This window comes from Kosakonia sp. MUSA4 (genome assembly GCF_013085925.1).
Taxonomy (GTDB): Bacteria; Pseudomonadota; Gammaproteobacteria; order Enterobacterales; family Enterobacteriaceae; genus Kosakonia; species Kosakonia sacchari_B.
Genome location: NZ_CP025697.1, coordinates 436852 through 492946 on the forward strand (window position 1 = coordinate 436852; position 56095 = coordinate 492946).

The 56095-nt window shown below is 54.1% G+C and carries 58 protein-coding genes (2 of these 58 running past the window's edge); 33 read left to right on the top strand and 25 right to left on the bottom strand.

Annotated elements, in window-relative coordinates; translation table 11 throughout:
- The 11 genes from C0557_RS02035 to C0557_RS02085 all read left to right on the top strand — a co-directional run.
- Positions 1-315 carry the 3' portion of an aminomethyltransferase family protein gene (locus C0557_RS02035; RefSeq protein WP_208657316.1) on the top strand. The gene continues 846 nt to the left of window position 1, outside the view, so 315 of the gene's 1161 nt are visible here — the last part of the coding sequence; the start codon falls outside the window, past its left edge; its stop codon occupies positions 313-315.
- A gap of 99 nt (positions 316-414) precedes the next feature.
- Positions 415-2973 (top strand): beta-ketoacyl-[acyl-carrier-protein] synthase family protein, encoded by a 2559-nt coding sequence (locus tag C0557_RS02040; protein ID WP_208657317.1) that lies wholly within the window; start codon positions 415-417, stop codon positions 2971-2973.
- Between the two features lie 4 nt (positions 2974-2977).
- Positions 2978-4192 (top strand): beta-ketoacyl synthase N-terminal-like domain-containing protein, encoded by a 1215-nt coding sequence (locus C0557_RS02045; RefSeq protein WP_208657318.1) that lies wholly within the window; start codon positions 2978-2980, stop codon positions 4190-4192.
- Positions 4193-4213: 21 nt separating this feature from the next.
- Positions 4214-5170 carry an ATP-binding protein gene (locus C0557_RS02050; protein WP_208657319.1) on the top strand — a complete coding sequence of 319 codons (957 nt, stop codon included), beginning with the start codon at positions 4214-4216 and terminating at the stop codon, positions 5168-5170.
- 10 nt (positions 5171-5180) lie between these two features.
- Positions 5181-5888 carry an ABC transporter ATP-binding protein gene (locus C0557_RS02055; protein ID WP_208657320.1) on the top strand — a complete coding sequence of 236 codons (708 nt, stop codon included), beginning with the start codon at positions 5181-5183 and terminating at the stop codon, positions 5886-5888.
- A complete protein-coding gene (locus C0557_RS02060; RefSeq protein ID WP_208657321.1) occupies positions 5872-6528 on the top strand; it encodes a hypothetical protein in 657 nt (218 codons plus the stop codon). Before C0557_RS02055 ends, C0557_RS02060 begins: the two co-directional genes overlap by 17 nt.
- Positions 6529-7833: an ABC transporter permease gene (locus tag C0557_RS02065; RefSeq protein ID WP_208657322.1), complete on the top strand. Its 1305-nt coding sequence runs from the start codon at positions 6529-6531 to the stop codon at positions 7831-7833.
- 13 nt (positions 7834-7846) lie between these two features.
- Positions 7847-8635 (top strand): outer membrane lipoprotein-sorting protein, encoded by a 789-nt coding sequence (locus tag C0557_RS02070; RefSeq protein ID WP_208657323.1) that lies wholly within the window; start codon positions 7847-7849, stop codon positions 8633-8635.
- On the top strand, positions 8632-10020 hold the full coding sequence (locus C0557_RS02075) for a hypothetical protein (RefSeq protein WP_208657324.1): 1389 nt from the start codon (positions 8632-8634) through the stop codon (positions 10018-10020). Before C0557_RS02070 ends, C0557_RS02075 begins: the two co-directional genes overlap by 4 nt.
- 13 nt (positions 10021-10033) lie before the next feature.
- Positions 10034-10963, top strand: coding sequence for an ACP S-malonyltransferase (locus tag C0557_RS02080; RefSeq protein WP_208657325.1), 930 nt, complete (start codon positions 10034-10036; stop codon positions 10961-10963).
- 10 nt (positions 10964-10973) lie between these two features.
- Positions 10974-11975, top strand: coding sequence for a hypothetical protein (locus C0557_RS02085; RefSeq protein ID WP_208662770.1), 1002 nt, complete (start codon positions 10974-10976; stop codon positions 11973-11975).
- A gap of 77 nt (positions 11976-12052) precedes the next feature.
- Here C0557_RS02085 and C0557_RS02090 read toward each other — a convergent pair whose 3' ends face one another.
- Together C0557_RS02090 and C0557_RS02095 are read right to left on the bottom strand one after the other, a co-directional pair.
- Positions 12053-12571 carry a hypothetical protein gene (locus tag C0557_RS02090; protein ID WP_208657326.1) on the bottom strand — a complete coding sequence of 173 codons (519 nt, stop codon included), beginning with the start codon at positions 12569-12571 and terminating at the stop codon, positions 12053-12055.
- Positions 12572-12576: 5 nt separating this feature from the next.
- Positions 12577-13389, bottom strand: a complete 813-nt coding sequence (locus C0557_RS02095) for an EAL domain-containing protein (RefSeq protein WP_208657327.1) — start codon at positions 13387-13389, stop codon at positions 12577-12579.
- A 510-nt stretch (positions 13390-13899) separates the two neighbouring features.
- Between C0557_RS02095 and C0557_RS02100 the strand changes: the two genes are divergently transcribed.
- Entirely contained in the window at positions 13900-14520 is a 621-nt protein-coding gene (locus C0557_RS02100; protein ID WP_208657328.1) for a DapH/DapD/GlmU-related protein, read from the top strand.
- 7 nt (positions 14521-14527) lie between these two features.
- Here C0557_RS02100 and C0557_RS02105 read toward each other — a convergent pair whose 3' ends face one another.
- On the bottom strand, positions 14528-15877 hold the full coding sequence (locus tag C0557_RS02105; protein ID WP_208657329.1) for an MFS transporter: 1350 nt from the start codon (positions 15875-15877) through the stop codon (positions 14528-14530).
- A gap of 130 nt (positions 15878-16007) precedes the next feature.
- Between C0557_RS02105 and C0557_RS02110 the strand changes: the two genes are divergently transcribed.
- The gene (locus C0557_RS02110) at positions 16008-16916 is read left to right on the top strand and encodes a LysR substrate-binding domain-containing protein (RefSeq protein WP_208657330.1); all 909 of its coding nucleotides are present in this window, start codon (positions 16008-16010) and stop codon (positions 16914-16916) included.
- Positions 16917-16921: 5 nt separating this feature from the next.
- Positions 16922-17248: a hypothetical protein gene (locus C0557_RS02115; RefSeq protein ID WP_208657331.1), complete on the top strand. Its 327-nt coding sequence runs from the start codon at positions 16922-16924 to the stop codon at positions 17246-17248.
- 76 nt (positions 17249-17324) lie between these two features.
- Here the strand turns inward: C0557_RS02115 and C0557_RS02120 are convergent, their stop codons facing one another.
- Both C0557_RS02120 and C0557_RS02125 read right to left on the bottom strand, forming a co-directional pair.
- On the bottom strand, positions 17325-17873 hold the full coding sequence (locus C0557_RS02120) for a flavodoxin family protein (protein WP_208657332.1): 549 nt from the start codon (positions 17871-17873) through the stop codon (positions 17325-17327).
- Between the two features lie 53 nt (positions 17874-17926).
- Positions 17927-18358, bottom strand: a complete 432-nt coding sequence (locus tag C0557_RS02125) for a DoxX family protein (RefSeq protein ID WP_007372958.1) — start codon at positions 18356-18358, stop codon at positions 17927-17929.
- 166 nt (positions 18359-18524) lie between these two features.
- Here C0557_RS02125 and C0557_RS02130 point away from each other — a divergent pair, with 166 nt between their 5' ends.
- Positions 18525-18923, top strand: a complete 399-nt coding sequence (locus C0557_RS02130; protein WP_074774603.1) for a helix-turn-helix domain-containing protein — start codon at positions 18525-18527, stop codon at positions 18921-18923.
- A 19-nt stretch (positions 18924-18942) separates the two neighbouring features.
- Here C0557_RS02130 and C0557_RS02135 read toward each other — a convergent pair whose 3' ends face one another.
- The gene (locus C0557_RS02135) at positions 18943-19953 is read right to left on the bottom strand and encodes an alpha/beta hydrolase (RefSeq protein WP_208657333.1); all 1011 of its coding nucleotides are present in this window, start codon (positions 19951-19953) and stop codon (positions 18943-18945) included.
- Positions 19954-20174: 221 nt separating this feature from the next.
- Here C0557_RS02135 and C0557_RS02140 point away from each other — a divergent pair, with 221 nt between their 5' ends.
- Both C0557_RS02140 and C0557_RS02145 read left to right on the top strand, forming a co-directional pair.
- Positions 20175-20699 (top strand): TetR/AcrR family transcriptional regulator, encoded by a 525-nt coding sequence (locus C0557_RS02140; RefSeq protein ID WP_208657334.1) that lies wholly within the window; start codon positions 20175-20177, stop codon positions 20697-20699.
- Positions 20696-21790, top strand: a complete 1095-nt coding sequence (locus C0557_RS02145) for an MFS transporter (protein ID WP_208657335.1) — start codon at positions 20696-20698, stop codon at positions 21788-21790. Before C0557_RS02140 ends, C0557_RS02145 begins: the two co-directional genes overlap by 4 nt.
- 19 nt (positions 21791-21809) lie before the next feature.
- Here C0557_RS02145 and C0557_RS02150 read toward each other — a convergent pair whose 3' ends face one another.
- From C0557_RS02150 to C0557_RS02180, 7 genes are all read right to left on the bottom strand, one after another.
- Positions 21810-22055 carry a zinc ribbon domain-containing protein gene (locus C0557_RS02150; protein ID WP_007372963.1) on the bottom strand — a complete coding sequence of 82 codons (246 nt, stop codon included), beginning with the start codon at positions 22053-22055 and terminating at the stop codon, positions 21810-21812.
- A gap of 217 nt (positions 22056-22272) precedes the next feature.
- On the bottom strand, positions 22273-23595 hold the full coding sequence (locus C0557_RS02155; protein ID WP_208657336.1) for an ABC transporter substrate-binding protein: 1323 nt from the start codon (positions 23593-23595) through the stop codon (positions 22273-22275).
- The gene (locus tag C0557_RS02160; RefSeq protein WP_208657337.1) at positions 23588-24661 is read right to left on the bottom strand and encodes an ABC transporter ATP-binding protein; all 1074 of its coding nucleotides are present in this window, start codon (positions 24659-24661) and stop codon (positions 23588-23590) included. Before C0557_RS02160 ends, C0557_RS02155 begins: the two co-directional genes overlap by 8 nt.
- A 4-nt stretch (positions 24662-24665) precedes the next feature.
- Positions 24666-25490 (bottom strand): phosphodiesterase, encoded by an 825-nt coding sequence (locus C0557_RS02165; RefSeq protein ID WP_208657338.1) that lies wholly within the window; start codon positions 25488-25490, stop codon positions 24666-24668.
- A gap of 11 nt (positions 25491-25501) precedes the next feature.
- Positions 25502-26389 (bottom strand): carbohydrate ABC transporter permease, encoded by an 888-nt coding sequence (locus tag C0557_RS02170; protein WP_208657339.1) that lies wholly within the window; start codon positions 26387-26389, stop codon positions 25502-25504.
- Positions 26379-27251 carry a carbohydrate ABC transporter permease gene (locus tag C0557_RS02175; protein ID WP_208657340.1) on the bottom strand — a complete coding sequence of 291 codons (873 nt, stop codon included), beginning with the start codon at positions 27249-27251 and terminating at the stop codon, positions 26379-26381. The genes C0557_RS02170 and C0557_RS02175 overlap by 11 nt, the downstream gene beginning before the upstream one ends.
- A gap of 219 nt (positions 27252-27470) precedes the next feature.
- Positions 27471-29627 (bottom strand): TonB-dependent siderophore receptor, encoded by a 2157-nt coding sequence (locus C0557_RS02180; protein ID WP_208657341.1) that lies wholly within the window; start codon positions 29625-29627, stop codon positions 27471-27473.
- Between the two features lie 433 nt (positions 29628-30060).
- Between C0557_RS02180 and C0557_RS02185 the strand changes: the two genes are divergently transcribed.
- From C0557_RS02185 to C0557_RS02205, 5 genes are read left to right on the top strand one after another with little or no spacing between them, the layout of a single operon-like run.
- Positions 30061-30885 carry an ABC transporter ATP-binding protein gene (locus C0557_RS02185; RefSeq protein WP_208657342.1) on the top strand — a complete coding sequence of 275 codons (825 nt, stop codon included), beginning with the start codon at positions 30061-30063 and terminating at the stop codon, positions 30883-30885.
- Entirely contained in the window at positions 30882-31904 is a 1023-nt protein-coding gene (locus C0557_RS02190) for an iron ABC transporter permease (RefSeq protein ID WP_208657343.1), read from the top strand. The genes C0557_RS02185 and C0557_RS02190 overlap by 4 nt, the downstream gene beginning before the upstream one ends.
- The gene (locus C0557_RS02195) at positions 31901-32953 is read left to right on the top strand and encodes an iron ABC transporter permease (protein ID WP_208657344.1); all 1053 of its coding nucleotides are present in this window, start codon (positions 31901-31903) and stop codon (positions 32951-32953) included. The genes C0557_RS02190 and C0557_RS02195 overlap by 4 nt, the downstream gene beginning before the upstream one ends.
- A gap of 14 nt (positions 32954-32967) precedes the next feature.
- Positions 32968-33915: an iron-siderophore ABC transporter substrate-binding protein gene (locus C0557_RS02200; protein ID WP_208657345.1), complete on the top strand. Its 948-nt coding sequence runs from the start codon at positions 32968-32970 to the stop codon at positions 33913-33915.
- A 12-nt stretch (positions 33916-33927) separates the two neighbouring features.
- Positions 33928-34821, top strand: coding sequence for a MurR/RpiR family transcriptional regulator (locus C0557_RS02205; protein ID WP_208657346.1), 894 nt, complete (start codon positions 33928-33930; stop codon positions 34819-34821).
- Positions 34822-34824: 3 nt separating this feature from the next.
- On the opposite strand, the gene C0557_RS02210 is transcribed toward C0557_RS02205, so the two are convergent.
- The 5 genes from C0557_RS02210 to C0557_RS02230 all read right to left on the bottom strand — a co-directional run bounded on the left by C0557_RS02210 (position 34825) and on the right by C0557_RS02230 (position 38405).
- Positions 34825-35241 (bottom strand): type II toxin-antitoxin system HigA family antitoxin, encoded by a 417-nt coding sequence (locus C0557_RS02210; RefSeq protein WP_043955186.1) that lies wholly within the window; start codon positions 35239-35241, stop codon positions 34825-34827.
- Positions 35238-35555 (bottom strand): type II toxin-antitoxin system HigB family toxin, encoded by a 318-nt coding sequence (locus C0557_RS02215; RefSeq protein ID WP_043955184.1) that lies wholly within the window; start codon positions 35553-35555, stop codon positions 35238-35240. Before C0557_RS02215 ends, C0557_RS02210 begins: the two co-directional genes overlap by 4 nt.
- A gap of 73 nt (positions 35556-35628) precedes the next feature.
- Complete coding sequence (locus tag C0557_RS02220; protein ID WP_208657347.1) at positions 35629-36792, bottom strand: multidrug effflux MFS transporter; 1164 nt, start codon at positions 36790-36792, stop codon at positions 35629-35631.
- Positions 36793-36858: 66 nt separating this feature from the next.
- A complete protein-coding gene (locus C0557_RS02225) occupies positions 36859-37431 on the bottom strand; it encodes a TetR/AcrR family transcriptional regulator (RefSeq protein WP_208657348.1) in 573 nt (190 codons plus the stop codon).
- 191 nt (positions 37432-37622) lie between these two features.
- Positions 37623-38405 (bottom strand): NAD(P)H-dependent oxidoreductase, encoded by a 783-nt coding sequence (locus C0557_RS02230; protein WP_208657349.1) that lies wholly within the window; start codon positions 38403-38405, stop codon positions 37623-37625.
- Between the two features lie 87 nt (positions 38406-38492).
- On the opposite strand from C0557_RS02230, the gene C0557_RS02235 reads away from it, so the two are divergent.
- The 3 genes from C0557_RS02235 (at position 38493) to C0557_RS02245 (ending at position 42710) form a co-directional block, all read left to right on the top strand.
- Positions 38493-39407: a LysR family transcriptional regulator gene (locus C0557_RS02235; RefSeq protein WP_208657350.1), complete on the top strand. Its 915-nt coding sequence runs from the start codon at positions 38493-38495 to the stop codon at positions 39405-39407.
- A 118-nt stretch (positions 39408-39525) separates the two neighbouring features.
- Complete coding sequence (locus C0557_RS02240; protein ID WP_208657351.1) at positions 39526-40479, top strand: AraC family transcriptional regulator; 954 nt, start codon at positions 39526-39528, stop codon at positions 40477-40479.
- Positions 40480-40619: 140 nt separating this feature from the next.
- The gene (locus tag C0557_RS02245) at positions 40620-42710 is read left to right on the top strand and encodes a TonB-dependent siderophore receptor (protein WP_208657352.1); all 2091 of its coding nucleotides are present in this window, start codon (positions 40620-40622) and stop codon (positions 42708-42710) included.
- Between the two features lie 39 nt (positions 42711-42749).
- On the opposite strand, the gene murP is transcribed toward C0557_RS02245, so the two are convergent.
- Complete coding sequence (gene murP, locus C0557_RS02250) at positions 42750-44189, bottom strand: PTS N-acetylmuramic acid transporter subunit IIBC (RefSeq protein WP_208657353.1); 1440 nt, start codon at positions 44187-44189, stop codon at positions 42750-42752.
- Positions 44189-45100: an N-acetylmuramic acid 6-phosphate etherase gene (gene murQ, locus C0557_RS02255; protein WP_208657354.1), complete on the bottom strand. Its 912-nt coding sequence runs from the start codon at positions 45098-45100 to the stop codon at positions 44189-44191. Before murQ ends, murP begins: the two co-directional genes overlap by 1 nt.
- A 490-nt stretch (positions 45101-45590) precedes the next feature.
- On the opposite strand from murQ, the gene C0557_RS02260 reads away from it, so the two are divergent.
- Positions 45591-46283 carry a FliA/WhiG family RNA polymerase sigma factor gene (locus tag C0557_RS02260; protein WP_074774677.1) on the top strand — a complete coding sequence of 231 codons (693 nt, stop codon included), beginning with the start codon at positions 45591-45593 and terminating at the stop codon, positions 46281-46283.
- Between the two features lie 83 nt (positions 46284-46366).
- Here C0557_RS02260 and C0557_RS02265 read toward each other — a convergent pair whose 3' ends face one another.
- A complete protein-coding gene (locus tag C0557_RS02265) occupies positions 46367-47782 on the bottom strand; it encodes a PLP-dependent aminotransferase family protein (protein ID WP_208657355.1) in 1416 nt (471 codons plus the stop codon).
- A gap of 176 nt (positions 47783-47958) precedes the next feature.
- Between C0557_RS02265 and C0557_RS02270 the strand changes: the two genes are divergently transcribed.
- From C0557_RS02270 to C0557_RS02300, 7 genes are all read left to right on the top strand, one after another.
- A complete protein-coding gene (locus tag C0557_RS02270; RefSeq protein WP_074774682.1) occupies positions 47959-48123 on the top strand; it encodes a DUF1127 domain-containing protein in 165 nt (54 codons plus the stop codon).
- An 89-nt stretch (positions 48124-48212) separates the two neighbouring features.
- Positions 48213-48821 (top strand): ATP-dependent Clp protease proteolytic subunit, encoded by a 609-nt coding sequence (locus C0557_RS02275; protein WP_043955171.1) that lies wholly within the window; start codon positions 48213-48215, stop codon positions 48819-48821.
- A gap of 115 nt (positions 48822-48936) precedes the next feature.
- Positions 48937-49986, top strand: a complete 1050-nt coding sequence (locus C0557_RS02280) for a DUF1176 domain-containing protein (RefSeq protein ID WP_208657356.1) — start codon at positions 48937-48939, stop codon at positions 49984-49986.
- Positions 49987-50063: 77 nt separating this feature from the next.
- Positions 50064-50480: a FosA family fosfomycin resistance glutathione transferase gene (locus C0557_RS02285; protein ID WP_208657357.1), complete on the top strand. Its 417-nt coding sequence runs from the start codon at positions 50064-50066 to the stop codon at positions 50478-50480.
- Positions 50481-50589: 109 nt separating this feature from the next.
- Positions 50590-51057: a MarR family winged helix-turn-helix transcriptional regulator gene (locus C0557_RS02290; protein WP_208657358.1), complete on the top strand. Its 468-nt coding sequence runs from the start codon at positions 50590-50592 to the stop codon at positions 51055-51057.
- A 4-nt stretch (positions 51058-51061) separates the two neighbouring features.
- Positions 51062-52129 carry an HlyD family secretion protein gene (locus C0557_RS02295; RefSeq protein ID WP_208657359.1) on the top strand — a complete coding sequence of 356 codons (1068 nt, stop codon included), beginning with the start codon at positions 51062-51064 and terminating at the stop codon, positions 52127-52129.
- Entirely contained in the window at positions 52119-53186 is a 1068-nt protein-coding gene (locus tag C0557_RS02300; RefSeq protein WP_208657360.1) for a DUF2955 domain-containing protein, read from the top strand. The genes C0557_RS02295 and C0557_RS02300 overlap by 11 nt, the downstream gene beginning before the upstream one ends.
- A 436-nt stretch (positions 53187-53622) precedes the next feature.
- On the opposite strand, the gene C0557_RS02305 is transcribed toward C0557_RS02300, so the two are convergent.
- The 4 genes from C0557_RS02305 to C0557_RS02320 form a co-directional block, all read right to left on the bottom strand.
- The gene (locus C0557_RS02305; protein WP_208657361.1) at positions 53623-53859 is read right to left on the bottom strand and encodes a DUF3343 domain-containing protein; all 237 of its coding nucleotides are present in this window, start codon (positions 53857-53859) and stop codon (positions 53623-53625) included.
- Positions 53859-54623 carry a putative 2-hydroxyacyl-CoA dehydratase activator YjiL gene (gene yjiL / locus C0557_RS02310; RefSeq protein WP_208657362.1) on the bottom strand — a complete coding sequence of 255 codons (765 nt, stop codon included), beginning with the start codon at positions 54621-54623 and terminating at the stop codon, positions 53859-53861. Before yjiL ends, C0557_RS02305 begins: the two co-directional genes overlap by 1 nt.
- 9 nt (positions 54624-54632) lie before the next feature.
- A complete protein-coding gene (locus C0557_RS02315) occupies positions 54633-55784 on the bottom strand; it encodes a double-cubane-cluster-containing anaerobic reductase (protein WP_208657363.1) in 1152 nt (383 codons plus the stop codon).
- A gap of 87 nt (positions 55785-55871) precedes the next feature.
- Positions 55872-56095, bottom strand: the 3' end of a protein-coding gene (locus C0557_RS02320; RefSeq protein ID WP_208657364.1) for a DUF445 domain-containing protein. Its footprint extends 1057 nt past the window's final position; only the last 224 of its 1281 coding nucleotides appear in the window; its start codon lies beyond the right edge, outside the window — the gene reads right to left on this strand; its stop codon occupies positions 55872-55874.

Genomic DNA, 56095 nt, shown 5'->3' on the forward strand with positions numbered 1-56095 from the left:
CCTAAAATGATTGGTATGATCGCCGCAGAAGAGTGTGCGGGTATTTACGCCGGCGATCGCGTCATGGTAGAGGGCAATGAAGTCGGTAAAGTGGTCAAAGCCCTCTTTTCACCTGCCTTACAACGATATATTGCTCTGGCGCTTATCGATAATGAATATGCATGGTCCGATATTAGCGGCTTCCATATTCAAACCGCGAATGAAAAAGTCGCTGCGCAAACGAAAGGTATGCCGTTTATTTATAACCTGAGCATGTTGGTTAGCCCAACTGAGCACAGTTATATCGATACCAACAAAAGAAAAAGCGCAGTTTGATTATTGAAAATAACCAGCCGGGAAATAGAGCGCGCGTCGCGGATATTCCCCGCGTCTGGTTATTTCATGCCTATTCGTCGTTAACTCCAGGTAATATTTATGCAGACAAGCAGGAAAAGGGTTGTCATCACCGGCATCGGGATTTTGTCGTCGCTGGCAGAAAATGTCGCGGATTTCAGAGAGGCATTGCTGAATAAGAAGTGCGGCGTTGCTGACAGTGAGCGCTTTTCAACATGGTTTGAAAACGCCAGAGCGGCGGAAGTGCTGCATGATATCGATTACTCCGGTCTGCCAGAAGGGCTTGCGGATTCACTCGATAACGCTGCGCTCTGGGCTTATAAAGTGGGTAAAGACGCGCTCGACCAGGCGGGGCTGGCGGATAACGCGGCAAGCCTGCGCGATACCGGCTTAATTGTGGGTGTCTCATCCGCAGGGACCGAAGCGTTTTTACCGCTCTTTGAGCAACGCCTGGAAGATTTTTCCCTGCGCAAGGCGCTCTTTTCCGGTGGCTTCTCTTCCTGCTGCTCCAGCGTCTCCACGCTGCTCGGCCTGCAAGGGGGCGTTGAACTGGTCGCCACCGCCTGTACGGCCAGCCCCAACGCGGTGGGCATGGCGTATGATTTTATTCAGAACGGCAAGAGCAAAACCATGCTGGCCGTGGGTACCGAGCCTATCTACCTGCCGACTTTCGCCGGTTTTTATGCGCTGAACGTTATGCATCCGGACTCCTGTACCCCTTTCTCCGGGCAGTCGGGAATGTCGATTGGCGAAGGCGCTGGCGCTGTGGTGCTTGAAGAGTATGAGCATGCGGTTGCGCGCGGGGCGACGATTTACGGCGAGATCCTCTCTTATGCCACCTCCTGCGATGCTTTCCACGAAACCGGGCCGGATCCGCGCGCCAGCGGCGCCGTGCAGGTGATGCACAAAGCGCTGGAGAATGCCGGGCTGAAGCCTGAGCAGATCGACTACGTTAACGCGCATGGCACCGGCACCGAAGCCAACGACCGCATCGAAACGCTGGCGATGAAAAAGGTTTTTGCCAACCACGAAAACCTGCTGATCAGCTCAACCAAATCCTACTTCGGACACAACATCGGCGCGGCGGGCATTGTGGAATTAATCGCCTGCCTGGTGACGCTGCCGGGTCATCAGGTACTGCCGACGCTGAACTTCACGAAAGCGCGTCCGGGATGCGATTTGGACTATGTACCGAATGATTTTCTCGATCGGAAAATCAATATTTTCATGAAGAATAACTATGCGTTCGGCGGCAACAACTGCTGCATGATCGTCAGCATGGAGCCGGCTTCCGTTCCTGTCAGTACCTACGAAGCCAAACGCGTGGCGATTTCCGGCATTGGCGCGGTATCGGCTATCGGCCATACGCTCAATGAGATCCTCGAAAACGTCTGGCAAGGCAAGCAGAACGTTGAGCTGGGCGGCGTGACGTTCCCGGACGATACGCTGGAAGAAGCAAAAGAACTGCTCAAGGTGCTGGATGAGACCGGGCAGTGCGCGGATCTGTTCGGTGACGCATTCTCTTTCAGCAACGCCACGTTGCCAGAGAGCGAAACGAATTTCAAAACCTTCCAGGTAACTGGCCTTGAGCCACGCAAGCACTTACGCCGTTTTGATCCGCGTAAAGCAACGCGTGGCGGTACGTTTGCCCTGATCGCGCTCTGCGAAGCGCTGGAGCAGGGAAAACGTAAAATTAAACGCGATGGCGATGCGCTGGGCCTGATTATGGGGATGTCCCGTGGTCCGCAGGAAACAACCTATAAATATTTGCAGAGCCTGAAACCCGATCCGCGTAAGGTGCGAACCTCGGAATTTCCGGGTTCACTGATGAACGCGATTCCCACCTTCTGCGGCATTTCAGAAGGGATCAAAGGCTATACCACGACGCTGGCAACCGGTGAAAATGCGGCGCTCGGCGCCTTAACCTACGGCTATGAGATTGTGCGCCAGAACCTGCAACCGCAGGTGATCGTTGGCGGCGCGGATGAATATTTCCCCTCAATGTCGCTCTATATGGATGCGGTCACGCAGAAGATCCAGATGACCGCGGCGGCGAGCGATTATCAGGTCTATGGCAAAGACGCCAAAGGATATGTGCCCGGTGAAGGCGCCTGTATGCTGCTGCTGGAAGATCCGCAGACAGCTGCCGCGCGCGGTGCAGACGTGCTGGCGGAAGTGGTGGGTTACGGGAAGTCATGCAGCAACAGTTATTTCGATGTTGCCGAGCTGGCGGAAAAATCGTCCTCCATGGCGCTGGCGGTGACCCGTGCGCTTGCCGACGCTGGCATTAGCGCGCAAGAGATCGATCTGGTGTGCGGCACCAGCAATGGTAGCGACGCGCATTCGCGGATTGAAATTGACGCTATCTGCGAGGTATTTGGCGAGAAACAGCCGAACGTTCCGGTCGTTAACTACAACGCCTGCTTTGGTTTTGTCGCCTCAGCGGCGGGTTTGCTCAACCTTGCAGTCATCATCGATTGCATTAAAAAACAGTCCGTTCCGGCGATTCCTAATACCGTGGCGTTCTTCGATGAACGCGTGAACTTTGTCCGTCAGCCAATGAAACTGGCAATCAAGCATGTCTTGTTGGTAGGGGCAACGGAAGGTGGGAACTATTACGCACTGGTCATTAAGGAATAAGACTGTGGAAAATGCCGCCATCATTTCAGGCTACAGCGCACATTTACCCTTTGCCGGGAATAGTGTTCAGCTTATTGAGCATCTTCGTCAGGGGAAGCGGGTCGAAAAGAAACCCTGGTTTCGCTCTGACGACGAAGCAATAACGTGTGGGTTTAACGGCAATAAATATGTCGCCAGGCTGGAGCACGTTAATGATGGCGCATTAGAGATGGTGTATCAGTTGATTGAGGATGCGCTTGCGCAGGCCAAACTGGATACACATTGTCTCGCAGGCAATAACGTGCGGGTTTATTTGACCGGGCTGGGCAGGCGCGTCGACGGCATCGATTATCACTCTTTTTACGATCGCAATGACATTGAAGATATTAAGCTCACCCGCTCATTAACCCGTCTGCACGTAGCGAATATGTCGCAGGATACGGTAGCGTGCAGCCTTGCGCAGAAATACCAGTTGCAGTATTTGCCGCCAAATATGAACTGCACCAGTAATTCATCGTTGACGGCCGTGCATTTGGGTTGCCAGGCGATCGAGCAGGGCGGTATCGACCTCGTTGTGGTTATTAATTGTTCGAAAATTAAAACCCAGGATATCTGGTTCCTTGATTCTCAGTCGATGCTGGACAGTGAAGTGGTTCAGCCGTTTGGTGAAAACAGCAAATGCGTACTTTTCTCCGAAGGGTTCAGCGTTATTGTTCTGGAAAGCCTGCGCCACCGTCGCGACAGAGATGTCACGGGCGGCGTGCGGTTGCAATCCTCCTACGCGCAAATTAGCGCGGGCAGAAGTAATGACGCTTCCTGGCTGAGCCTGAACGTCCTGAAAATCATGCGTGCGGTGACCGAAAAAGCAGGCGTTAATGTGCAGGATTTATGCGCCATTATTCCGCATGGCAATGGTTCTTCCGTCAGCGATAAAGCCGAAGCCAAAGCGATTGAAATATTTGCTGATTCGCACGCGATTCCTGTGCTGGCGTATAAGGGGCAGATCGGTTACTGCGCAACCGGCTCCGGCATTATCGATTTGATTATTGCCCATCACTCATTAACCCGGCACGAATTAATTGCTCCGGTAAGTAATGACGCCATTTTGGATGCGATGGCACCGTTTATGCTAATTGATCGCGGCGTATGCGGGCATGAAAAAAATCATTTGCTGAAGGTTGGCGTCGGCGTGGATGGCTCGGTAATTGGGATCGTGCTGTCTGCAATTAATCCTGCGTGATGAATAACCATGGAAGGTTTGATGTACTTATCATCGTTTGCTCTTATTGAGCCGGAAGACAGGTTTTATTTCTATCAACCCAGTTGGCTGAATGCCTGGGAAGCGCATTTATATAATCTGGGGCTTAAGTCTACCCGGAAGAATGGGTGGGGACTTAAACGTTTTGGTACTGATGGCTCGCTCTATGCCGGTGAGATGATCCGTAACCCGCAGTATATAAAATACCTTGATGCGATGGAGCAGGCCGCAGATGCTGCGCTACAGGCTTTATCCACGAAAGAACGGATGAAATTATTCAAGTCGCGAACGGCATTTATCTATGCGGATTCGTGGGGAGAAGCCGGGCTGCTGGAGAGTATTTCCAGCGCATTGCATATTTCGATGCTCGACACGTTACCGAAAAATCTGGTGAAGAAATTTTCTATTACCGATCCCACCTGCAAAATGCGCGGGGAGAAATATGCATTCACTCAGGCAATGAGCATGGCGCAGGATTATCTGAGCTGGGATGTTTTCGATTATGTGGTGATTTGTTGTGCCTATCGCGCCATCCCGATCATGGTATTTTCTGAGGAAGATATCGCCGTTGCGCGGGGAGTAAAACGTGCTCAGCAAGCCGATGGGGTTAACCTGACGGTTGAACGCGTGGGATGTTTTATCTTCAGCCGTCACGAAAGCGCATTGAAAGTGAATAGTGGTCGCTATATGGCGGCCGGGCGTGCCGATATTTTGCAGCTCAATGCTGAGGATGTCGAAATCATGGCGTTTGCAGGCTTACGGGAAAAATCATTTCCGGCAGAGATGCAGCAAAAGATTATTCGCCTTGCTGATATTTATGGTCACAGTGGTTGTCTGACTCCCGCACTGAGCTTCGAATATCTGCGCCAACATCCTGTTGCTGCCGGAAAAATCCGCACTGTCGTCCCGGATAATTTATCGGGTTATCACTATTTTGATATTGAATATTCTGCAGGGTAACGGCATCGCGATGAGTGAAATAATCAGAGAACTACCGGCAATATTACTCAGCCATATTTCGAAGAGCTATGGTTCCGGTGAGGGAAAAATCGACGCGCTAAGGGATATTAATCTGGAAATCGCCAAAGGTGAATTTCTGGCATTATGCGGCCCGTCGGGTAGCGGCAAAAGTACGTTGCTAAATATCATGTCTGGTATCGATCGGCCGACATCCGGAACGGTGATGTTTTTGAATAAATTACTCAATGCGTTACCCGAAGAAGAGTTATCAATAGTTCGCGGTAAACATCTGGGATTTATTTTTCAATTTTTCAATCTCATTCCTGTTCTGAATGTTTTTGATAACGTTTTTTATCCCCTGATCCTGAATGGGCATTTCGGTAAAAAAGAGGCGCGCGAAAGAACGCGCGACTTACTCAATCGTGTTGGTCTGGAAGGTTTTGCCAACCGTAAACCCGGCCAGCTCTCCGGCGGGCAGCAGCAGCGGGTGGCGATTGCCAGAGCCCTGGCGCATGACCCGGCGGTGGTTATCGCCGACGAACCGACCGGTAACCTGGATATGGCAACCGGCGAAGCCATTCTGGAACTTCTGCTGCACATCAATCAGCAGACGAAGACCACATTCATCATCTCCACGCATTCAGCGCAGTTAAAGGAGTGTGCGCGTCGGGTGGTAGAAATTAAAGATGGAGGATTGGTGTATGACTCGAGAGCGTAAATGGCGGGGCGCTATCTGCGCAGGCCTGCTCAGCATGACCTGCGCCAGTGTTGCCCATGCTTCCAACGTACCGGCGGTTGAAAGCGTCATGCAGAGAGGCTTTCCGGCACAGCCCGATCAACTGGCCATCGTCACCAGCGCGTTGTTCAAAGAGTATGGCGAAACGAAAAATGTCGTCTCGTTAATCTTTTATGCCTGGGGCGCGCTGCGACAGGCGGAAAACGCCTCAGCGGTGAACGACTACATTAACGCGTCCGAATATGCCAAAACCGGTTTTTTCTACCTCGATGAAGCCATTGACAGCCATGAAGACGATTTACGGGTGCGCTATATGCGTGCACGCGTCGATGCCTGGCTGGCGCCGGAAATGGGACGCTGTGCGGTCACGATCAAGGATACCGAATGGATGCTGAAAGATAAGACGCTCTTTAACCCGGCACAAATTGCACGGATCCATCATATGCGTTATCTCGCGCTCTATAACTGCAAAAAATACCCGCAAGCCGCACAGCTTCTGGCACAAATAAAGCGCCAGGATGCTGTCGCGGCAAAGGAACTGGCATTACATAATAACGTTGCGCCTGCGTGGGATGCGAATGAGGTGGCTCAGGTGCTGCTGCCGCTGGTGAAAGGTGAGTAAATGAGCATGATCTTTATTAACGCCATCGTGCTGCTGATTCTGCTTTTTCTGCTGTGGTGTACCGTGATGCATGCGCGGGACGTGAAGTTTGCCTTTCTCAATCTCTTCCGACATAAGCGCCGCTCATTTTCGACTTTGTCGGCGATTATTTTGGGGGGCGTCGCCATTTTTCTGTACGGCGGATTTATCGATTACTCGTTCTGGATCTTAAAAGAGCAAACGGTCCGCACGAATATCGGTCACGTGCAGATCTACAACCAGAATTATTTCGCCACCTCCAATAAAAATAAGAGCCTGATTGAGGATTATCCGTCTTTAAAACAGGCGATATTAAGCGAACCGGAACTGGCGGCAGATATTTCTACGCTTGCCGGGCAGCTGGAGTTTACCGGGGTTATTTCTCATTACGAAAATGAAACCTCGAGCTATTTTTCCGCACTGGGGATCGAACCGCTACCGGCATTAAAACTGGGATCCTTTGATAAACTTATTTCCGGCAGTGATTTATCACGTATAAAAACCGATCACATCACCTTAGGTCGCGGACTGGCACAAACGCTCGGCGCGAATTACGATGACTGGCTGGATGCTATTACGGTTAATTCGCGAGGCGGGCAGGGCGCATTGTCATTGAAGATCCGTGGCATTTTTGCATCCGGCATCAAAGATTACGACGATACGGCGTTGAAAATGCCGCTTGAAACCGCGCAGCGCATGATGGAAACCGACGGCGTGAGTAAGGTGTTAATTTTACTGAAAGAGGATAACACCGCCGTATTCAGCGCCAGGCTGAGAAAATTTATCGAGGAAAACCATCTGCCGCTAATTGTGAAAGAGTGGAAAGATGCCTCGTTATTTTATCAGCAGGTTGAGAGCTTATTATCCGGGATCTATTTCTTTATTAAGCTGATTGTTGCATTGATCGTTATCTTTATGATCGGTAACTCAATGACTATGAATATCGTTGAGCGGACCAGGGAGATCACGACGCTGCGCGCCATTGGTTTAAAACCTCTCCACGTTACCCGGTTGTTTTTACTGGAAGGGATTTTTGTCGGCATGATTGGCGCTGTTGGAAGCCTCGGCATGGGTTCTGCTATCGCTTCAGTGATTAATCTTTACGGCATCGCAATGCCGCCGTCGCCTGGGCAAACTGTGGGCTACACCGCTTTTATTAAAACCAGCAGTTATGATTTGCTGTTTATTACGCTGGTGCTGCCGTTGTTAACCGCGACTGCCGCTTCTGTTTTACCGGCGTTGCGCGCCTCTCGTCTTAATATATCGGATGCTTTTAAATTTTCTTAGGGAAACTCGTAATATGAAAATTACGTTATTTGGCAAAGGAATTGCCTGTCTTGGGCTTCTTTCAGCCTGTGCCTTCGCTGCGCCTGGCGATAATAATGCTATCGATATTATTCGGCGTGCGGATGAGATCCGTTCGCCCAATAAACCATTTCGCTATACGCTTGCGGTGAGTGAATATAAAAATGGCGAAGAGAAACCAGAAAGTAAGCAGGTTCTGGATATTTCAATGCGTTTTATGAAGCCTGAAGGGGAGATTAAAGCGGATGCCCGATCGTTAGTTCGCTTTATTTATCCGCCGCGTGATAAAGGCAAAGTGATGCTTTCCGACTGGTATGACTTATGGTTCTATTCTCCAGGTCTACGGCGACCGGTACCCATTTCTCGCCAGCAAAGATTGATAGGGCAAATATCTAATAGTGACGTGATTGTGACTAACTTTGAATATGCCTACCAGGCGACTCTGCAGGGCATGGAAAAGTGTGGCGATAATCAATGTTACAAACTGGCGCTGACGCGAATCTATGCCGAAGCAACCTGGCCAAAAATTATCTATTACGTTGAAGCTGGCGACGAAAATCGGCCTTATAAAGCTGATTATTACTCCCTGGATGACAAATTACTTAAAGAAGTTCGGTATCTGAATTATCAGCCGGTATTAGGGAAGATGAGACCAATGCGGATTATTGTGCAGGATGCACGTCATGAGCAAAGTTTTTCCGTCATGGATTACAGTGATGTTCGTCTGGAGTCGTTACCTGAATCTCACTTTACACGTGAACATCTTCAGCGGGAGGCAAAATGAAATATTCACTCCCGTTGATTACGCTGGTTTTTTCTGCCTTGCCAACAACCCTGTGGGCTGATTGTTTATCCGGCGAAGAAGTCGCACAGAACACGGATGTCGTGCTCTATGCGCAGACATCGTATGTGAATAAACAACCGTCGATCTGGCAGATCGGTGGCAATAATCCATTCAGCAAAAGCAATATTTATAATAATTTCGGCATCAACCTCAAAGGCGATTGTGCAATCATCGACAATCGGCTGGATCTGAATTTCTCACTGTATGGGCTCACTTACCGTCCGTTTCATGCCAACAGTGATTTTGAAGAAGATCGGAGCCATTCACGCGCTTTGATCGACAGGCTCAGCGTTATTTATAACGTCTCGGACAGCGTTCAGCTTGAAGCCGGCAAGTTCAGTCAAAAAGCCGGGCTTTTTTTCCTGCGATCGCCTGCTGACTTACGCAATAGCTACTATGCCGGGTTCAAAAGTACGCGTCTTTACGATCCGCTGATGGAACCCGCATTCCAGGAGTCCCCGTGGCAGGTGAAGCTATCTGAAGATACGCAGGATTATTCGCTTTCGTTCTCAGTCGTTCCGAAATTAGCCGATGCCGGTAAGCGCCATCTCGCTTCTGGTGACTGGTCAGCCAATGTACGAAGCAATAGCCGTGAAGATTATGTGCTCAATTACACCGATCATCGCTTTGAAAAACACCTTCCTGCGGTGAGCTTGCTGCTTGGCGAAACGCGCTCTGTTGCCATATCGGATAGCTATAACTTGACGCCGCAACTGGTGATTAACGCGGAAGCGGCTTATCACACCGAGCAGCAGTGGCGTCATTTCTCCCCTGAAAATGCAGCAATGGTTGAAGAGTTCGAGTTCCCTTCTTCCCTTTATAGCACTGAGGATAAAGAGGGGGTTGAAGTGGCCGTGGGGGGGCAATATGCGACGGATAACTTTAACCTGTTTGGCCTGGAATATTATTATCAGAGCGAAGGGTATTCCCGTGCGGAATGGCGTAAACAGACTGATTTTATTCAGTCATTAAATAGCCGTACCGGATTTTTCTTCGTTGATGATATTTTTGACTCTTATAAATATTTGATGGCCTCAGAGATAAATAATACTGCGAATAAAAATATGCTCCAGGGGAGGCATTATCTTAATGCCTGGTCCAGTATTCAGATGGATAACCAGTCAACGCTGCAACCTTATGTGGTGTTTAACCTTGTCGATCACAGTTCAGTATTGGGAATTAACTATAACACAGCGCTAAGCTTTATTGATGATCGGCTCGAAGGCTATACCGGCGCATTTATGTCCACGGGAAGTTCTGACTCTGAGTTCGCGTTATATGGCGATATGTTCGGTGTTTATTTAGGCCTTAAATACTATATGTAAAGGTAGTAATATAATGACAAATACTCTATCACAACCGGTTGTATTGTTATTTTCTGGTCAGGGTAATCCTGTTATTGGTATGGGCAGCGATCTGTGGGATACCAATGAGACCACTAAAGCCATCTGGGATTGCGCCAGCGATATTGCTGGTGTGGATCTGCGTCGGCTCTGTCTGAAAGGGCCGATGAATCGACTGATTCAGACCACCGTACAACAAATTGCCGTGACGGCGATTAACGTCACGTTATATAGCCTTTGGCGCGAACGATTCGCCGATGCGCCTGTTGTCGGATCTTGCGGGCATAGCGTGGGGGAATACAGCGCGTTATATGCTTCGGGGGCATTCACACTGGAAACCGTGTTTGAACTTATACGGTTCAGGGCCGACCTGATGCACCAGCAAAGCGAGAAAAATAAGGGAACAATGCTGGCGTTAAAAGGCGTGGATTACGACACGCTGTGTAACATCATCAGCCGTTCAGGTATTGAGCTGGACATTAGTTGCGATAATACTCCTCGCCAGCAAGTCGTTGGCGGGCAGGCATCTGCGCTGAATGATTTCGCCAGAGTGTTACTCGCTGAGGGCCACGAGGCGATTAAACTGGGTGTGAGCGGCGCATGGCACACGCGTTTAATGGCAGAGGGCGTTCAACCAATGCGGGATTATATGGCCGGGATCGCGATCCTCCCGCCACAGCATGATGTGCTGATGAATGTGACGGCAAAACCCGAAACGGATCCCGCCATAATCAAAGAAAATTTATCCCTGCATCTGACTCATACGGTGAAATGGAGAGATTCTCTGTCGCACTTTTTACAGCGCGCGCAGCCCGTTCAGTTTGTGGAAATAAGCAATAAGCCTTATCTGGGGCAAATGTTGCAGGATTTTGCCGGGTTTGATGCCGGGCAGGTTATCCATTGCCGAAAAGCAATAGCAATGTAGCGGTGTAATGATGATTCCAGATTATTTAACCTTCATCCGCTTCCAGGATAAACGAAATATTTTATTTTTCTATATCGTAACCCTGGTGCTGCTGGGCTTTTACTGGCGCAATGCGGATTTCACTCTTTCATTGCACGATGCCGGTTTTATCGGCGGCATCTGCGCGCTAGTGTTTTATAACGTTATCTCTGATCTGAAAGCGTACTGGGCATACAAATGCGTAATTAAGAATATTGATTTTTCTTACTTCAAAGGTAGAGAGTGCGGCCAGAAAGAGCGGTTGTTCACGCGCCCGGCTATCGCCGGAGTGCTGTCTTTTTTTATTTTTGTGCTGTTTTCTATGGCGCTCATTATGTTGATTGCACCGGCCGGAGCAGCAATTGCTTTGGCCGTTAGCGTTCCACCTGTCATTTATGCCCTGTTCTTTGTTGCACGCCATAGTTATTTAAAGCAGATGCCGACATCTGTTGTTGAAAAGATCCGTTACAAAAATCTGTCACAATATTTACTGCTTTCCGTAGTAGCCAGTACGGTGTTGAGCCTGTTGACCATCATTCCCTTGCGCGATAAGGCACAATTTGATTTATACGGTAATTATTTCACGCTGAAGTCAATTATTACCATGTGTATTCTTTGTGCGGTCGTTTTGGCGGTTAACCTGCTCTTTTTATGTTTTACAAAACGCTATGTTTTTCTTGGTCGCCTGTTTCTCAACGAGATTAATTTGTTTTTTTCTCCCGTTCTGCCCTTACGCGCTTTACACGCAAAACCGCTCTGGCAAAGGTTGATGTTATTATCGGTGGTGGAATTTTTCTGGGTGACATTTTTAGGCCTGGTGATGATGCTGTCCGGAATAAAAATCTGGTTTGAGGTCTGGTTTTTATTGTGCTACGCGCCTTGCCTTATCTACTACTATTATCATGCCTACTGGCGGTGGCATAACGACTTTATGATGTCATGCGATATGTATCTCCGCTGGGATGAGATTAAAAAGAAATCGGGTTTGTGGTAATTTGCCTTAGCTGTTAATTCCGTCTGTGTATCGCAATGCACAGACGGAATCATTAAGCGTGCGAGTAGATCTGAATTCTATCTGCCTATCCACTTCAAAAAAGGCACGAGATTCTGGAAGCTTTTTAATCCGTATATCTCTTTTAATCTGTTGATATAGTAGTAGACTTGTTTTTCATTCAGATTGTACATTTTTGCTACTCTATTAACATTGCCAATTTGCATGTATTTTTTGAATATCATGAGATAGAGGTGAATTTTTTTACGGGGTTTTAAAATGTCGTAATAGTAGAGATAGAGATTCGCCGTCGATTTTCTTTCATTAATTTTCTTCTTAACATCTTCGATGAACTCCATAACTCCCAGGCGTGCATTGGTTGTGTAGCTGTTATCCCGTTCCGAAAGGATGATAACCAGCGCGTCTGGGAATTTGATGATACAACTGAGGAGTTCATCGATGATGCCAAATATATCATCGAAGTAGATCTCTTCAATGAAGATGAGCGTCTGGTTGTCACCCTCAATATCCGTACCCGAAAAAAAAGATTCGATTGCTATTTTTTTGAAAGGGTCGAGGATCTTACATATCACGTTCATAACTGTCATCCATAGTCGAAATAATCTAATCCATTAAAGTTTTTATAGGCTACAGGAGGTTTGAATAATTCCCCCTGGAACAATGTCACATTTTTATTTAAAAAGTACTGCAAATGGTAAACTGAATCTATGCCACTAACGACGATATCTGTGTTCTGTTTGCTTAAACCACTCATTAAATCATCGGCGAAACCATGCATGATGACTTTGTCCGTCAACGGGAAAAACATAGTTTTGTCGATTTTTATATAATCAAAGTCGAAGCCAAAAAGCATTTCAATATTGGAGTGCCCGGCACCAAAATCGCCGAGGGCAAAGAAGGTGTTTTTTTGTATAGTCAACAATGCAGAAAGTAATTTTAATTTGTGAATTAAGTCGAAGGGAATGCGGGAGTTGACTTCAATAACCAGTTTGGCGTTCAGTTTATCGAGCTTTTTGGCTGTTTGAATACAATCTTCTGCGAACTCCATAATGTTTTCGCTGAATAAATGCAATGGGCTAATTTTTATAAAAAAACGCAACTCGCGGCATTTATCGATATCACTATGGTTGGCCAGATAATCCTGGATTTGCAGCAGTAATTCTTTTGTAATAGTGATGATTTCACCACTTTTTTCTGCTGCGGTCAGGAAGTCATGGGGTGAAATAAAATCCGTGCAATTGGAGCCTTTGCTTTGCAGCCACGCCGTTGCATCAATGCCGTATACACGATTAGCTCGGGTATCAATGATTGGTTGAAAAAATGTCGTGACATTCCATTTCTCGAAAATGTCATCGAACATGTCATGGTAATCTCTTTCATCATTGAATTGTTTCATAGCTGGTCCATTACGCGCCAACAAACACCAAAAAGCAAATATCTAAAAGGAAACTTGTGTTGCCGAATGAGTTTAAAATATTGCAATTTGTATTAGATGGGCATTTTTTGATTTACATCCATTTATTGTATTATGTTTGATTTTGCGAAGCATGCAATCTATGTATGTTATTATCAGATTTTTCAAAAAATGAAGTTAAAAAATATTAAGTGTCTGAATAAAGACCCTTAATATATTTTAATTGTGAATTTAAAGTTAAATCATATGTGATTTAATTCTATGTGACTATTAATTTATGTTTTAGATCATGTTCCGTAATGAAGTATTAGGGTAGGGCAGATAAAAACCGACAGGTTGTTTATTCTTAGTGCTTATATCCTGGTGCGAGCGGGCTCTACCGATAATTCTTATCAGGCGGACAGGCTCTGCGGATTGCTGATAGTGAGTCACCGTCATTTGCCCTACACAGAAGCGCTATACAGTAGCGCAACCTGAGAAGAGGGAATCACGATGAAACATGTCAAATTAGCGGAAACCTGGATCGATCCTGGTGTTCGTATGCGCGAATGCAAAATGGGTCAGCAATGTGAAGTGCTGGCCAATAGTCTGATGGAATACAGTACGTTAGGCGATTTTTCCTATATCGGTGAATATTGCACCATTGCCGATGCTGAGATAGGGAAATTTGTCGCGATTGCCAATAATGTGCGTATTGGCGCGCCCAATCATCCGATGGGGCGGCCATCCCAGCACCGAATCACCTATTGTCCGGAGTACTATTCCGCCAGCGCGGCACGTGATCATGACTTTTTTACTCAGCGGCGTGGCGATCGCGTCATCATTGGAAATGATGTCTGGATCGGGCATGCTGCCATTGTGCTGCCCGGCGTGACAGTCGGAGATGGCGCGGTCATTGCGGCTGGCGCCGTGGTCAGTAAAGATGTGGCACCTTACACGATTGTTGGCGGCGTTCCGGCAAAGGTTATTCGTTCGCGCTTCTCACCACATATTGGCCAGCGGTTACAACAGATCGCCTGGTGGGAGTGGCCGCTGGAGACCATTATCGAACGGCTGGCCGATTTTCAGGATGAGAATATAGAAGCGTTTTGCGAAAAGTGGGGACGCCAGTAAGCCGCGCTCAGCGCTCCTTCGCACAAAGCGCCACCAGCATACCCAGCAGCGCGGCAGCACCCAGCCCACGAAATACCGCTGACCAGCTTGCCAGATCCGGCTGCATCGCCAGTAAAACGGAGATCACTGCCAGCATTATCGCCCCGGCGATGTACTGGCTGGTGACCATCAGCGCGCTGGCGCGGCCCTGTTGCTGCACGGGTACGGCGCTGAGCCCGACGGCGAACATTGCCGGATAGATCAATCCGTGGCCGATACCACTGAGCACGAGGCCAGAGATGAACCCGGCGGAAAACGGAGCGCTAAGCGATATCGACAGCAACCCTAAGCCAGCTGCTGCGCAGGCAAACCCCACCAGCAGCGCCTTTTGGCTACTAAAGCGCGCAGAGAGTCGGGTGTAAAACACATTTCCCGCCACAATCAGCACTGTCAGTGGAGTAAATAACCATCCGGTGGTGACGGCATCAAGCTGTAGCGTTTGCTGCCACAGCAGCGTCATGGCGTAAAACTGGCTGCCGACGCTGGCCATATAGCAGGCGCTGCTGAGCCAGCCTGTCTGCAAACCCGGCATATTACGCAGCGTGCGTGACAGCAGCGGCTGCGGCGCAAAACGTTCATGGAGAATCAACAGCAGTAGCATGGCTGCCGCCAGTCGATTCGCAAAGAAATCCGGCGCGCCTTGTTCGGCATAACGCATCATTGCCCACACCAGCGTACCGGCCGTCGCACAACCGATCAGCGCGCCAAAACCCGTGCGTTGCGCGTCACCTCGTGGCTGTGTTTGCGAAAAGTTGCGCTGCACCAGCCATAGCGCCAACAACCCAGGCGGCAGGGTGATGAAGAAAATGGCGCGCCAGCTCAGGGAGGTCAGCACGCCGCCCAGCACCACGCCCGCCACCAGGCCCAGCGCGCCAAGAGCGCTCCAGATCGCCAGCGCCCGGCGATGCGATTCTCCCTGAAAACGCTGCGCCATTAAGGCCAGCACCGCCGGTTGCAGCAGCGCGGCGGCGATCCCTTGTCCACAGCGAGCCATCAGTAACAATGTTCCGTTATGGGCCATCCCGCCCAGCATTGATGAAAAAAGAAACAGCGTCATGCCGATGCTGAAGATCCGGCGTGCGCCGAAACGATCGCACAGGCTTCCACCAGGCAACAATAGCGCGGCAAAGGTCAAACCGTAGATCGACACCACCCACTGCATTTCGCTCAGTGACAAGTGCAACGCCTGCGCCAGCGTGGGCAGCGCGACATAAATAATGGCGTAATCAAGCGCAATCAACGCCTGAGCGATGCCGGGAACCAGCAGCGCCTGATAGCGTGATGATGAGCGCGTAGCCATCGTGTTAATTTGTGTCATGGGGCATTCCTGTTAATCTGCTTAGGGTGAATAATCTTCATGGATCATTCCCGATGAGAAACAGGCTACCCTCTGCTTCATGAGGTAAGCAAAGTCATAGTTTTCAGCTTAAGATGAGTTAAATTCAGCTATGCGAACACGCCGATTGCCACCGCTTTCTGCCATCCGTGCTTTTGATGCGGTGGCCCGTCACGCCAGTTTTAAAGCTGCTGCGGAGGAGATTGGCGTGACGCCGACCGCCATCAGCCACCAGATCCGCGTGCTGGAGACGTCGCTCAACCAGCGTCTGTTTACCCGCTCGGCACGCGCCGTGGCGCTCACTAACGCCGGAGAAATTCTGTTTCGCGCCTCGGGGAATATCTTTGCCACGCTGCGCGAAGCGGTGGAGGCCATCGACAGGGCCGGGCAACCGGGCGCGTTAACGCTGAGCACCACTTCCAACTTTCTGACTAACTGGCTGGTGCCGCGCCTGCCGTCGCTGCATCAGCAGCATCCTTCGCTGGAGCTGCGTCTACATAGCAGTACCGATCTGGTGGATGTGCGTGGCGAGATGGCGGATTGCGCGATCCGCTACAGCATGCAGGCTGATGAAGCGCTGGAGAATACGCTGCTCTACCGCGATCGCTTTGTGCTGGTCGCCAGCCCGCAACTGGCGTTGCGGGTGATTGAAGATCTTTCCCGTTTTACGCTGTTTCATATTGAAAACCGCCATGTTCCACAGCCGGAGCCGGACTGGCCACACTGGAAAGCGGCCTTTGGCCCGGCCGATTTACCGATACATGCGGGTATTCATTTTGATGATGAGACGCACGCCATTCAGGCGGCGATTGCCGGGCAGGGCGTACTGCTCGCCAGCGAGTTATTGATCCAGAATGCGCTGGCGCAAGGATTGTTGCGCGTTGCCCTGCCGGGGACATTACCCGGCGGGAATTACTATTTCGTAACCAGCCAACAAAAAGCGCAGCGTGAAGAGGTTAGAATAATAAAAGCGTGGTTGCAGCAGGCATTTGCTAATCTGGATGTGCAAAATAACGAGTGACAATAATGAAAAAACTGACTTTTCTTCTTGCCTTATTTATTGGCGGGGCGGCTCATGCGGATATTTATAAAGAGATCACTACCGAACATAAAGCACGAACGCTGGTGACCGGCCCGGATACTTTCCCACATCGCCTGCGCTACTGGTTCATGATGGAAGATGGCAGCCCGTCTGTTTACGAGGTGGTGGAGAAAAAACATCAGGATGAATGGGTGGATCTGCTACATCCGAACGACAACCCGGCACTGATTATTAAAGGAGATACGCTCAGGTTTGAGCGGCGCTTTGCTGGCAAGGTCGTGAGTACTGAAGAGTATGAGAAGAAGAACTAGCGAGCCATTATGCGCTGGCGGCCAGGTAATTCTGTGTCGATAAAAAGCCGGGTTTCCCCGGCCTTTATAGACAAAATTAATTAAAACGGCGCGCTACATCGGCCACGCGCTGGCCGAATTTCACTGCGGTATCCAGATCGCCGGAGGCGATTTTATCGGCGCCTGCGTCTGACGGCGATTGCACCAGCAGGCCGACAGAACCGCCGAGGTTGTTGATGTCTTCGCGGGTTGCAGCAAGCGTGTTCGCCGGCAGCAGGCCCAGGCTCACCCAGATGCCGCCATGCTGTGATGCCAGCGTTTGCAGGTATTGCAGCGAAACCTGTTTGTCACCATTCAGGCTGGCGCTGTTGCTGAAACCGGCAAATACTTTGTCCTGCCAGGCGCGGGTAAACCAGGCTTTAGAGCTGGCATCGGCGAATTTCTTAAACTGCCATGGCACGCCGCCCATATACGTTGGGGCACCAAAAATAATGGCTTTGGCGTCGTTCAGTAATTGCCAGTCGCTTTCCTGAATATCACCGTTATTATCCACCGCGATCAGCGTTGCATTTGCACCTTCGGCGACTTTCTCGGCCACCACTTTAGTGTGCCCGTAACCCGAATAATAGATCACCACAATAGACATATTTTTCCCCTATCTAAGAGAGATAATGTGCAAATACATTTGCACGACCGCCATCATTTTTCTTTTCCGGCAAACAGGGTGTATTTCCCTGCGCCCAGAAACATAATGCTTAATCCGCCGAGGAAATAGAGGGCTTCACTTTCCAGACCCCATGCGCCGACGTTAGTCAGGGTAAAGAATTTCCCCATGCCGACCAGTAAGGTGGCAACCAGAATATTAAATGCGTAAATAAAAGCCGCCTGGCGCGTGAATAAGCCAATAATAATCAGTACCGGCGTAATAATTTCGCCAACAAATACACCGTAAGCGATAAAGCCCGGTAAACCCTGCGCGACCAGCATGTCGGAAATCCAGCCTACGCCATGCTGCACTTTGGCTACGCCGTGGAACAGCATTAGCACGCCAAATGTCAGGCGCAGCAACAGCTTGCCAAACTCCGGGTGCGTGGTAAGACTGAGAAATGCGTTATTCAGCCGACTAATCATCCTTTATTCCTTTTCATTCCGCAGGAGAATTTTTGCCATTTCTGGCACCTTAGTATCAAATAGAAACTTAGGCTTTGAGTTATACACATCCCGCTCCGGTTGCGGAAGAAGGCACCCAAAGGGCACTACGTTTCCTCAAGGAAACCTACTACGAGAATTTGTCGTTATGATTAAGCCGTCCATTCCTTACGATATTTATGATAACCGCTGCCCGACGCGCGATATGCTGGCAAGGCTGGCGGATAAGTGGGCCTTGCTGGTGCTGGCGCGTCTGGAAAAAGGGCCAATGCGTTTTAATGGCCTGAAACGGGATATCCGCCTGATCACGCAAAAGGTCTTAACCCAGACACTGCGCAAGCTGGAGCGCGACGGCATCATCGCCCGTGAAGTGTTTTATACCGTGCCGGTGGCAGTGGAGTACAGCCTGACGCCGCTGGGACGCACGCTGACGGAAACTGTCTCGGTGCTGGCGCACTGGGTGGAAAACAATATGGATGCAGTGCTGGCGGCGCAGACGGCGTATGACGAGGCGAATTTGCTCAAAACGAAAGAACCCACCGCATAGGGTGGGTTCCGGGAAGCGCTTATTTCAGGTGGACGCGCAGTTCATTGGCGGCCTGGGAAAGCGCGGTGCGAACGGTTGGCTCTTCGCTCAGGGCATTCAGCAGACCGTAGTCGTGGATCATGCCGTTATAGCGGGTGACGGTAACCGGCACGCCCGCAGCATCCAGTTTGCGGCCAAAGGCTTCACCTTCATCGCGCAGTACGTCCAGCTCAGCGGTCTGGATAAGCGTAGGCGGCAAGCCTTTCAGTTGCTCGCTGCTGGCTTCCAGCGGTGAAGCCAGAATGTTGCGGCGATCGCTCTCTTTGGTGGTGTAGTTATCCCAGAACCATTTCATCATGTTTTTGCTCAGGAAATAACCATTCGAGAACTGGTTATAGGAACCGGTATCAAAGCGCGCATCGGTGACTGGCCAGAACATCACCTGGTAGCGAATCGCCGGTGTATGGTGCTCTTTGGCCTGAAGTGCCACCGCTGCCACCATATTACCGCCGACGCTGTTACCCGCCAGCGCCAGACGAGAACCATCCACGCCAATCTCTTTACCATGTTCGGCAACCCAGCGTGTGGCTTCATACGCCTGATTAATAGCGACCGGGAAGTGCGCTTCCGGTGACGGCGTGTAATTGACGAACACGGCGGCAGCGCCGGATTCGTTCACCAGATCGCGGACAAAACGTTCATGGGTTGGATAATCGCCCAGCACCCAACCGCCGCCGTGGAAGAACATAAATACCGGCAGCGTACCGGTTGCGCCCTGCGGTTTGACGATGGTCAGCGTCAGCGGTTTACCGTTCACGGTGATGGTTTTTTCCGTCACATCTGCGGCGGGCAGTTTGGCGCCTTTCTGCGCGCCGATCAGCACCTGGCGAGCATCCGGCACAGAGAGTTGTTCGATAGGTTTGCCGCCGCTGTTATTCAGCACAGAAAGGAATTTCGCGACACCGGCAGTCGGCGTGGGCGCATCGGCGGCCCAGGCAGTGGATACGCTGGCGGCGGTTAAACTCATGGCAATCAGTAATGAACGGGACATCGTTATCTCCTTTGCGATTGTATCGCGCGCTATTTAAATGGTTATGAAAGCGCGGTTGTGTTTGCGTCTGGGGAGGAATTTAAATAGTGCGCTATTTGATTGCAAGTTAATTTTTCGCGATAAAAATATATTATCTCATTACTCATTGAATTTTAATGTTTTTTATTTTTACTTTTTTATGGTTGCTGGCGAAAGTAAAACGATCGGTTTACTTTTTAAGGATGAAAAAACGACAAGACATCATTCAGGCCGCCGAGCGGCTGTTTTACAACAATGGCTTTCACGCCACCAGCACCGATCGTATTTGCGAGGAAGCCGGTGTTTCAACGCGCACGCTGTATCGCCATTTCCCTTCGCGAGAGCAATTAACCGCAGCGGTAATGGAAGCCCGCCAGCAGCGTTTTTTCGCCGATCTCTACGCGCCCGATCACCCACAGGCGGTGGAAAAACTTTTTGCCGTCCTCGGGGAATGGATGGCGAGTTACGGCGCGGGTGGATGTTTTTTCCTGAAAGCCTGGGGCGAATATGCGCAGGAAAACGTGCAGCTATGCGCGCTGGCGCTGGATTTTCGCTATGCGCTGCGGGATTACATCGCCACGAGCGTGAAACACAGCGCGCTGGCAGATGCCGTCTGGATGCTGTTTGAAGGGGCGATTACCGCGGCGTTAATTCGCGGGCCGCAGGCGGCTTATGATGCCGGAAAAGCGGCGGCGATCCTGATGTCCAGCGAGGAGGCGAAACGATGAAGCTGGGTATTACCGGTTTCGCGCTGATCGCTGTTTCTTATGGCCTCGCCCGTTTCTCATGGGGGCTGATGATGCCCGCCGTGGCGCAGGATATTCCTTTCAGCCCGCGCCTTGCAGGCACTCTTTCGGCCTGTAGTTTCGCGGCTTATTGTCTGTCGATAAGCGCAGCCGCCACCTTGAATAAGCGCTATGGGCCGCGATTTCCCTCGACGGTTTCTGCGCTGAGTGCCGCGCTAGGCCTGTTGCTGCTCGCCGCAGCCGCTTCTCCCGTGATGCTGGGTGTCGGATTATTTATTGCCGGGATCAGCGCCGGGTTTTCGTCGCCTTCGCTGGCGGCAGCGGTCAGTCGTTGCGTGAGCGCATCACGGCAAACGCAGGTGAATACCCTGATTAACGCCGGAACCGGGGCAGGGATCATCCTTTCCGTGCCGCTTCTGTTGTTTCTGCCGTGGCGAACTGCGTGCATCGTGTTCGCGGTGATTGCACTGCTGTGTCTGTGGCCGGTGCAGCGCTATTTACCGCACGGCGCACTGCCGCAGGTGGAGGAGCGAGAAACGCTTTTATCACGCGCGGTTGTCCGTCTTGCGCTAATTGCCTTGTTGAGCGGGATGATGAGCGCCGCGTGGTGGAGTTTTGGCCCGCAAGTATTGCGCCAGCAGATGGCGGTAGCGGATTCGCTCATCAGCATTCTGTGGTGCGTTTGCGGCGCGGCGGGCATTTTGGGCGCCTTCACCGGGCCGGTTGCGCGTTATATCGGCATGCGCCAGGTCTACCGGCTGGCGCTGGTGTTTATGGCCGCACCGTTGCTGTTGATGGCGTTTAGCCACGCATTTTCCTGGTGGTTAATTCCGGCGGTGGCGCTCTGCGGGGCTGGCTATATCACGCTTTCCGGCGTGCTGCTGGTGTGTGGCGCAGAAGCCGCGCCCGCGACCCCGGCTTCCGGGGTCGGCATGGTGTTTTTTATGCTGGCCGCAGGCCAGGTGGCTGGCGCGGTGATATTGGGTTTGATCTACGCGCAGGCTGGGGTTGCGCTGGCATTTGGCCTGTTTGCGCTGCTGGGGTTGGTACTGCTGTTTTTTACCCCGGATTGAAGCCGCCAGGCTAATAACGTCAGGCTCTGTCTGCCCATGCAGGCATTGATGTCAGATAGCGGATTGCACGTTTACGCGCCTCTTCGTTGCCCACTTTCTGCCATGAATCAAGGTATTGCGCGAGGCCGGAAACGGCATCATCCCAGGATTTCAGATTGCCTTCGCTGTCGGTGCAGTACGCACAATATTTGTCGCTGGCACCACGGGCATCCGGCGCGGAGAGCGGCATTCCGCAGGAGTGGCAGTGCTGTTCGGTGTAAGACATGGTGTGCTCCTTGTCAGTTGGGTGAGCAAGAAATATACAGCCCTGGCAAGAAAGGAAATGTCTGGCGGATCAATAAACCCTGTATTCAAAATGGTTATTTGTGGGGGCCGTTTATTCGTTACTCAGAACACAGCCAACTGACTCACCGTATTCGTTATTAAGTTAGTAAGCGCTTACTGTTTGGGAGCTCCCCCGCATCCCTGCGGGGTATTACATCTTATTTCACCACTTGCAGCGAGGTTTTTTCCACATAGGGTTTCATCAGCGTATCGGCTTCTTTCTGCGCCGCTTCTGCGGCTGCTTCCGGGGTGACTTTCTCGTCGTTCACCACGGCCGCCAGCTGGTTTTCCATCGCTTTACGCACGGCAACCGTTTCGTAAGTGGAATACCACGGATGCGCGTACTGCAACTGCTCCAGCGCGATGGCGGCGCGCGGATCCTGCTTCAGATACTCTTTCATTTCCGCCGTATCATAGGACGCTTTGCGCGGTGAGAAGTAACCGGTAAAGCGGCTCCATGCACCATTCACTTCCGGGCTGACGAGATACGTCAGGAACTGATACGCCGCTTTTTTCTGCGCATCGTTAATGCCTTTAAAACTCACCAGGCTGGCGCCGCCAATTGGCACGGCACGTTGTTCCTGAGCAGGCATCATTGCCACACCCAGCTCGAAATCTTTGGTGTTTTCACGCATAAAGCCCAGCGCGCCGGTGCTCAGCATCGCCATTCCCAGTTTGCCGGAGAAGAACGCGGCGCTGATCTGCTTCGAGTTCAGCACGCCGGACGGCATCACTTTGTCTTTGTAGATCATATCCTGCCAGAAACGCAGTGCGCCGATGGTGGTAGGCGCGTTGTAATAGACTTCGCCAGGATAGTTTTCGTTGAAGTAGTTACCGCCGTTGGCACGTACCAGCGAGGAGAAGATCCAGCCGCCGTAATCGTCGTTGGTGGAAGGCAGCATAATGCCCCACTGGCCTTTGCTCTGGTCGGTCAGCTTTTTCGCATCGATCAGCAACTCTTTCCAGTTCTGCGGCGGCTGTTTAATGCCCGCCTGGTCGAACATCGTTTTGTTGTAATAGAGGATTGGCGTCGAGTTGTGGAACGGAATGGCGTAGGTCACGCCCATCACCTGCGCGTTTTTACGCATCGCAGGCCAGAACTCGTTTTGCAGGAAATCGCCCGCTTTTTTGTCGCCGTACTGGAACAGTTCGTCCATCGGCAGGATTTCATCTTTCAGCGCCAGATCGGTAGTGAAGTTGGCGGACATGATCACCAGCGCCGGCGGTTGGCCTGCTTTCTGCGCCGATTCAGCTTTCATTTTCGTGGTGTCGTAATTGCCGGTAAAAATCCCGCGCACTTCCACCTCTTTTTGCGAATCGTTAAAGGCTTTGATGACACGCGTCATTTCCATGGTCAGTTTGCCGTCCACCGGGGCCGGAAACATAAAATCAATCTTCTCCTGCGCCAGTGCGGTGCCGCTCATTGCAAGGGTTATGCTGTAAGTAAGCGCTCGCAATGTTTTTGGCAGAGGCTTATGCATGGTCGTTCTCCTGGTGTAAGTTAAGCAAGGTTTGCGCATCAAACAGATGACAATCAAGGGGTGAAAAACCGACGCTGAGTGTGTCCCCTTTGTTGGGTACATCGCCCCGGTGTCGGCGGATATAACGCAGGTTGCCGATGGGCGTGCTGACGTGAAGCTGATAATCCGCGCCCATCAGTTCCCGCTGTATGACTGTGGCTGGCAGCACCAACTGGCCCGCTTCCGGCGTGTCGGTCATGTGCTCCGGGCGAATGCCCAACCACACTTGTGACGTGCTGCGCGCGTGCTCAGGCAGCGGCAGGCGTTGCTCACCCAATTGCACCTCGCCATTGGCGCAGGAGAGCGACAGCAGGTTCATGGCCGGAGAGCCGATAAACCCGGCAACAAACAGATTGGCCGGATGCGCGTACAAATGTTCCGGGCGGCCAACTTGCTGCACGTGGCCGCCATTCATCACCACAATGCGGTCGGCCATCGACATCGCTTCGGTCTGGTCATGCGTCACATAAATGGTGCTGGTCTTAAGCTGCTGGTGCATCTCCATAATGCTGTCGCGCACTTCGGTACGCAGGCGTGCATCAAGGTTAGAGAGCGGTTCATCCATTAAGAACAGTTTCGGGTTACGCACGATGGCGCGCGCCATCGCCACGCGCTGACGCTGGCCGCCGGAGAGTTTGGCGGGTTTTCGCTCCAGTAACGCATCAAGCTGCAACATCTGCGCTACGCGATCGAGGCGTGGTTGCCAGCTGGCTTTCTCTTCGTGACGCACTTTCATGCCGAAGGTGATGTTGTCGCGCACCGACAGGTGCGGAAACAGCGCGTAGTTCTGGAAGATCATCGCGAAGTTGCGCTCGCGTGGCGAGCGGGTGGTGATGTCATCATTATCGAGCCAGATAGCGCCGTCGCTGACATTCTCCAGCCCGGCAATCAGCCGCAACAGCGTACTTTTTCCGCAGCCGGACGGGCCAACCAGCACCACAAATTCGCCATCGTGAATATCCAGCGACAGCGCGCTGAGCGCCGCTTTGCCATCAAACTGCTTGCTTATATTGTTCAGTCTTAACATGGGATTAGCGCTCGTCCACCGGGCAACTGATGTTTTCGTCATACAGCCATGGGCCCGCGTAATGCGACAGCGAGTGCAGGTAGCTCACCCACCGATCGCCAATCTGGCGGTGCATCAGACACGACGGCGGCGACATGTCGTAGTACGGGCGGGTGTCTTCGTGGCAATACGGTACCTGGTGCACGGTGGCCGGAATGGTGGCAATCGTTGCCTGGCGATATTGCGTCATGGTCAGGCTGTGGTTATGGCCGCAGAAAATGCGCGTCAGCGACGGGAAGCGCTCAACCAGTTTCAGCAGCTGATGGCCGTTTTCACAGGCGATGCGATCCATCTGCGCGTTGCCCAGCGGCAGCGGCGGATGGTGCATAAACACCGCGGTGGGTTTGTCTTTGCTGGCGCTTAGCTGCGCCTCCAGCCAGTGCAGGGTTTCATTCGTCAGCCAGCCTTTTGATTCCCCGGCGAGGCTGGAATCGATAAACAGCAGACGTGTGGCGAAATCATCAATCGCATAACGCATGTTCTGCGGATCGCTGCCGAGATGCGGGCACAGCGGGTGCAGATATTCCAGAAAGTGCGCTTTATCGTCGTGGTTGCCCGGAATGATGAACAGCGGGTAATCCAGCCCGCCGAGGATCTGGCGCGCCACGCGGTACTCTTCCGGGCGGCCGCAGTTGACGATATCCCCGCTCACTACCACCGCATCCGGGCGTTCGCGCAGGGCGTTAAGCTGGCACACGACGTCGGCATTCCCGGCGTTGATATCAATAAAACCGTACAGCTTCTCGTTCTGGCTGCGGAAATGGGTGTCGGAAATTTGCGCTAAAAACATAACTACACTCCTTATTTAATGCCGGAGAAGCCAAAGCTCCGGAGAAACTGTTTCTGAAAAGCAATAAACGCGACCATCAGCGGCAGGCAAACCATCAGCGTCCCGGCGCTGATCATTCCCCACTGGCCGCCGGATTCTGCGCCCATGGCGAAGGAGACCAGGCCGACTGTCAGCACCTGTTTGTCCGGATCGTTGAGCATCATCAGCGGCCATAAATACTCGTTCCAGTGATAGGTAATGCTGACGGTGGCGAACGCCAGTACCGACGGCCACGACATCGGCAACATCACGCGGAACAGCACCTGCCACCAGCGACAGCCCTCCATCAGCGCCGCTTCTTCAATCTCTTTTGGGATGGCGAGAAACGCCTGGCGCATCAGAAAGACGCCAAACGCAGAAGTGAAGTAGGGCATCATCACGCCGGTCAGCGTGTTGAGCAGGCCGAAGGTTTTCAGCGTCAGCATGTTGGGGATCATCATCACCACCGGCATGATCATCAGTTGCACCAGGAACAGGATGAACAGCGTTTTCTTGCCGCGAAATTCGTGGCAGGCGAAGACGTAACCGGCGGTGGTAATAGTGAATAGCTGCACAAAGAACGTACCGAAGGCGAAGATCAGCGTGTTGGCGTACAGGCTGAGCCAGTTGGCGCTGTCCCACGCATCGCGGAAGTTATCCAGCGTCAGCGGAAAGCGCGGCAGAATCGACGCCATATCTTCGCCAAACGTGGTGGCGCTAAACGCGGATGAGAGCATCCAGATAAACGGGCTTACCCACAGCAGCGCCAGGCAAACCATCAGCAGCGCTAGCGTTACCGGGCGCGAATGACGCAGACGCAGCCACAGCGGGCGCGGCACGATGGCGGCCCGATTGATAACAGGAGTAACCTCAACGCTCATAATGCGCTCCTCTCTCAAGCAGTTTCAGGTTGACCAGCGAGAAGACAAACAGCCCGACCAGCGTTAAAAACGTGGCGGCAGAGGCTTTACCGAGATCGTGAGTGTCCCAGGCGAGATTCTGGATGTAATAAAGCAGTACGGTGGTGGCATTGTCCGGGCCGCCGCGCGTCATCACGGCGACGTGGTCGATCTGGGTAATCGAGTAAATCAATGCGGTAGTGACCACAAAGCTGATGGTCGGGCGCAGTAGCGGCAGGGTGACTTTGAAGAAAACCTGCGTGGAAGTTGCGCCTTCCATTATCGCCGCTTCACGCGTGGAGGCGGGAATGCCCTGCAACCCGGCGAGGAAAAACAGCATGTAATATCCGGCAAACTTCCACACGCCAATCAGTGCCAGCGCCAACAGCGCGCTATTGCTGCGCCCCAGCCAGTTGTTGTTCATCGGCCCGAAAAGCTGCGCGAGGTAGTGATCGAGCATGCCGAGGCCGGGCATAAAGATAAACAGCCACAGCGCGGCGGCGCTGACCATCGGGATAATCATCGGGAAGAAAAACGCCGTACGTAACCAGCGGTTGATGCGATGGTTTTCCCACAGCGCCACCGCCAGCAGCAGCGCCAGCGTTACCCCCGGAATTACCGTCAGCAGAATGTAGATAAGGTTATTGAACAGCGATTGCCAGAACACCGAATCATCCAGCAGGCGGGCGAAGTTGCCCAGCCCAACGAACGGCGCATCATTGCTGGCAATGCGGGTGTCGAACAGGCTGTCATACACCGAGCGCAGCAGCGGAAAGTAAGTGAACAGCGCCAGGAACAGCAGAGACGGTGACAGGATCAGCCACGGAAGCCAGTATTTTCTCATAAGCCTTGAACCGCGAATTTACGGGTTTTTAAAGCCAGAGAGTTTGTGAAAAAAATGCTGCAAAAGAATGGTGTAAAGGTGACAGTTTAATGAACAGGTGTTCATTGCGGGGCATTTCGTGGTGAAACCGGGGCGTTGCCAGAAGATAGCGACAAAAAAGCATGTCAGAAAAAAGCCCCGCGGTGCGGGGCAACTTTTTCACTGAGTTACGCTGGGGTCTTAGAATTCCATTTTGACGGTGAACTGCACTTCGCGCGGATCGCCAATCTGGTTGCCCAGGTTATTGGTGGTGATCGACGAGGTGTAATAGGTCTTGTCGAAGATATTTTTCAGGTTCACCTGTAGCGTTACCGGGTATTGCAGCTTCATTTTGTAGGCAGCAAAGGCATCGGCAACAAAATAGCCTGGCAGGTAGTAATCCGCGCCATTGGTGGCTGAACGGCGGCTCACGCCGTGACCGCCGCCGCCAAGAGTCAGCGTGTTACCGGCAAACACGTTATTGATGTCGTAAGTCAGGAACACGGAACCGGTATGACGCGGCACGTTCGGCAGCGGTTTACCGGCGTAATCCGGATCTTCCAGCACTTTCGCGGCGGTGTAGCTGTAGCTGGCGATGACATTCATATTTGCCGTCAGTGAACCGGCAAGATCCATCTCTACGCCCTGCGAACGGACGCGCCCGGCGGTTTTGGCAACCGTTTCATCACCCACGATTTCGCTGTACAGCACGTTGCGTTTATGGATATCAAACAGGGTGATATTGGCAGTAACACCGTCGAACAGGTCAAACTTGGCGCCAACTTCGTAAGATGTCGAGGTTTCCGGCGGCAGATCGCCAATATAGCTGGCGATGGAGGACTGCGGCATAAACGCTTTCGCCACGTTACCAAACAGCGACACTGAAGGCGTCAGCTTATAGACCAGGCCGAATTTCGGCGTCCATTTCTCATCGCTGCTGTCGGTATTGACGTTGAACGGACGGCCTTTACCGGCGTACTGGGTGTAGTACTGATAACGCATCCCGGCAACGGCGATCCATTTGTCGGTAAGATATAACGCGTCCTGCGCGTAAGCCGAATAGCTCTCCTGCTTAATGGTCTGATCGCTGTCCGATGCGGAGACGGTCGTACATTTGCTGGCGCTGCCATAGCTCGGGTTGTAGATATTGAAATCTTTCACGTTCTTACAGCGGATCATGTCGGTACGCAGCAGGTCGTAATATTCGTACGAAATACCGGTGAGGATCTCGTTGTAGAAGCCGCCGATATCGACATTCCCCTGCAAATCGGCACGCGTCGTGTGCATCCGCTGCGTGGATCCTTGCGTGGCGTCCACGCGGCGCGTGAGATTACCGGTAGCGGCATCGTAGGCCATCACGCGCGACTGGTTATCGCTGTACTTGTCCTGGCTGTAGCCGTATTCCAGCTTGCCGGTCCAGGCGCTGTTAAAGCGGTATTCTGCGTTCAACTGTGCAATATCAGATTCGCCATCGGTAATGTTAAACGGCTCATCGAAGCGGGTTTTACGATCGACATTCACCGCCTGTTTGGTGGTGAGATCGAAGATCGTGCCGCGGTCGAATGGCGTCTGATAATCACGATGTGAATAGAGCACGTTGACGGTGGCGTTATCACCGAACCACGTTAACGATGGAGCAATATAAGTGCTCTTATTTTTGCCGAAGTTGCGCCAGTAATCTTCGTTCTGATATTCGCCGATCAGACGATACGCCAGCCGCGTGCCTTCGATCGGGCCAGTGACATCAAACTGGCCGGTGCCGCCGCCAAAGCTGGAAGAGGTGGCGGAAATAGATCCGCCGAATTGGGTCTGCGGACGTTTAGTGACAACATTGATAAGCCCGCCAGGATCGAGAATGCCATACAGCGTTGAGGCCGGGCCTTTCAGCACTTCCACGCGCGAGGCGTCGGCATTAAAGCTGCGCGGCACCACGGTGCGCAGGCCGTTGGTCATGATCGAACCGTCGCGGTTGGTGCCAAAACCACGGCGCACAAACGAATCCTGCGTACCGCCAAGCGTGTTGGTTTGCACCACGTTGCTGACGTTATACAGCGCTTCATCAAGGCTGGTAGCATGCTGATCTTCCAGTACTTTATCGCTAACGGTATTCACCACTTGCGGAATATCCAGCAGCGGCATTGAGGTCAGCGTCGCCGTAGAAGAAGTGAGAGGTTGATAGCCGGAAGTGGCGGGTTGATCGGCCGATGACGCATCCGCGTTGACGGTGATGGTGTCGCTATTGGTTTTATTTGTCGTTTCCGCCGCGTGCGTAACCGGCGTAAAGCATGATCCCAGAAAGAGTGCAGAGAACAACGCGCGCCCTTTCAGCCCATAGATACCGTGAGTGAACTGAGACATTTAATCTGTTTTCCCGAAAAACTGTGCATAACACAGACGTGAACGTTTCTAAGTTATTGCCCGATTGCGCAAAATCTATCCGTTAAGCCGCCGAATCTGGCGTCGGATATGTAATTGAGAATCATTCAAACACGAGCGTCTGTAGTAGTAAATGCAAAATGAAAGAATTTTGCTACAACGGAAAAGGGTGAGAAAAGCGCAGCGCGGCTGCTCAGATTTATCTTTTTAACCATATGAAATAATTAAAATTAATAATTTTCACGATCAATGTAGTCGCCTGTAGTAACACACGTTTTGGGGTTTCTGGATTCTGTCATGATGCTGCTTGACTACTACATTACCAGACGGCAAAATCGAAAAGAGAATGAGAGTTATTTTTATTTGAAAGATTAGCGCGCACGGGTTTCCACGCGGTTGCGGCGCAGGAGTTAACATGCCACAGCGAGTGGAACAGCAAGCTCAGCAGGGGATTGTGCTCGACGGCCTGTCGGCGGGCTATCAAAAGCAGGTCATCGTTGATGACATTACCCTCACTATCCCGCATGGAAAAATGACGGTGCTGGTCGGGGCTAACGGCTCCGGCAAATCCACCTTGCTCGGCACCATCGCCCGCATGCTCAAACCGCTTGGCGGCAGCGTGCTGCTTGATGGCAAAGCCATTCATCAACAGCCAACCAAAGCCGTCTCCCGCCAGTTAGGTCTTCTTCCGCAGTCGCCGCTGGTGCCGGAAGGTCTGACTGTTTTTGAGCTGGTATCACGCGGGCGTTTTCCATGGCAAAGCTTTATGCGCCAGTGGTCTGAAGAGGACGAACTGGCGGTGCTGGAAGCGTTGCATCTGACCGGCACGGCGGAATTTGCCCACCAAACGGTTGATAGCCTCTCCGGCGGCCAGCGCCAGCGCTGCTGGATCGCGATGGCACTGGCACAACAAACGCCGGTGATCCTGCTGGATGAACCGACGACTTTTCTCGATCTGCGCTATCAGGTCGAGATCCTCGAACTCTTGCAGACCTTAACCCGCGATCATGGCCGCACGGTGGTGGTGGTGTTGCACGACCTCAATTTCGCCGTGAATTATGGCGACACGCTGGTGTTCCTCAAGCAGGGCCGTTTGCAGGGCGTGATCCACGAAGGCGACAGTTGCACACCTGCGCTGATCAAAAACGTGTTCGATGTGGATGTGCAAATGTCGATTAACCCATTGACCGGAAAACCGTTCTTTATGCCTTTTCGTAAACCGGCAGGTTCCGGCGAATGAGTTCGCTTGCGCTTTCTACCCGACGCGGCGGGCGCATCAGCGCGACGGCATCTGGCTTGCTGCTGCTGTTGCTGGCAGCGGCTGTGGCGCATCTTGGTCTTGGCGCGCGCTACATCGCGCCGCCCACGGTGGTGCAGGCGCTGGTGGATTTTGATCCCAACAATTTCGATCACCGCGTCATTATCAGCCTGCGCTTACTGCGGCTGCTGGCTGCGCTGTTTACCGGCGCGGCGTTAGGTGTTGCCGGGTCGTTGTTGCAGTCGGTGATCCGCAACCCGCTCGGCGAGCCGCATATCCTCGGGCTGAATTCGGGGGCGGCGCTGGCGGTTGTTGCCACAACGGCGCTGGGGGTAAGCGTTGGCGATGGCATCTTCAGCCGCGCATTTATCGCCGCGGGCGGCGCGGCGCTGCTTTTTTCCCTGGTGATGGCGATCTCTGCTGCCGGGCGATCCGGTTTTACGCCATTAAAAGTGACGCTGTGCGGCGTGGCGATTTCCACTTTTGCTTCCTCCATCACCGCTGCGATCCTGATCCTCGATGAACAGACACTGCTGAGCATCCGTAGCTGGCTGGCGGGCGATCTCGCCGGGCTAAGCTGGCCGGTGCTGCGGGCTGCATCACTGGTTGCAGGCGGTGGATTTGCTCTGGCGCTGTGGCTCGCGCCAGCGCTGAATATGCTGGCGCTCGGTGACAATATGGCGCGCGGCCTGGGCGTTTCTCTGCTGCGCACTCGCGTGCTGTCGTTGGCCGCCATTGCCTTGCTGTGCGGTGCGGCCGTTTCGGTCGCCGGGCCGATAGGGTTTATTGGCCTCGTCGTTCCGCATATGGTGCGACGCTTTGCCGGGGATGATTTGCGTGCGGTCGTCCCGCTGTCAGCGCTCGGCGGCGCATTATTGTTACTGCTGGCAGATATCGCCGCCCGGACGTTACTGTCGCCGCAGGAACTCGCTACCGGCGTGATGACTGCGCTGGTGGGCGCGCCGCTCTTTATTCTGCTGGCGGCGAGGTTTTTCAAATGAGCCACTTACCTGAACACGCCGGGCTGCGCGGCTTGCGGCTTGGCGGCTTCTCCCGCTTGCTGCGCCCGCACGCGCTGTGGTGGCTGGCAGGCCTGAGTTTTTTGTCGTTAATGCTGCTGCTTTCCAGTGTGACGCAAGGTTCGTTACCGGTTCCCGCTTCCGCCATTGGCCGGGCACTGTTGCTGCCTGATGCGCTGAGCGCTGAACAGCACTACGTAGTGTGGGATATTCGCCTGCCCCGCGTGCTGATGGCGCTGCTGTGCGGTGCGATGCTGGGCATGGCGGGGGCGGCGATGCAGTCCATCACCCGCAACGGGCTGGCCGATCCGGGGCTGATTGGCGTGAAAGAGGGAGCCAGCGTGGTGGTGCTGACGCTGGTGCTCTGCTTCCCGGCGGTCGGGCTGGTCTGGCGTCCGCTGGCGGGTATGGCGGGCGGTTTACTGGCTGCCGGGCTGGTGATGGGGCTGGCGCGCGATGTTGCTCGTCCGCGCTTTGTGCTGCTTGGCATTGGCGTCTCCTGGACCTTCGCCGCCGGTATCGGCGTCTTTATGACTACGGCGGATGTACGTGATGTGCAGACGGCAATGATGTGGCTGGCAGGCAGCCTGCACGCCGCCACCTGGCCGCTGTTGATCGTCGCGCTGTGTTGGGCGCTGCCCGCGACGCTGATTTTGCTGTTAACGGCGCGCGCCGCCGATGTGGCGCTGCTGGGCAATCAGGCAGCAACCGGGCTCGGCGTTCGCCTGTCGCACCTTGCATGGCTGCGGGTGATCGCGCCGGTATTGCTGACGGCCGCCAGCGTTTCCTGCGTTGGTAGCATCGGTTTTGTCGGGTTGATCGCCCCGCATATGGCGCGTTTTCTGCTGCGCGGCGGCCAGCGGGCGCTGCTGTGGGGCAGTGCGCTGCTCGGCGGCCTGCTGGTGCTGGTGGCGGATTCGACTGGCCGTCTGGTGTTTGCGCCGCTGCAAATTCCCGCCGGGATCGTCATCTCACTGATTGGCGGGCCTTTTTTTCTGCTGCTGCTGTGGCGGCGACGCGATCGTTTATAAGCTTAAGGAGCCGTATGCGCCTGGTTTTTTCACTGTTATTGCTGGTTGGTCTGAGCGCGGGCGCTGCGGAGCCGACACAAACCTTCACCGATGATTTGGGGCGCGTGGTCACGGTACCGCTGCATCCAAAACGCATCGTGTCACTGCACGATCTGGATATCACCATTCCTTTGATCGAATTAGGTGTGTCGCCGGTCGCCAGCCACGGGCGTACCCGCGCCGACGGCAGCCATACGCTGCGCTCCAGCGGCATGCTGACCGGCGTCGACTTTGATAACTCGGACATTGCGTTTATTGGTACGGCGGATATCGATATTGAAGCGATCGCCGCCGCGAAACCGGATCTGATCATCACCGAGCCGAGCCGCAACACGCCGGTGGAGCAGTTAGAGAAGATCGCGCCGACGGTAAGTATCGATCACTTGCAAGGCGGTGCGCCGGAGATCTACCGCAAGCTGGCACAGCTCACCGGCACGCAGGCACGCTTGCAGATCCTTGAGCGCCGTTACCATGAACAGATTGCAGCGCTAAAAAATACGATCGACACCAGCAAAATCACCGTGTCGGTGATTCAGGCGAACAACGGCAAAATCAACGCATTACACAGCTATCATTCGCTGGGGCGCGTGCTGCGCGATGCCGGTTTTCGTTTTCCGAAACTGATCGACAGCATTCCTGAAGGTGGGCGCATTGATGTCAGCGCCGAACGTTTGCCGGAGCTGGACGCTGATTTTGTCTTCGCCACCTGGCGCGGCGATACCGGCGGTAAACCGCAGGATGAGATGGCGGCGATGGATGCGGTGATGCCGGGCTGGTGCGATTTTCTCAATGCCTGCCGTAGCGGGCATTACGTGCTGATCTCCCGTGAGGAAGCGATCTCCAACTCCTTTGCTTCTCTGAGTCTGATGGTGGCGCAGGTGCAATCACAAATCGCCGGGCGACCGCTGCCTGCCGCGAAGTAAGGAGCCGCAACGATGCTGAGCACAAAAAAAGCGAAAAATCGCGTGGATGTGTACGGTGAACGCTTTCGCGCGCGGGCGCACACGCTGTCGCCGCGTTTGCAGGCCGTTGCCCGCTATATCAATGAAAATCGCGATGTGGTGCTGGAACATACCGCGATTGAGATCGCAGCAGCGACGCAAACTTCAGATGCCACGGTGGTACGCGCCATTCAGGCACTGGGCTTTGCCGGGCTGCGGGATCTAAAACAGACGCTGGAGCACTGGTTTGGCCCGGCCATTTCATCAGCAGAAAAGATGAGCAGTACGGTGAATGCGCTCGCCTGCGATGTCAATTCCGGCATCGATTTTGTGCTCGAAGGACATCAGTACACCTGTGAAGTGCTTTCAGCGCCGGATAACCGCTATGCGATTGCGCAGGCGGTGGCCCTGCTGGTGGAGGCGCGGCAGGTGGCGATTTTCGGCATCGGCGCGTCGGGGATCCTGGCGGAGTATGCCGCGCGATTATTCAGCCGCATTGGCCTGCCCGCGACGCCGCTCAACCGCACCGGCATTGCGCTCGCCGAGCAGCTGATCAATTTGCAGCGCGGCGATGTGCTGATCATGATGGCGCAAAAATCGGCACACCGCGAAGGGCTGACCACGCTGAAAGAGACGCGGCGTCTGGGGATTCCGGTGATCCTGCTGACCAATGCGACGGACTCGCGTTTTAGCCAGCAAGCGGATGTGGTAATCCATGTACCGCGCGGCGGCGAGAAGGGTAAGATCCCGCTGCACGGCACGGTACTGCTGTGTCTGGAGATGATTGTTTTGTCGGTCGCTTCCGCCACTTCGCAGCAGGCCATTAAAACGGTGAAACGCATTAATGAGTTTCACCGTGGGTTAAAGCCGGGCGGGAAGAAGGGTTAAGTCTCAGGAAATAAACAAAAGCGGCGACACACCAAAGCGGGCAGCTAATTTCTTGATGTGATTGATATTAAGCTGGCGCTCACCGTTGAGAACTCGGGATACCATTGATTTGCTGCCGATTTCATCCTGAAAGTCGGAAGTGGTCAGGTGGTACTGATCCATCAATGTTCTCAGTACGGCAAGCCCTGGGGGAATTGTTGCCATTTCTTCACGCAAAGCAATAATTTCTGGCTGGCTGTTTTCGTAAGCGCTTATCTTCGCGCAGAGGATATCCAGTAGCGGTGTCGTGGGGTTATTCTCCAGCAGATATTCAACCAGCTCTAATGCGTCCTGGTAATCTTTTTCGTCCGGGTGTTCCCCCAATAGGGGAACCGCAGCAATCAGATCATTGGTGGCTTTTAATGCATCAGCGACGATCATTTTTTCTTCCCCTTCGAGCGATGTTGTTCGGTAAACCGATCATATTCCCTATGCGTAAATATATGCCGGACATAGAATTTTTGATTTTCAAAAAAGATAAGCGCCACAATCCTGAGACTATTGTTCGCTATATCAATGACATAATATTTACTCAGGTATTTAAAATTATCGAGAGTCGGGTAAAGCCTTTTAAGATCATTCGGTGTCGGGCAGTCTGCTTTTTCAATCGTTTTCGCCAGCGTGAGAAGCGCTGTTTTGTGTTGAGGAAAGCGATCGACTGCTTCCTTGATCGCCTTCATTGAGATTAAGTGCATTTCTTTTGCCCTGAGCGTCCGTTGCCAATCAGTCAACAGTACAGGGTTGTTGCCATTTGGTCAACCTCTGTGGCTAATGGTTTCGACGCCGCCCGCAAACATGAATCACCAGCGCGGCGCTATACGCCAGCACAATGGCGAAACTCATCTTCCACATTGCTTCGCCGCCGATACCGGACAACGGCGTGGCGATGCCGCCAAAGACGAACATCAACATGCCCAGTAACGCCGATGCGGTGCCGGAATGGCGGGCTTCGACGCTGTTCATCGCGGCCGAACCGGCAATGGTTGAAATCCCGCTGTTCAGCGCCACGGTGAGGAACAATCCCACCAGCGCCAGCACGGGCATGCCGAATCCGGCAAACAGCGCGGTCAGTGCGGCACTGCAAACGGCCAGTAACAGGCCGCGCGTTAACAGCTTTTGCCCGTCAATAAATCGCGCCAGCCGGGCAAAGATCAGCGCCGAAATAATCAGCCCGCCGCCATTTACCGCGAACAGCAGGCTGAACTGCATCGCCGTCAGGCCATATTCGCTTTGCAGAACAAAGGACGACGAACCGATATAGGAAAATAATCCAGCCAGCATAAAGGCCTGAATAAAGCAGAAGGTAGAAAACTGCTTATTTTTAAGCACGGTAAGCGAGGTGCTGAGCAGCCCGCCGCCGCTGCTTTTCTCCGGCAATGTCTCTTTCAGTACCACCATGCTGGAGAGCAGCAATACCACGCCAACCGCCGCCATCGTCCAGAACAGCGCGCGCCAGTGCAGCGTAGAGGCGATATAACCGCCGAGCACCGGCGAGACGATTGGCGCAATGCCGTTTACCGTCATCAGAAGGGCGAAAAATTGCGTCAGCAGTGTGCCGTGATACTTATCACGAGCAATCGCGCGGGAGAGCACTGAACCGCCTGCGCCCGCCAGACCCTGGATAAAACGCCAGAAGATCAGCCAGTGAATATCCTGCGTGGTCGCGCACAATACGGAAGAGAGGATAAACAGCAGCAGGGAGAGCATCAGCGGACGCTTGCGTCCCAGCCTATCGCTCAGCGGGCCGAAAAAAAGCTGCCCCAGACCCAACCCCAGCAGCGAGGCGGTCAGCGAGAGCTGCGTCAGCGTGGTGGTGGTGCTGAGTTGCCGGGTAATATCCGGCAGCGCGGGAAGATAGAGATCGGTACAAATCGGCCCAATGGCCGTCAGCATGCCCAGTACTATCGTCCAGGCAAGAGAGATCCGTGGCATAACAACTCCGGTCAAAATACGGCGTCGGCTCCGGTGAAACCACATCAGAACCGAATAGTCGGGGATTTAATGCTTAAACAGCATGGTGATGATTTCCTGGTACAGCACCTGCATTTGCGCCGGGTCGCTTTTTTGCGGCGTCAGGCGACGGAAAGTGGTGCCTTCCATCAGCGTTGCCAGTAGCTCCACGCTACAGCGAATGCGTTCATCGCTTAATTGTGGATAGCGGCTCTGCATATGCGCGCAGGCGTTTTCAAACATCCGGACATCGGCCTCGACCAGCATCTCCTGCACGCGAGGGTTGCGCGTTGCCTCCGCCGCCATCTCCAGCATCAGCGCATCATCGTCAGGGCTGAGGGTGTGCCGCCAGGCCAGTATTTCCGGCAGGTGTTCGGTTTCGGTCTTACCCTGCATTTCGGCGATGCGGTAGTCGATAATCCGGCGGATCATCTCTTCGATAATGGCGTCTTTATTGACGAAATAACGGTAAATCTGCCCAACGCTGAGCTGAGCTTCGAGGGCGATTTGCGACATGCTGGCCGCGTGGAATCCGCTAATGCGAAAGCGGCGGCGCGCGGCGGCAATAATCTCGTCCTGGCGTTGCTGGTGGCGCTGCTCCTGCGATAGTTTGGTCGGCATCTCTGTCCCTCGTGTCGTTTTGGTGAGAGTGATCGTTCTCATGAGCAATTAAAATAAACGAATCCGCGCGTCCGGGGCAACATTTTTGCCTGGAACTTATAGAAAGTTACAAAAAAACAGATTGTGGAGAGAAGATGCGAAAAAGGTGAGATAACACTCACCGGCGCGCATGGCTCGCACCGGTGAGTGGGTTATTTACGTTGTTGATGGATCGACAGCCCGCTTTCGCCGGGGGCAAGGTCCGGGCGCAGCGTCAGTTGCGGAATCAGGTAATCGCCGCCGTTTTGCCGACGAAAGGCCAGCGGTTCTGCTGACCAGAGCGTATCCAGCCGCTGCGCCAGCGCGGTACAACATTCGGCAAAGCGCGTTTCATCCATGCGGTTGCTGCGATAAAACACCAGCGGCGGCAGCACCTCGAAGCCAGGATAAAACAGGATCCCATGCTGGATCGGAAACAGCAGATCGTCGATCGGGCCGTTAATACCGCGCGGAGCGTAATGCGATTCCCAGCCGCCGGTGGTCACCAGCAGCATCGCCCGTTTCCCCGCCAGACTCCCTTCGCCGTAACGATCGCCCCAGTGCGTGTCGCTGTGTTCGCCCACGCCGTAGGCAAACCCGCAGGCATAAACGCGATCGACCCAGCCTTTCATGATCGCCGGCATGGAGAACCACCACAGCGGAAACTGGAAAATCACCGCATCGGCGCGTTGCAGTTTGGCCTGTTCCCGGGCGATGTCGTCCGCCTGTGTTCCCCGCTCAAACGCCTGTTTTGAATCAGACGAAGGATGATAAAAATCACCCACCGGCGGCGCGCTGCTGTCATTGGCATCAAGCTGCGATTTCCACTGCATGGCATAGAGATCGGAAACCTCGACCTGATGACCGGCATTTTCCAGATGCTGCACGGCAAAATCCTTTAGCGCGCCATTGAGCGAATGGGGCTGCGGGTGGGCATAAACAATCAGTACGTTCATAACAACTCCAGGCAACAAAATTGAGTGTGCAGGGTAGGAGAGTGACGGATATAGTGGAAATTAATTGCTTATATCACAGGTATAGTCATGGTTAATTTGCACCGGCTGGATCTCAATCTGCTGCGTACGCTGGATGTGCTGTTGAGCGAACATAATGTGACGCGCACGGCGCAGCGCCTGAATCTTTCTCAGCCTTCCGTCAGCGTTCAATTGGCGCGATTGCGGGACATTTTTGCCGATCCGTTACTTCTGCCGGGGCCGCGCGGTATGCAGCCGACCGCCAGGGCCGAGGAACTGCGCGAACCGCTGCGTCAGGCGCTGGAAGCGCTGGAACGAGCGGTGGCGCCTGCCAGCGCTTTCGATCCTGCCCGCGCCGCCGTCACCTGGCGCGTGGCGGCCACCGACTATACAGAATCGGCGATACTGCTCCCTTTACTGAGCCATTTTCGCGCCGCCGCGCCGGGCAGCCGTCTGGCGATATTTGAACTCAGCCCGTTGCAGATCCAGCGCCAGGCCGGGCAGGGCGATATCGATCTCTTTTTCCATCTACGCGAAGGCGCGCCGCCTGCTCTGCACCAGCGGTTATTGTTCACCGAGCGCTACGTGCTGGCCGGGCGTTTGCACCATCCGGCGTTAATCAACGGCGGCCCGACGCTGGCGCAGTTTTGCCAGCTGGAACATGTGATTGTCTCGCCAGAAGGCGGCGGTTTTCATGCGGCAACGGATATCGCGCTGGCGGAGCGCGGTTTGCAGCGCAACGTGGTGCTCTCCGTTCCCCATTTCCTGTTTATGCTCGATGCGCTCGCCCGCACTGATTTGGTAGCGGTACTGCCGGAGCGGCTGGTCGCGAACAACCGCACTTTGCAGGTGGTCGAGCCGCCGCTGGATCTTCCGGGCTTTGACATGCTGATGCTCTGGCATGAACGGTTGCACCGAGATCCCGGCCATCAATGGCTGCGCCAGCAGATTATCGCCTCGATGGGCGCGCGCGGAAGTGGTTAACATCTTGTCATACTTATGTGAGAATAATTCTCAATATTATTGAAGCACACCAGGCCGGATGATAAGGTGTAAGCCGTTTCGCCCGGCGTCGGGCAGGGGTTCGCGGCGGCTGTTGGCTATGCAAAAAAGAGACTTTTCGGTTGAAGATTTTATCGGCTTTGGCGAGCGCTACGGGATCGACTACCGTTTCCCGGCGCTGGCGTCCGGGCGATCGTTTCACAAAGAAAAGCGCATGGTGATTCAGGGAGAAGTCGAAGAGATGACGCTCTCCTCCGGCCTGAATCTTACCCGCTCGGATATTCGCGTCCTGCAACCCTATGAAACCACATCGCTGCACAGTTGCCCGCTCTATATGCTGGTGGTGCTGGAAGGTTGCGTGCAACTGCGCCTGAACGGCAAAGCATTTATCGTGCGCGCGGGGATGGCATTTACCTCGCGCCTGAGCGACCAGCAGGTGATGAACGCCAGCCATCAGGCGGATAACCACTTGCGTACGCTGTCGATGGGTGTTGATCCGCTGCGCTGCCAACAATCGCCGTTGCTGACGGCGCTTTTGCAGCAGTGGGAAGCGCACGGCGCGCCGACCTTTTTATGGTCCGTTCCGGCATTTTTGCTTTCCGGGCTGCAACACACGCAGCAGAGCCAGCAACCGGGTTTATCGCGCCAGTTGATCCTTGAAGGCGTGATGCTGCAATTGCTCGGGCATGCGCTGTCGCAACCCTTGCCAGGCAGCGAAAAACGCAGTTCCGCCGCCAGCAGCGAGCAGCACCGGCTGGAAACCGTGCGCCGTTTGCTGGAACAGCAGCCGGAAAAAGAGTACACCCTCACCGCATTAGCCCAACTGGCGGCAATGAGTTCCAGCAGTTTGCGCGTGAAGTTCCGCCAGGCGTATGGCCATTCCGTGTTTGATTACCTGCGCGACTGCCGCCTTGAACTGGCGCGGCGCTATCTGGCGCAAGGGTATAGCGTACAGCAGGCGGCCTGGATGTCGGGCTATCAGCATGCCACGAATTTCTCTACCGCTTTTCGTCGCCGCTACGGTGTGGCACCCAGCGAAATGCGCCTCGCCTGATTTCTGGCCATAGACCATAGCGACTTTTTTGCGTGCGTTTTGTCACTGCGCATAGGTGAATCGTCATTGCGCATAGCTATTGCGGAAGCCAAAAGGGTAATAATTCTTATTTACAATAATAATGGCTTCTGGAGATTTTCATGTTCGCAAAAACGCGACTGGCGCTAATGATTGGTATTACCGGCGGGATGAACGTATCGGTTCTGGCACAGGAAACTTTAACCACCCACGATACGGTGGTGGTCACCTCACAAATGCAAAGCGGCGCGACCAAGCTGGAGACGCCGGATATCGAAACGCCGCAGGCAGTATCGATTGTCACGCGCCAGCAGTATGAAGAGCAGGGCGCAACCAGCGTGCGCCAGGCGGTGAGTTACACGCCGGGCGTGTACAGCAACCAGATCGGCGCATCGAACCGTTTTGATTACATCGTGCTGCGCGGCTTCTCCGACGGCAGCCTGGATAATGTCTACCTCGATGGCCTGAAACTAATGGGCGACACCAACTCGCACAGCTCGCTGGTTATCGATCCCTGGTTCCTCGACAGCGTGGAAGTGGTGCGCGGCCCGGCTTCGGTGCTGTATGGCCGCTCCTCGCCGGGCGGGATTGTCGCGCTGAACTCGCGTAAACCGTCGTTTGACCCCGGTGGCGAAGTGAAATTGTTCGCGGGTAATAACAACCAGCGCGGCGCGGCATTTGATGTCACGGGGCCGGTAGACGATAACGACCGCGTAGCGGTGCGTTTAACCGGCATGACCCGCTATGCGGATTCGCAATTCGACTATTTAAAAGAGCAGCGTTATGCCATCGCACCGAGCCTGACGTGGCGTATCACCGATCAAACCCGCCTTGAACTGATGGCCTATCTGCATCGCGATCCTGAAGGCGGCAGCCACTCCGGTTTGCCGTATGAAGGCACCGTAACGTCGCATGCGGGCAGAAAGATTTCTAACACCTTTTTTGAAGGGGAAGATGATTACGACAACTATGACCGCCGGGAAAATATGGTTGGTTATAACCTCGAGCACGCCTTTGACAGCGGCTGGTCGGTCCGCCAGAAGCTGCGCTACCTGCACACCAAAGTGAATCTCAACCAGGTGTATGCCGCAGGCTGGCTGAATGATACGGAACTGAACCGCGGCTATTCCGGTTCCGACGAATCGCTGTCGGCCATCACGCTGGATAACCAGATTGATGGCAGTGTTGATACCGGCATCATTAACCACCGCCTACTGCTCGGCGTCGATTATCAGCGCCGCAGCAATAATGTCACCGCTTCGTATGGCAGTTTCCCGGCGATTGATGCATTTAACCCGGTTTACGGCGCCGATCCGCTGTCAATTTCGGTCTACAGCCGGGAAAAACACAAGCTGGAGCAGACCGGGATCTACTTGCAGGATCAGATGTCGCTCGATCGCTGGCGGCTGACGCTCGGCGGTCGTCACGATCAGGTGAAGATCACCAACGTCAACAAGATCAACGATACCCGCGATACGCTGGATCAGGATCACTTTAGCAGCCGCGCGGCGCTGATGTATCTGTTCGACAGCGGGTTCGCGCCGTACGTCAGCTACTCAACCGCCTTTACGCCGACCAGTTTTACCGATGAATACGGCAAAATTTTGCAGCCGATGAAAGGCAAGCAGTGGGAAGCGGGGCTGAAATTCCAGCCGGAAGGTTCACAGACGATGTACAGCGCCTCGGTCTATCGCATCAACCAGGAAAATATTGCCACCAAAGTGGAGCCGACCGATCCGTACCGCTCAATCGGCGAAATCGAATCGGAAGGGGTGGAGCTGGAAGCGGTCGGTCAGTTGACGGACAACCTGCGTTTGCAGGCCGCCTACACCTACAACGACATTCGCTACAAGAAAAGCAGCGCGGAAGAGCAGGGAAAACGTGCGGTGTATGCGCCGCGCAATCAGGCCAGCGCCTGGCTCAGTTATGACGTGAAAACGGGGTTGTTCAACGGGCTGACGATTGGTTCCGGCGTGCGTTATGTGAATGGCATTACCTCCGATCGCCAGAACACGCACACGCTGCCGTCCTATACGCTGGTGGATCTGGCCGTCGGCTACGATCTGAGCCATGTTGGCCTGAAGGGGATAAGTGCGCAGTTGAACGTCAATAACCTGACGGACAAACGCTACGTAGCCGCCTGTAACTCGCTCTCTTACTGCTATTTTGGTGCGGAGCGCAGCATCGTGGGCAGCGTTTCCTGGGCATTCTGAGGATAAACGCCACCCGGCATTGCGCCGGGTGGTGAGTGATTAGCTGAGATCCACGTTTTTATGGCCAAAGAGCCAGGTGGCAATAAAACCGCACAGATAAGCGATGACGACGCCTGCCGCGTAAACCGCCATCCCGGCGTAAATGCCCTGGCCGGAGGTCATCAGCGGGAGCGCCACCAGCCCGGAAGGGCCAAACACCGTATTCAGGCCGACCGGTAAACCCAGCCACGCGACGGTGCCAATAAAAAATCCCCCGCACGCGCCGCCGATACAGGCGGTGACGAAAGGCTTCACGCGCGGCAAGGTCACCGCGTAAATCAGCGGTTCACCCACGCCCAGCAGACCGGGAATGATCGCCCCGCGCACCTGGTTACGCAGCACCGAATGCATAGGTGAGCGGAAATAGAGCGCCAGCGCCGCGCCCACCTGGCCGCCGCCTGCCATCGCCAGAATGGGGAACAGCGAGTTAAAGCCCTGCGCATCCATCAGTGCGAAGTAAACCGGAATAAATCCCTGATGAACGCCAAACACCACGGCGATAAGAAACAGGCCCGCCAGCACCGCGCAGCCAAACGGGTTGCCATTTAGGTGCAGGAACAGCCACGACATGCCTTTAAACAGCTCGCCGCCAATCGGCATAATCACCACAAACGCCAGCGCGCCGGTGATAAGCAGCGTCAGCAGCGAAGTGAGGATCATGTCGAGGTTATCCGGCACCACTTTGCGGATTTGGCGTTCGATCCACGCGCCGAGGATCGCGGCGATCAGCACACCGATAATGTTGCCGCGCGGATCAATTCCCATGCCGAAGAAGTTATCGATACCGGCGAAATAACCGACCGTGGCTTTGGGGTCATAACCCAACACGAACAGCGCGGCAATAATGGCGCCGTTAACGCCGCTGCCGCCGAAGGCTTTTTGCGCGTTATAGCCAATCAGAATCGGCAGGAAGGTGAACAGGCCTTTACCAAAAACCTTCATATAGCCGACGAGGTGCGCCACGGTTGTGTTCTTCTCTGCCGCGTTGAGCAGCAGGCTTTGCTCGATTAAGGTGGCAAAGCCCAGCAGCATTCCGGCGGCGATAAATCCCGGAATCAGCGGCGTAAAGATGGTGGCGAACTTCGCCAGAAACTGATGCACGCCGCTGGTCTGCTTCGCTTTCATTTGCTGTTTGGTGTCGCTGGCGATGCTCTTCAGCGATGCGGCTTCCACGGGCGCGGCGTGGCCGCCGATCATTGCGTTCAGCATTTCCGCTGCGGTTTGCGCTTTGCCGGGGCCGACGATGATCTGCAACTGATCGTCGCTGTTCACCACGCCCAGTACGCCGGGCAGGGCTTTCAGGCTCTCCGCCTCCACCCGTGAATCGTCGCGGAGCGTCAGGCGCAGGCGCGTCATGCAGTTGCCGCAGGTATTGATATTCTCCTTACCGCCGACCTTTTCGATAATTGTCGCGATCAGTTGTTCGCTGATTTTGGCCATTACTTGATCCCCGCATCAACCAGCGCCTGGCGAATAAAGCCGCCGTTATCGGCCAGTAGATGTGTCGCCTGTTCCGCGCTGAGCTGGCCGAGCACCATCACGATGGCGGTTTTGCAGCGCCCGCCACAGGCCTTCAGCGCCTGTTCGGCGATGTCGCGGGGGCAGCCGGTGGCTTCCATCACAATGTTTATCTGACGCTGCACCAGCTTCAGGTTGGTGGCTTCCACATCCACCATCAAATTGCCATAGACTTTGCCGCTGCGGATCATCGCGCCGGTGGTCAGCATATTGAGCACCAGTTTTTGCGCGGTGCCTGCTTTCATGCGCGAGGAACCGGTTACCACTTCCGGGCCAACCACCGGCACAATCGCGGTATCGGCAATGCGCGCCATTTCGCTGTTTTCATTACAGGTGAGCGCTACGGTTGTCGCGTTCAGGCTTTGTGCGTATTTCATGGCGGCAATCACATACGGCGTGCGCCCGCTGGCGGCGATGCCGACCAGCACATCTCGCGCGGTGAAGTTGAGCGCTTTCAGGTCGTCAACGCCCAGCGTCAGGCTGTCTTCAGCGTTTTCCACCGCCTGCAAAATGGCGCGATGACCACCGGCAATCAGGCCGACAACCTGCTCGCGCGGCGTGCCGAACGTTGGGGGACATTCACTGGCATCGAGGATGCCAAGACGCCCGGAAGTGCCCGCGCCGCAATAGATCAAACGGCCGCCCTGTTTAAATGCGGCGACAATCACATCCACCGCCTGCGCGATAGCCGGGATCACTTTTTCCACCGTCAGCGCCACTTTCTGGTCTTCACTGTTGATCACGCGCAGCATCGCTTCGGTATCAAGCATGTCGATGTTTTCACTGGCGGTATTGCGGCCCTCGGTGGTCAGTCTGGATAGATCAATGTTCATGTCTCGCTCCACGGTTACGGGAAGGGTTGGCCGTTACGCTGCGGTGACGGCGTGCTTTCAGGAATAATATATTATTCCTGAAAGCAAAAAGAAGAATAATTTATTCTTGAACCGGATGAGTGGCAAGAGTGTGACGCTGCTCATGTTGTGCAAAGAGCACTGCTTAGCGGTTGGTTGTTATTTTCCATTCATATTGATGTTGAACAATTGTTATTAATTAACGCTGGAAATCAACGCCGGAATATATTGATAATCTTTTACCATTCTGAAATATTCAAAATCAGAAATTGTCGTTTTTCGGGTAATTAAAAATAAAGATGCTGGTGTATTATTTTAATTACCAGTTCAGCAAGAATCATTAGTAATGATGTATTTTATTACGCTGCTGGTTTATGCGATTTATTATTATTTCAGAGTGGTGATTTTGTCATTTTATATTTTAAAAGACATATTCAAATAAATATTACATAACATTTTTGTAGCATAAACAATGAGTTTGACAATTTCAGAAAACCTGACGCCGCGTGATGAAGCGCGCTATATCAGCACTTACTTACCGCTGGTGAATAAAGTGGTCAAACAGTTGGCCTGGCAGCGAAATAGCGTAATGGGCAAAGACGATATGCAGCAAGTTGCCCTGATGGGATTGCTTTCCTCTTTGCGTCGTTATGGGCATCCGGATACGCATTTTTCCGGTTATGCCGCGCAGCGTATTCGTGGCGCAGTACTGGATGAATTACGTCAACAGGACTGGCGGCCTCGCCGTCTGCGGCAAAAGACGCACAAACTCAACGATGCTATTCGTGAAATGGAGCGCGAGCTGGGCCATACACCAGGGTTTGGCGAACTGAATGCGCGCTTTGCGTTAAGCGCAGAAGAGTATCAACAGCATCGTCTGCTCGACACGGCCAGCGAAGTGGAGAGCCTTGATGCGCTGCCTGCCGGTGAAGGGACGCCGGCCGCGCTGGATAGCCGCCTGCTGGAAGAGGAAGAGGTGCTCAGCCGGACATTGCGCGGCGCGATAGCGAGCCTCGACGGGCGCGAACAGAAGATCTTTGCGCTCTATTACCAGCATGAAATGAGCCTGAAAGAGATAGCCCAGCTCCTTGGCCTGACGGAAGCGCGGGTTTGCCAGCTTAACAAGGCGATAAGCCAGAAGATTCAGCGCTTTTTAGCGCAATAACATATTACTTTTTATCATCCACCTTTACGCCCCAGTCGGAGCTTGCTCCGTACGTTTTGGGGCATTTTTTTTGCAAAAATTCCTCACTCTTCCAGCGCGGCGTGAATCGCTTCTCCTAACTGTTTGATCACTTCACGGTTTGCCTCGGTGAGCGGCAAGGCGCAGTTCAGCCGCAGGCAGTTTCGGTACTTGCCGGAAGCGGAGAACAGCGAACCGGGCGCAATCTGGATTTTCAAACGGCAAAGCATGCGGGAAACGCAAACCATATCCACTGTTTCCGGCAGTTCGATCCACAGCAGATAGCCGCCCTGCGGGCGCGTCACGCAGATCCCGCAGGGAAAATATTGCCGCACCCAGCAGGTGTACGTTTCCAGATGCTGCTGGTAAATCTGACGCATGCGGCGCACATGGCGGTGATAGTGGCCATCGCGGATAAACGCCGCCATCGCCAGTTGTGGGCCGGGCGTGTTGGTGCCGATAGCGGCATATTTTTTGTGCAACACCCGGTCGAGATAACGCCCTGGCGCAATCCAGCCCACCCGCAAACCTGGCGCTACGGTTTTGGTGAAGGAGCTGCACAGCAGCACGCGGCCATCGATATCCAGCGATTTGATGGTGCAAGGGCGCGGGTAAACCGCCGCCAGCTCGCCGTAAATATCATCTTCAAAAATCACAATATCGTGACGTTGCGCCAGCGCCAGCACCGCCTTTTTGCGCGCTTCCGGCATGATAAAACCGAGCGGGTTATTGCAGTTCGGTACCAGAATCACGCCTTTAATCGGCCACTGTTCCAGCGCTAACTCCAGCGCTTCGATGCTGATACCGGTTTCAGGATCGGTCGGAATTTCAATGGCTTTAATATCCAGCCCGCGCAGCAACTGCATAGTGCCGTAATAGGAAGGCGATTCAACAGCGATAATATCGCCCGGCTGGCAGACGGCCAGCAGCGCCAGCGACAGCGCGGGATGACAACCGCTGGCGATCACGATTTCATCAGCGGTGATAGCCGCGCCGCCATCCAGCATCAGACGGGCGATCTGCTCGCGTAATTCGCGGCGGCCAGGCAACGTATCGTAACGCAGTACGTCCTGGATTTGATGTTGCACCACGCGCTGCATTTCCCGCCACAGCGGTTTAAGCGTCGGTTGGCTGATATCCGGCGCGCCGCCGCCGAAGGTGGCGAGTGTTTTGTCTTCGCGCCCTTCTAACAGCGTCAACACTTCGTCCCACTGCGTGACATCCACCGGGCGCTGAACCGGGCGCGACATCGCCGGGACGGGTGGCTTCGCTTTGCTTGGCGCGACAAAATAACCGGAGCGTGGCTGCGGGGTGATCAGTTGCAGATTTTCCAGCACCTGATAAGCCTGCTGCACGGTACTGATACTGACGCCATGCTCCTGGCTGAGGCTGCGCACCGAGGGCAACTTTTCGCCGTGGCGATATAAACCTTGTTCAATACGCCCGGCCAGCAGGGTAGCCAGATGTTGGTAACGGGTCATGCTGTATCCCTTTTCTTTGCCATACAGATTTAAAAACCAGTACAGATTCGCGGAAAAACTGCCGTTCAGATACTGTTTTAAGCGATCTGTATGTTAAAGAAAAGTATTTTCTGAATCTGTATTGTAGGGCGGGATTACAGAGAAAATGGGGCTCTGTTCAGGCGAGGAGAGCACCGATGGAATTTTTTGAAAATCGACACAAAAGCCCTTTTAGCGGGTTTATTTTTCTCTGGCGCAAGTTTCAGGCTCTGCGCTTACGCTGGCAAACGCGCAAGCTTTTGCGCGCGTTAAGCGACGAGCAGCTTAAAGACCTCGGGTTGCGTCGTGAAGAGCTGGGTTAATGATAGAAAATGCGGAGATAACATCTGTTATTTCCGCCTCTTCGGCGTTGGGCTATGCTTAGCTCCATAACCTGAAGGGGAGAGAGCAGATGCACTTTATTAACAGCAACGATGAAGACGATAAAAAAGAAGAGAAGGGCGGCAACGCTTCACAACTGATGCAGCAAAAGCTGCTGGATGCCCGCTCCATTATTATCTCTGGCGAGATCAACCAGGCGCTGACCGAGAAAGTGGTCACCCAGCTTCTGCTGTTGCAGGGCATCAGCGATGCACCGATCAAGATCTATCTCAACAGCCAGGGCGGTCACGTTGAAGCGGCCGATACCATTCACGACATGATTAAGTTCATCACCCCGGAAGTGCACATTATCGGCACCGGCTGGGTGGCCAGCGCCGGGATCACCATCTTCCTTGCGGCGAAAAAAGAGCACCGCTACGCGCTGCCGAACACCCGTTTTATGATCCATCAGCCGCTGGGCGGAGTGCGTGGTCAGGCGAGTGATATTGAGATTGAAGCTAAAGAGATCATCCGCACGCTGGAACGCGTTAACCAGCTGATCGCTGATGCAACCGGTCAGCCGGTCGAAAAAGTGAAGCAGGATACCGATCGTAACTACTGGATGAACACCAAAGAAGCGATCGATTACGGCATCGTTTCCCGCGTGGTGAAATCCTACAGCGACCTTAACCTCGATTGATCTATTGGGGCGGGAAATGTTTCTCGCCTCATTTCGCTTTATCCCGCCAAAATACACTTCTCCCCAATCGATAATTTCTGCACACTGTCGGCATTTCTCATTACGGAGTGATGGCATGAACAGTGGTATCAGGGCGGCGCTGGTGATGGCAGCGACGCTGAGTGCGCCCGCGCTGGCGGAGCAGTCGGGCATCTCGTTTGATCATAAAGACTGGGAAGTGGTGTGCGACAACACGCTCACCTGCCGCGCAGCGGGTTACAGCGCGGAAGAGGAAGCCAGCGGATCGGTACTGATCACCCGTAAAGCCGGGCCGGACATGCCGATTACCGTGGATGTGGTGCTGGCCGAGATGGACGCGGATGAAACTGCGCCGCAGGCGGCGCTCTCGCTGTGGATCGACGGTAAATCGCAGGGCGAAATCGCCACCGAAGATAATGATACCTGGCGCTTATCGGACGCGCAGGCGCACAGCCTGATTGACGCCGTGAAAGGCAGCGCAAAAGTGGAATTCAAAGGCGCGGCAAAACCCTTTGTGCTTTCCGGCGACGGCGCGTATGCGGTGCTGCTGAAATTTGATGATGTGCAGGGACGCGTTGGCACGCCGGGCGCGCTCAGTAAAAAAGGCGATAAAGCCGAAAACACGGTGACACCTGCGGTGGCTGCGCCGGTCATTCAGGCGGCAAAAGTAGAAAGCGGCGAAGACCGCGCGCTGACCGCAGCTGAAGTCAACGTGCTGAAGCCGCGCCTGCTGGCGGCGCTCCCTGACAATAACGAGTGTGAAGGTCTTGCATCACCGCAAGAACCGGTCATTGATGGCGATAATGACATTACGCTAACGCCACTCGACCGTAAGCATGTCCTGATCTCCGCCCTTTGCTGGCGCGGCGCGTACAACGAAGGTTACGGCTACTGGGTGCTGGATAAAGCCCTGAAAGGGAACCCGCAATTTATCACTAACTCGGCGTCCGACTATGCCGACGGCATCATCTCGCTGGGGCAGCGCGGTCGCGGTATCGGCGATTGCTGGGCCTCTGCGGAGTGGGTATGGGACGGCGAAACCTTCCGTAAAAGCAGCGAATCCACCACCGGTATGTGCCGCTATATCCGAGCAGGCGGCACCTGGGATCTGCCGGAGTTCGTCACCGAGGTGAAAGAGGCGCAGTAATCCACCCGTCACTGAACACTGCGTTTGTCCGCGCAGCGCAGTGTTTTATCGTCGCCACCGCGGAAAGGAGATAAACCATGTTGAGCCACTTCAATCACCTGACACTCGCGGTCAGCGACCTTTCCCGCAGCGTTGATTTTTACCATCGGCTGCTCGGCTTGAAACTGCATGCGCGCTGGGACAACGGCGCTTACCTTACCTGTGGCGAACTGTGGCTGTGTTTGTCGGTGGATGCGCAGCGTGAATATGTTCCGCCGCAGCGCAGCGATTACACCCATTATGCCTTTAGCATTAGCGAAAGCGATTTCGCCGGGTTTGTTGCGCGCCTCGAACAGGCTGGCGTTGCGAGCTGGAAAGCCAACAAAAGCGAAGGCGACTCCTGGTATTTTCTCGATCCGGACGGGCACAAACTCGAAGCGCACGTCGGCAATCTCGCCCAGCGGCTGGCGGCCTGCCGAGAGAAACCCTACAAGGGAATGGTGTTTTTTGATTGACGCCGTTCCGGTGTCCGCTTTTCACAATCCATGCTATTCGCCCTCCCGTTTCTTGATACTTACCTTGATAACTATTATCTTCCCCTGCCTGTGAATTAGGGGAACGCCTATGACCGAAGATGAGCTGTTTGCCCGCCGACCGCTGGGAATGCGTATGGCGATGGTAGTGCGTCAGTGGCGCGCGACCATCGATCACGCGCTGAGCGATACCGGTATCACCCAGGCAAGCTGGACGGTACTGATGCAGTTGCGTCAGTTGGGGGACAACGTTTCGGTCAGCGAGCTGGCGGAAGTGCACGGTATTGAATTACCGCCGCTGATGCGCACCCTGACGCAGCTGGAAAACCAGGGGCTGATTGTGCGTACGACATCGCCGTACGACAAACGCATTCGCCTGCTGACGCTCACCGCTGAGGGCCAACGCCTGCTGGAAAAGATCACGCAGGTGATTGAAGCGTGCCAGGAGCGGGCGGCAGAAAATATCCCGCCTGCGCAGATGCTCGCTTTTAGCGACACCCTGAATCAAATCGCTTGTAACTTGCGCGTGATGCGCGAAGAAGACAATAAAACCGAATAAGAAAATGATGACGCCAGAACAAAAATTTGCCCGCTGGGTAAGGGTGAGTATTGCCTCTTTCCTGCTGATGTTTGTCTATTTTATCGTTGCCGATATCTGGATCCCGCTGACGCCGGACTCTACCGTTATGCGCGTGGTGACGCCGGTTTCCGCGCGTGTTTCCGGCTATGTCGCAAAGGTTCACGTGCAGAACAACAGCCAGGTCAAAAAAGGCGATCTGCTGTTTGAACTGGATCCCACGCCGTTTAAAAACCAGGTCGAAGCGGCGGAAATTGCGCTGGAACAGGCGCGCCTCAGCAACCAGCAACTGGATGCACAAATCGTTGCCGCGCAGGCCAGCCTGAAGACCGCGCAGATCACCGCGCAAAACGATCGCGTCACCTTTGAGCGCTACCAGAATCTTGGCGCGATGCACAATGTTTCGCAGTCCGATCTGGATAAAGCCCGCACCACCTGGCAGACCAGCGTGCAGTCGGTGAATAACATTAATGCCAGTATCAATGCGTTAATCATTGAGCGCGGCGACCGCGATGACGCGCGCAACGTGACGCTGCAAAAATATCGTAATGCGCTACAGCAGGCGCAGCTGAACCTCGGCTGGACGCAAGTCCGCGCGGAAGTGGAGGGTACCGTCAGTAACCTGCAATTAAGCCCCGGTTTTTACGCCGCTGCCGGTAGCGCTTCGCTGGCGCTGGTGCATGATAAAACCGATATCGTGGCGGATTTCCGCGAGAAGAGCCTGCGTCATACCCATACCGGAACCGATGCCGCAGTGGTTTTCGATGCCCTGCCAGGGCACGTATTTAAAGCGCATGTGACCAGCAACGACGCGGGGATTCTGGCGGGCCAGGAAGCGGTGAATGGCGAGCTTTCCGCGCCGGAAACCTCGAACCGCTGGGTGCGCGATGCGCAGCGGATGCGGATCCACGTAGCGCTCGATGAGCCATTGCCGAAGCCGTTGCCGACCGGCGCGCGCGCAACGGTGCAGCTCTACAACAGCGAAGGGGTCTTTGCCCGCTTCTTCTCCGGCCTGCAAATCCGTCTGGTAAGTTTGCTGCACTATGTCTATTAACACGCTGGCGCGCGTATTTACGCCCCACGGCAATATCGTCTATACGCCGAATGATTTTCGGCAGACGCTGCGTATTGTCTTCGCCGGGATGATCGCCCTGAGCGTGTCGAGTTTTTACAACACGCAATATGGCGTGTTTTACGTGGTCTATCCGGTCATGTTGTTATCGCTGGTACCGGTGTTTAACCGTCATGTCGCGAAGCAATTTATCTTTAGCGCGGTGCTGAATTGCATCGAAATGGTATTCATCATCGGCTATCTGTCGCGCTGGCCGGTGATCATGACGCTGGTGGTTTTCGGGCTGTACGTGATGCGCTTTCGCTTTATGAGCAAAGGCGCGCTGTTTCTGTTCGGTTCGGCGGGCGTGGTGTGCCAGAGCACGATGCTCAACTTTATGAGCTATCCCACCGGCGACTGGCACACGCTGTTGTTTTCCAATATTGAAGCCAGCGTGATGGCCGTGGCGCTGAGCGCGCTAATGAATTACCTGATCCCGGATGTTGAACCGCGCACGCGTCCGCCGATGATTGAGAAAAACGCCGCCCGCGTGCGCCATGAATCGCTGCTTTCCGGCACCGTGGCGACCATCATTTTTGTTGTTTTTCAGATCGGTGACTTAAGCGATTCGCTGTCGGCGCTGATGGCGGGCATCTTGATCCTGTTTCCGATGCATTATCGCGGTTCGGTGCTCAGTTCGCTGTGGCGCGTGGTGGGCGTAGTGATCTCCTGTCTCTATATTCTGCTGGTGCAACTGATCCTGTATAACCACAGTAGCCATATGCTGCTGATGATGCCGCTGATTGGGCTTGGGCTGGCGTTCAGCGCCCGGTTGCATGTGATGGAAAAAGTCGGTGCGGGCGTCGGGTTCGCCAGCGTCACCACCATTGGCATTATGTTTGGTCAAAATCTCCATCCGGATACCGACCTGGTATTCAGCGATCTCTACCGCATCGTGTCCGTCACCGTGTCGCTGGTGGCGACCTTAACCATGGTCTGGCTGGTGCACCTTATTTTGAACCGCTTCGAAGCCACACGGTTTGTGATTGAGGAGCAGTAAGGCGACGCTGTTATCTGGTAAAACCGCTAACTCAGCGTATGAGGAATGGTTCCGTTCACCCATACAGCGGCAGACGCTTAAACATGGCATCACGTGAACGGGAAAAGAGGAGCAACCGCGCTCCCCTTTTCAATCCCCGCGGCCCCGCAGGGAAATCGGTGCTTCGCACTGCGCTTACCTCCCGCGCATCTGCCTGCGGTCGGCTCGACTCGCCGTCCCTGGCTCGTTTCGCCTCTGGCCGCCATCCGGGCGTCCAGCCCTTGTCATCTGCCCTCCGGCTCGCCGATTTCGGCGGGGACACAACCATCGCTTCAGCACCTTTACCGGTTGGCACGTGGGTGCTGCTGGACAATAAATGGGGCCTACAATTTACCGCGATCTCGCGTAGGCCGGATAAGGCGAAGCCGCCATCCGGCACAATGGCGACAACTCGGGTTTATAACATCTCAATGAATGCTTCGCCTTCACAGCGATAAACCGCCTGCGTCACGCCGGGGATGACCCACTGATTTTCCTCACCGGGATGGCCGTGAAAACGGATGCACAACCCACATCCGCCGCGTAACTGGCGGGGAATATCCTGCACCCGAAATGTCACGCCTGAGGCCTGCATCGCTTTGCGGGTTTGCAGCACACCGGGCGTATTGTGAAACAACAGAAGATATTCGTTCATCACCGTTTTCCCTGCCGCTGGCCTATCAGCGCGGCGCCGAGTGCGCCCGCATACTGCGCATCGTCATGAGTAAACACCTCGCTGTTCAGGTGCCTGGCCAGCATGCGGCGGAAGCTGGCGCAGTGGCTGACGCCGCCGGTAAACAGCAGCGGGCCTTGCGTGGAGAGACGCGCGACAAAATGCGCGCTGCGCCGTGCCATGGCGTTGATGACCCCGGCGAGGATTGCCTCTGGCGCGACGCCCGCCGAGCGCAGGCTGATCACTTCTGATTCGGCAAACACCGTACACATGCTGGTGAGCGGATGCGGCTCCACGCCGTCGGTGATGGCATCCAGTTGTTCCACCTGGGTGCCCAGCGTACGCGAGATAACGTCCAGAAAACGGCCGGTACCGGCAGCGCATTTATCATTCATCAGAAAATCGGTGAGGTTTCCGTTCTCATCCAGGGCGATCACTTTGCTGTCCTGGCCGCCGATATCGATAACGGTGCGGGTATCCGATCGCAGCAGCCGCGCGCCGAGGCCGTGACAGGAGATCTCGGTAACCTGCTTATCAGCGAAATCCACCAGTTGCCGACCATAACCGGTCAGCGTCAAAAAAGGTTTTTCCGCCACACCGGCACGCAGTGTTTCCCAGGCCTCGCTAATCGAATCAGCAGGGCGAAACGAGGTCGGACAGAGAAAGCGCCGCACAATGCTGTCGCCCTCCAGCAGAATGCCTTTGGTGGTGGTCGAGCCGGAATCAATACCTATGGTCAGTGCCACAACAGCTCCTTACAGCATCTCAATAAACGCGGCGACGCGGGTGCTGAGCTGCCCGATGTCGGATGTCGAGTAGTCCGTCTCAATCGCCATATAAGGAATGTTGTGCTGCTGGCGTACGTGGCGTTTGATCGCCAGCGATTCGACCGCATAAGTGTGGCAGGCCTGCAAAATCACATCGATCACGCCATCGGCCTGGTACTCATCCACCATCTGGCTAAGCAGCTTCAGCCGTTCGTCGTTGGGGGAGATGCACGAGCAGCCAATCGCCAGGTATTTGTCGGTCAATGCATCGTAGACATCGCCGCTCTCGTCAACGCAGCGTTCGGTCGCTTTCGCCCCGGTGCAGTTTTCGTAACCGACCACCCAGCCGCCATTCTCTTCAATGGCGCGCACCACTTTTTCTGCCGCGCCGCCAATCGGGCAGCCGGTGATCAAAATACGTGGGCGGGCATCGAGGCGTTTTCCGGCCTGCCAGTCGGCTCTGACCTGTTCGGCCATCGCGTTCAGTTCGCTAATCAGCGCCTCTTTATCGAAGCGGAAGGTTGCGCCGTAGACCACTTTCAAAATATCGGCGCCGCTGAGTGCAGGAGGATTAAGCTGCCCGACGCGATAGAAGTTCGCCAGCGCCTGGCGTTCGCGGTTTTTCAGCGCGATGGCATCACGCAGCGCGGCTTCGCTAATTGGCTGACCAAAACGTTGTTCGATAACTTGCTGCAACCGCAGAATTTCCGCTTTCCATAGTGCGCGGGAGGCGGCATCCGCGGCGCTGTTCGGCAGCTGCATCACGTGTACGGCTTTGAACTCTGCCATGTACTCGTACATTTTTTTCTTGCCGTCGCAGGTAGTTTCGCCCACCACCAGATCGGAAAAGTAGAAGTAGGGGCATTTATCGGTTTTGCCGAAGCCGTAGCTGCTTTTGATTAACGGGCAGAGGTTGCGCGGCAGATCTTTTTCGGCTTCTTCAATGGTTTCATCGTTGGTGGAACAGAGCGAAACCACCACTGCGCCAGCCGCCATGGCGATCTCTTGCGGCATAAACGTGCAGTAGGTGCCGACCAGCGGAATCCCCTGTTCTTTCAGATCCATCACGGTGAGAAAGCCTTTCTGGCGGGCGGCGGAGAATTGCTCGAAAACATCCGGAAGTGCGGTGATAAGCGACATGATTTTCCTTCCCCGTGACACGGGAGATGATAAAAAGATGTCGCATTATAGCCGTGATAAATGTGTGGTTTTGTTGATCGCGGCGGCTCAAAAAGGAGAAAAGTGCAGCAGCGTGGGCAGCTGTGACAGCAGATAAAGGATCAGGCCAATGCAGCCGCCAACCAGCGTGCCGTTGATGCGGATAAACTGCAGATCCTTGCCAATGTTCAGTTCCACCTGGCGCGACATGTCCCGCGCGTCCCAGCTTTTTACTGTGTCGCTGATATGGCGCGTTAAAAAAGCGGCAAAATCAGGCGCGACGCGATATGCCG

Excerpts from the sequence above, each read along its gene's own strand:
- C0557_RS02055 (WP_208657320.1), top strand. The coding sequence starts at position 5,181 with ATGAGTGAAATAATCAGAGAACTACCGGCAATATTACTCAGCCATATT.
- C0557_RS02240 (WP_208657351.1), top strand. The coding sequence starts at position 39,526 with ATGCAAAAAAGAGACTTTTCGGTTGAAGATTTTATCGGCTTTGGCGAG.
- C0557_RS02195 (WP_208657344.1), top strand. The coding sequence starts at position 31,901 with ATGAGCCACTTACCTGAACACGCCGGGCTGCGCGGCTTGCGGCTTGGC.
- C0557_RS02140 (WP_208657334.1), top strand. The coding sequence starts at position 20,175 with ATGAAAAAACGACAAGACATCATTCAGGCCGCCGAGCGGCTGTTTTAC.
- C0557_RS02295 (WP_208657359.1), top strand. The coding sequence starts at position 51,062 with ATGATGACGCCAGAACAAAAATTTGCCCGCTGGGTAAGGGTGAGTATT.
- C0557_RS02080 (WP_208657325.1), top strand. The coding sequence starts at position 10,034 with ATGACAAATACTCTATCACAACCGGTTGTATTGTTATTTTCTGGTCAG.
- C0557_RS02100 (WP_208657328.1), top strand. The coding sequence starts at position 13,900 with ATGAAACATGTCAAATTAGCGGAAACCTGGATCGATCCTGGTGTTCGT.
- C0557_RS02300 (WP_208657360.1), top strand. The coding sequence starts at position 52,119 with ATGTCTATTAACACGCTGGCGCGCGTATTTACGCCCCACGGCAATATC.
- C0557_RS02305 (WP_208657361.1), bottom strand. The coding sequence starts at position 53,859 with ATGAACGAATATCTTCTGTTGTTTCACAATACGCCCGGTGTGCTGCAA.
- C0557_RS02190 (WP_208657343.1), top strand. The coding sequence starts at position 30,882 with ATGAGTTCGCTTGCGCTTTCTACCCGACGCGGCGGGCGCATCAGCGCG.
- C0557_RS02175 (WP_208657340.1), bottom strand. The coding sequence starts at position 27,251 with ATGAGAAAATACTGGCTTCCGTGGCTGATCCTGTCACCGTCTCTGCTG.
- C0557_RS02125 (WP_007372958.1), bottom strand. The coding sequence starts at position 18,358 with ATGATTAGTCGGCTGAATAACGCATTTCTCAGTCTTACCACGCACCCG.
- C0557_RS02085 (WP_208662770.1), top strand. The coding sequence starts at position 10,974 with ATGATTCCAGATTATTTAACCTTCATCCGCTTCCAGGATAAACGAAAT.
- C0557_RS02110 (WP_208657330.1), top strand. The coding sequence starts at position 16,008 with ATGCGAACACGCCGATTGCCACCGCTTTCTGCCATCCGTGCTTTTGAT.
- C0557_RS02155 (WP_208657336.1), bottom strand. The coding sequence starts at position 23,595 with ATGCATAAGCCTCTGCCAAAAACATTGCGAGCGCTTACTTACAGCATA.
- C0557_RS02260 (WP_074774677.1), top strand. The coding sequence starts at position 45,591 with ATGAGTTTGACAATTTCAGAAAACCTGACGCCGCGTGATGAAGCGCGC.
- C0557_RS02170 (WP_208657339.1), bottom strand. The coding sequence starts at position 26,389 with ATGAGCGTTGAGGTTACTCCTGTTATCAATCGGGCCGCCATCGTGCCG.
- C0557_RS02215 (WP_043955184.1), bottom strand. The coding sequence starts at position 35,555 with ATGCACTTAATCTCAATGAAGGCGATCAAGGAAGCAGTCGATCGCTTT.
- C0557_RS02130 (WP_074774603.1), top strand. The coding sequence starts at position 18,525 with ATGATTAAGCCGTCCATTCCTTACGATATTTATGATAACCGCTGCCCG.
- C0557_RS02270 (WP_074774682.1), top strand. The coding sequence starts at position 47,959 with ATGGAATTTTTTGAAAATCGACACAAAAGCCCTTTTAGCGGGTTTATT.
- C0557_RS02265 (WP_208657355.1), bottom strand. The coding sequence starts at position 47,782 with ATGACCCGTTACCAACATCTGGCTACCCTGCTGGCCGGGCGTATTGAA.
- C0557_RS02210 (WP_043955186.1), bottom strand. The coding sequence starts at position 35,241 with ATGATCGTCGCTGATGCATTAAAAGCCACCAATGATCTGATTGCTGCG.
- C0557_RS02115 (WP_208657331.1), top strand. The coding sequence starts at position 16,922 with ATGAAAAAACTGACTTTTCTTCTTGCCTTATTTATTGGCGGGGCGGCT.
- C0557_RS02060 (WP_208657321.1), top strand. The coding sequence starts at position 5,872 with ATGACTCGAGAGCGTAAATGGCGGGGCGCTATCTGCGCAGGCCTGCTC.
- C0557_RS02135 (WP_208657333.1), bottom strand. The coding sequence starts at position 19,953 with ATGTCCCGTTCATTACTGATTGCCATGAGTTTAACCGCCGCCAGCGTA.
- murP (WP_208657353.1), bottom strand. The coding sequence starts at position 44,189 with ATGGCCAAAATCAGCGAACAACTGATCGCGACAATTATCGAAAAGGTC.
- murQ (WP_208657354.1), bottom strand. The coding sequence starts at position 45,100 with ATGAACATTGATCTATCCAGACTGACCACCGAGGGCCGCAATACCGCC.
- C0557_RS02205 (WP_208657346.1), top strand. The coding sequence starts at position 33,928 with ATGCTGAGCACAAAAAAAGCGAAAAATCGCGTGGATGTGTACGGTGAA.
- C0557_RS02200 (WP_208657345.1), top strand. The coding sequence starts at position 32,968 with ATGCGCCTGGTTTTTTCACTGTTATTGCTGGTTGGTCTGAGCGCGGGC.
- C0557_RS02120 (WP_208657332.1), bottom strand. The coding sequence starts at position 17,873 with ATGTCTATTGTGGTGATCTATTATTCGGGTTACGGGCACACTAAAGTG.
- C0557_RS02160 (WP_208657337.1), bottom strand. The coding sequence starts at position 24,661 with ATGTTAAGACTGAACAATATAAGCAAGCAGTTTGATGGCAAAGCGGCG.
- C0557_RS02220 (WP_208657347.1), bottom strand. The coding sequence starts at position 36,792 with ATGCCACGGATCTCTCTTGCCTGGACGATAGTACTGGGCATGCTGACG.
- C0557_RS02105 (WP_208657329.1), bottom strand. The coding sequence starts at position 15,877 with ATGACACAAATTAACACGATGGCTACGCGCTCATCATCACGCTATCAG.
- C0557_RS02285 (WP_208657357.1), top strand. The coding sequence starts at position 50,064 with ATGTTGAGCCACTTCAATCACCTGACACTCGCGGTCAGCGACCTTTCC.
- C0557_RS02180 (WP_208657341.1), bottom strand. The coding sequence starts at position 29,627 with ATGTCTCAGTTCACTCACGGTATCTATGGGCTGAAAGGGCGCGCGTTG.
- C0557_RS02165 (WP_208657338.1), bottom strand. The coding sequence starts at position 25,490 with ATGTTTTTAGCGCAAATTTCCGACACCCATTTCCGCAGCCAGAACGAG.
- C0557_RS02235 (WP_208657350.1), top strand. The coding sequence starts at position 38,493 with ATGGTTAATTTGCACCGGCTGGATCTCAATCTGCTGCGTACGCTGGAT.
- C0557_RS02040 (WP_208657317.1), top strand. The coding sequence starts at position 415 with ATGCAGACAAGCAGGAAAAGGGTTGTCATCACCGGCATCGGGATTTTG.
- C0557_RS02150 (WP_007372963.1), bottom strand. The coding sequence starts at position 22,055 with ATGTCTTACACCGAACAGCACTGCCACTCCTGCGGAATGCCGCTCTCC.
- C0557_RS02070 (WP_208657323.1), top strand. The coding sequence starts at position 7,847 with ATGAAAATTACGTTATTTGGCAAAGGAATTGCCTGTCTTGGGCTTCTT.
- C0557_RS02225 (WP_208657348.1), bottom strand. The coding sequence starts at position 37,431 with ATGCCGACCAAACTATCGCAGGAGCAGCGCCACCAGCAACGCCAGGAC.
- C0557_RS02090 (WP_208657326.1), bottom strand. The coding sequence starts at position 12,571 with ATGAACGTGATATGTAAGATCCTCGACCCTTTCAAAAAAATAGCAATC.
- C0557_RS02275 (WP_043955171.1), top strand. The coding sequence starts at position 48,213 with ATGCACTTTATTAACAGCAACGATGAAGACGATAAAAAAGAAGAGAAG.
- C0557_RS02065 (WP_208657322.1), top strand. The coding sequence starts at position 6,529 with ATGAGCATGATCTTTATTAACGCCATCGTGCTGCTGATTCTGCTTTTT.
- C0557_RS02280 (WP_208657356.1), top strand. The coding sequence starts at position 48,937 with ATGAACAGTGGTATCAGGGCGGCGCTGGTGATGGCAGCGACGCTGAGT.
- C0557_RS02290 (WP_208657358.1), top strand. The coding sequence starts at position 50,590 with ATGACCGAAGATGAGCTGTTTGCCCGCCGACCGCTGGGAATGCGTATG.
- C0557_RS02185 (WP_208657342.1), top strand. The coding sequence starts at position 30,061 with ATGCCACAGCGAGTGGAACAGCAAGCTCAGCAGGGGATTGTGCTCGAC.
- C0557_RS02075 (WP_208657324.1), top strand. The coding sequence starts at position 8,632 with ATGAAATATTCACTCCCGTTGATTACGCTGGTTTTTTCTGCCTTGCCA.
- C0557_RS02095 (WP_208657327.1), bottom strand. The coding sequence starts at position 13,389 with ATGAAACAATTCAATGATGAAAGAGATTACCATGACATGTTCGATGAC.
- C0557_RS02050 (WP_208657319.1), top strand. The coding sequence starts at position 4,214 with ATGTACTTATCATCGTTTGCTCTTATTGAGCCGGAAGACAGGTTTTAT.
- C0557_RS02230 (WP_208657349.1), bottom strand. The coding sequence starts at position 38,405 with ATGAACGTACTGATTGTTTATGCCCACCCGCAGCCCCATTCGCTCAAT.
- C0557_RS02245 (WP_208657352.1), top strand. The coding sequence starts at position 40,620 with ATGTTCGCAAAAACGCGACTGGCGCTAATGATTGGTATTACCGGCGGG.
- C0557_RS02315 (WP_208657363.1), bottom strand. The coding sequence starts at position 55,784 with ATGTCGCTTATCACCGCACTTCCGGATGTTTTCGAGCAATTCTCCGCC.
- C0557_RS02145 (WP_208657335.1), top strand. The coding sequence starts at position 20,696 with ATGAAGCTGGGTATTACCGGTTTCGCGCTGATCGCTGTTTCTTATGGC.